Source organism: Polaribacter marinaquae (assembly GCF_038019025.1).
Classification (GTDB): Bacteria; Bacteroidota; Bacteroidia; order Flavobacteriales; family Flavobacteriaceae; genus Polaribacter; species Polaribacter marinaquae.
In genome coordinates, this window is sequence record NZ_CP150496.1 from 315,454 (window position 1) to 373,124 (window position 57,671).

Annotated in this window: 53 protein-coding genes, 1 tRNA gene and 1 other RNA gene (2 of these 55 only partly in view); 31 read left to right on the forward strand and 24 right to left on the reverse strand. The window is 27.6% G+C overall.

Annotation, left to right across the window (positions count from 1 at the left end):
* Window positions 1-139: the 3' end of a LysE family translocator gene (locus WG950_RS01480; protein WP_340933679.1), read on the forward strand. It extends 479 nt beyond the left edge of the window; 139 of the gene's 618 nt are visible here — the last part of the coding sequence; the start codon falls outside the window, past its left edge; its stop codon occupies window positions 137-139.
* Window positions 140-193: 54 nt separating this feature from the next.
* On the opposite strand, the gene WG950_RS01485 is transcribed toward WG950_RS01480, so the two are convergent.
* Complete coding sequence (locus tag WG950_RS01485) at window positions 194-2,032, reverse strand: DEAD/DEAH box helicase (RefSeq protein WP_079736691.1); 1,839 nt, start codon at window positions 2,030-2,032, stop codon at window positions 194-196.
* A 139-nt stretch (window positions 2,033-2,171) separates the two neighbouring features.
* Window positions 2,172-3,569, reverse strand: a complete 1,398-nt coding sequence (locus WG950_RS01490) for a hypothetical protein (protein ID WP_340933682.1) — start codon at window positions 3,567-3,569, stop codon at window positions 2,172-2,174.
* A gap of 186 nt (window positions 3,570-3,755) precedes the next feature.
* Here WG950_RS01490 and WG950_RS01495 point away from each other — a divergent pair, with 186 nt between their 5' ends.
* Window positions 3,756-5,375, forward strand: coding sequence for an ABC-F family ATP-binding cassette domain-containing protein (locus WG950_RS01495; RefSeq protein WP_079736689.1), 1,620 nt, complete (start codon window positions 3,756-3,758; stop codon window positions 5,373-5,375).
* A 76-nt stretch (window positions 5,376-5,451) separates the two neighbouring features.
* On the opposite strand, the gene WG950_RS01500 is transcribed toward WG950_RS01495, so the two are convergent.
* Complete coding sequence (locus tag WG950_RS01500) at window positions 5,452-6,390, reverse strand: hydrogen peroxide-inducible genes activator (protein ID WP_079736688.1); 939 nt, start codon at window positions 6,388-6,390, stop codon at window positions 5,452-5,454.
* A gap of 103 nt (window positions 6,391-6,493) precedes the next feature.
* Here WG950_RS01500 and WG950_RS01505 point away from each other — a divergent pair, with 103 nt between their 5' ends.
* A complete protein-coding gene (locus WG950_RS01505) occupies window positions 6,494-6,967 on the forward strand; it encodes a Dps family protein (RefSeq protein ID WP_340933686.1) in 474 nt (157 codons plus the stop codon).
* 47 nt (window positions 6,968-7,014) lie between these two features.
* Here WG950_RS01505 and WG950_RS01510 read toward each other — a convergent pair whose 3' ends face one another.
* From WG950_RS01510 to WG950_RS01520, 3 genes are all read right to left on the reverse strand, one after another.
* A complete protein-coding gene (locus tag WG950_RS01510; protein WP_340933687.1) occupies window positions 7,015-7,650 on the reverse strand; it encodes an acyloxyacyl hydrolase in 636 nt (211 codons plus the stop codon).
* A 9-nt stretch (window positions 7,651-7,659) separates the two neighbouring features.
* Window positions 7,660-8,547 (reverse strand): 3-hydroxybutyryl-CoA dehydrogenase, encoded by an 888-nt coding sequence (locus WG950_RS01515; protein WP_340933689.1) that lies wholly within the window; start codon window positions 8,545-8,547, stop codon window positions 7,660-7,662.
* Between the two features lie 135 nt (window positions 8,548-8,682).
* Window positions 8,683-9,642, reverse strand: a complete 960-nt coding sequence (locus WG950_RS01520; protein WP_340933691.1) for a Gfo/Idh/MocA family protein — start codon at window positions 9,640-9,642, stop codon at window positions 8,683-8,685.
* A gap of 193 nt (window positions 9,643-9,835) precedes the next feature.
* Between WG950_RS01520 and WG950_RS01525 the strand changes: the two genes are divergently transcribed.
* Window positions 9,836-10,477 (forward strand): protein-L-isoaspartate(D-aspartate) O-methyltransferase, encoded by a 642-nt coding sequence (locus tag WG950_RS01525; protein ID WP_077809418.1) that lies wholly within the window; start codon window positions 9,836-9,838, stop codon window positions 10,475-10,477.
* A gap of 44 nt (window positions 10,478-10,521) precedes the next feature.
* Here WG950_RS01525 and WG950_RS01530 read toward each other — a convergent pair whose 3' ends face one another.
* From WG950_RS01530 to WG950_RS01540, 3 genes are all read right to left on the reverse strand, one after another.
* Entirely contained in the window at window positions 10,522-10,944 is a 423-nt protein-coding gene (locus WG950_RS01530; protein WP_340933694.1) for a DUF2147 domain-containing protein, read from the reverse strand.
* Window positions 10,945-11,018: 74 nt separating this feature from the next.
* Complete coding sequence (locus tag WG950_RS01535) at window positions 11,019-11,543, reverse strand: HAD-IIIA family hydrolase (protein ID WP_340933696.1); 525 nt, start codon at window positions 11,541-11,543, stop codon at window positions 11,019-11,021.
* A gap of 23 nt (window positions 11,544-11,566) precedes the next feature.
* Window positions 11,567-12,271 carry a DUF2520 domain-containing protein gene (locus WG950_RS01540; RefSeq protein ID WP_340933698.1) on the reverse strand — a complete coding sequence of 235 codons (705 nt, stop codon included), beginning with the start codon at window positions 12,269-12,271 and terminating at the stop codon, window positions 11,567-11,569.
* A 74-nt stretch (window positions 12,272-12,345) separates the two neighbouring features.
* On the opposite strand from WG950_RS01540, the gene WG950_RS01545 reads away from it, so the two are divergent.
* The 4 genes from WG950_RS01545 to WG950_RS01560 all read left to right on the forward strand — a co-directional run bounded on the left by WG950_RS01545 (window position 12,346) and on the right by WG950_RS01560 (window position 14,825).
* Window positions 12,346-13,503 (forward strand): PLP-dependent aspartate aminotransferase family protein, encoded by a 1,158-nt coding sequence (locus WG950_RS01545; RefSeq protein WP_340933699.1) that lies wholly within the window; start codon window positions 12,346-12,348, stop codon window positions 13,501-13,503.
* A 23-nt stretch (window positions 13,504-13,526) separates the two neighbouring features.
* Window positions 13,527-14,243, forward strand: coding sequence for a bacillithiol biosynthesis deacetylase BshB1 (gene bshB1 / locus WG950_RS01550; RefSeq protein WP_340933701.1), 717 nt, complete (start codon window positions 13,527-13,529; stop codon window positions 14,241-14,243).
* 54 nt (window positions 14,244-14,297) lie between these two features.
* Window positions 14,298-14,373: transfer RNA gene (locus WG950_RS01555), tRNA-His, on the forward strand.
* A 125-nt stretch (window positions 14,374-14,498) separates the two neighbouring features.
* Window positions 14,499-14,825 carry a hypothetical protein gene (locus tag WG950_RS01560; RefSeq protein WP_340933703.1) on the forward strand — a complete coding sequence of 109 codons (327 nt, stop codon included), beginning with the start codon at window positions 14,499-14,501 and terminating at the stop codon, window positions 14,823-14,825.
* Here the strand turns inward: WG950_RS01560 and WG950_RS01565 are convergent.
* The 7 genes from WG950_RS01565 to uvrA form a co-directional block, all read right to left on the reverse strand.
* On the reverse strand, window positions 14,814-15,182 hold the full coding sequence (locus WG950_RS01565) for a hypothetical protein (protein WP_340933705.1): 369 nt from the start codon (window positions 15,180-15,182) through the stop codon (window positions 14,814-14,816). The genes WG950_RS01560 and WG950_RS01565 overlap by 12 nt on opposite strands.
* A gap of 120 nt (window positions 15,183-15,302) precedes the next feature.
* Window positions 15,303-16,058: a LytTR family DNA-binding domain-containing protein gene (locus tag WG950_RS01570; RefSeq protein WP_340933707.1), complete on the reverse strand. Its 756-nt coding sequence runs from the start codon at window positions 16,056-16,058 to the stop codon at window positions 15,303-15,305.
* 1 nt (window position 16,059) lies between these two features.
* On the reverse strand, window positions 16,060-16,902 hold the full coding sequence (locus WG950_RS01575; RefSeq protein WP_340933709.1) for a metallophosphoesterase: 843 nt from the start codon (window positions 16,900-16,902) through the stop codon (window positions 16,060-16,062).
* Window positions 16,903-16,908: 6 nt separating this feature from the next.
* Window positions 16,909-18,945, reverse strand: a complete 2,037-nt coding sequence (locus tag WG950_RS01580; RefSeq protein WP_340933710.1) for a sensor histidine kinase — start codon at window positions 18,943-18,945, stop codon at window positions 16,909-16,911.
* 87 nt (window positions 18,946-19,032) lie between these two features.
* Complete coding sequence (locus WG950_RS01585) at window positions 19,033-20,124, reverse strand: hypothetical protein (protein WP_340933711.1); 1,092 nt, start codon at window positions 20,122-20,124, stop codon at window positions 19,033-19,035.
* A gap of 132 nt (window positions 20,125-20,256) precedes the next feature.
* Window positions 20,257-21,357, reverse strand: coding sequence for a MauE/DoxX family redox-associated membrane protein (locus WG950_RS01590; RefSeq protein ID WP_340933713.1), 1,101 nt, complete (start codon window positions 21,355-21,357; stop codon window positions 20,257-20,259).
* Window positions 21,358-24,150 (reverse strand): excinuclease ABC subunit UvrA, encoded by a 2,793-nt coding sequence (uvrA, locus tag WG950_RS01595; protein WP_340933715.1) that lies wholly within the window; start codon window positions 24,148-24,150, stop codon window positions 21,358-21,360.
* Between the two features lie 212 nt (window positions 24,151-24,362).
* Between uvrA and WG950_RS01600 the strand changes: the two genes are divergently transcribed.
* Complete coding sequence (locus WG950_RS01600) at window positions 24,363-24,950, forward strand: RNA polymerase sigma factor (RefSeq protein ID WP_077809404.1); 588 nt, start codon at window positions 24,363-24,365, stop codon at window positions 24,948-24,950.
* Window positions 24,951-25,254: 304 nt separating this feature from the next.
* Entirely contained in the window at window positions 25,255-25,878 is a 624-nt protein-coding gene (locus WG950_RS01605; protein ID WP_340933718.1) for an SDR family oxidoreductase, read from the forward strand.
* Window positions 25,879-25,914: 36 nt separating this feature from the next.
* On the opposite strand, the gene WG950_RS01610 is transcribed toward WG950_RS01605, so the two are convergent.
* Complete coding sequence (locus tag WG950_RS01610; protein WP_340933719.1) at window positions 25,915-26,577, reverse strand: endonuclease III domain-containing protein; 663 nt, start codon at window positions 26,575-26,577, stop codon at window positions 25,915-25,917.
* Window positions 26,578-26,698: 121 nt separating this feature from the next.
* Between WG950_RS01610 and bcp the strand changes: the two genes are divergently transcribed.
* Window positions 26,699-27,151 (forward strand): thioredoxin-dependent thiol peroxidase, encoded by a 453-nt coding sequence (gene bcp / locus WG950_RS01615; RefSeq protein ID WP_340933721.1) that lies wholly within the window; start codon window positions 26,699-26,701, stop codon window positions 27,149-27,151.
* A gap of 11 nt (window positions 27,152-27,162) precedes the next feature.
* Here bcp and WG950_RS01620 read toward each other — a convergent pair whose 3' ends face one another.
* The gene (locus WG950_RS01620; RefSeq protein ID WP_340933723.1) at window positions 27,163-27,786 is read right to left on the reverse strand and encodes a response regulator transcription factor; all 624 of its coding nucleotides are present in this window, start codon (window positions 27,784-27,786) and stop codon (window positions 27,163-27,165) included.
* The gene (locus WG950_RS01625; RefSeq protein WP_340933725.1) at window positions 27,779-29,596 is read right to left on the reverse strand and encodes a 7TM-DISM domain-containing protein; all 1,818 of its coding nucleotides are present in this window, start codon (window positions 29,594-29,596) and stop codon (window positions 27,779-27,781) included. The genes WG950_RS01620 and WG950_RS01625 overlap by 8 nt, the downstream gene beginning before the upstream one ends.
* A 94-nt stretch (window positions 29,597-29,690) precedes the next feature.
* Here WG950_RS01625 and WG950_RS01630 point away from each other — a divergent pair, with 94 nt between their 5' ends.
* The 3 genes from WG950_RS01630 (at window position 29,691) to WG950_RS01640 (ending at window position 37,942) form a co-directional block, all read left to right on the forward strand.
* Window positions 29,691-30,092 carry a helix-turn-helix domain-containing protein gene (locus WG950_RS01630; RefSeq protein ID WP_340933727.1) on the forward strand — a complete coding sequence of 134 codons (402 nt, stop codon included), beginning with the start codon at window positions 29,691-29,693 and terminating at the stop codon, window positions 30,090-30,092.
* Between the two features lie 69 nt (window positions 30,093-30,161).
* Complete coding sequence (locus WG950_RS01635) at window positions 30,162-36,128, forward strand: T9SS type A sorting domain-containing protein (RefSeq protein ID WP_340933728.1); 5,967 nt, start codon at window positions 30,162-30,164, stop codon at window positions 36,126-36,128.
* Between the two features lie 104 nt (window positions 36,129-36,232).
* Window positions 36,233-37,942, forward strand: a complete 1,710-nt coding sequence (locus WG950_RS01640) for a hypothetical protein (protein WP_340933729.1) — start codon at window positions 36,233-36,235, stop codon at window positions 37,940-37,942.
* On the opposite strand, the gene WG950_RS01645 is transcribed toward WG950_RS01640, so the two are convergent.
* Together WG950_RS01645 and WG950_RS01650 are read right to left on the reverse strand one after the other, a co-directional pair.
* Window positions 37,939-40,392: a TonB-dependent receptor gene (locus tag WG950_RS01645; protein ID WP_340933731.1), complete on the reverse strand. Its 2,454-nt coding sequence runs from the start codon at window positions 40,390-40,392 to the stop codon at window positions 37,939-37,941. The genes WG950_RS01640 and WG950_RS01645 overlap by 4 nt on opposite strands.
* Window positions 40,393-40,399: 7 nt before the next feature.
* Window positions 40,400-42,100, reverse strand: coding sequence for a M23 family metallopeptidase (locus WG950_RS01650; protein WP_340933733.1), 1,701 nt, complete (start codon window positions 42,098-42,100; stop codon window positions 40,400-40,402).
* Between the two features lie 147 nt (window positions 42,101-42,247).
* On the opposite strand from WG950_RS01650, the gene WG950_RS01655 reads away from it, so the two are divergent.
* The 4 genes from WG950_RS01655 to rny all read left to right on the forward strand — a co-directional run bounded on the left by WG950_RS01655 (window position 42,248) and on the right by rny (window position 44,637).
* Window positions 42,248-42,538: a hypothetical protein gene (locus WG950_RS01655; protein WP_340933735.1), complete on the forward strand. Its 291-nt coding sequence runs from the start codon at window positions 42,248-42,250 to the stop codon at window positions 42,536-42,538.
* Between the two features lie 13 nt (window positions 42,539-42,551).
* A complete protein-coding gene (locus tag WG950_RS01660) occupies window positions 42,552-42,842 on the forward strand; it encodes a cell division protein ZapA (protein ID WP_340933736.1) in 291 nt (96 codons plus the stop codon).
* Between the two features lie 54 nt (window positions 42,843-42,896).
* A non-coding RNA gene (ssrS, locus tag WG950_RS01665) (6S RNA) lies at window positions 42,897-43,023 on the forward strand.
* Window positions 43,024-43,071: 48 nt separating this feature from the next.
* On the forward strand, window positions 43,072-44,637 hold the full coding sequence (rny, locus tag WG950_RS01670; protein ID WP_340933738.1) for a ribonuclease Y: 1,566 nt from the start codon (window positions 43,072-43,074) through the stop codon (window positions 44,635-44,637).
* Window positions 44,638-44,686: 49 nt separating this feature from the next.
* Here rny and xerD read toward each other — a convergent pair whose 3' ends face one another.
* Together xerD and WG950_RS01680 are read right to left on the reverse strand one after the other, a co-directional pair.
* Window positions 44,687-45,583: a site-specific tyrosine recombinase XerD gene (gene xerD, locus WG950_RS01675; RefSeq protein ID WP_340933739.1), complete on the reverse strand. Its 897-nt coding sequence runs from the start codon at window positions 45,581-45,583 to the stop codon at window positions 44,687-44,689.
* Between the two features lie 71 nt (window positions 45,584-45,654).
* Entirely contained in the window at window positions 45,655-46,026 is a 372-nt protein-coding gene (locus WG950_RS01680) for a TM2 domain-containing protein (RefSeq protein WP_340933740.1), read from the reverse strand.
* Between the two features lie 48 nt (window positions 46,027-46,074).
* Here WG950_RS01680 and WG950_RS01685 point away from each other — a divergent pair, with 48 nt between their 5' ends.
* From WG950_RS01685 to aroQ, 3 genes are all read left to right on the forward strand, one after another.
* Window positions 46,075-46,983, forward strand: a complete 909-nt coding sequence (locus WG950_RS01685) for a hypothetical protein (RefSeq protein ID WP_340933742.1) — start codon at window positions 46,075-46,077, stop codon at window positions 46,981-46,983.
* Between the two features lie 104 nt (window positions 46,984-47,087).
* Window positions 47,088-47,588 carry an outer membrane beta-barrel protein gene (locus WG950_RS01690; RefSeq protein WP_079738931.1) on the forward strand — a complete coding sequence of 167 codons (501 nt, stop codon included), beginning with the start codon at window positions 47,088-47,090 and terminating at the stop codon, window positions 47,586-47,588.
* A 79-nt stretch (window positions 47,589-47,667) separates the two neighbouring features.
* Complete coding sequence (aroQ, locus tag WG950_RS01695; RefSeq protein WP_340933746.1) at window positions 47,668-48,081, forward strand: type II 3-dehydroquinate dehydratase; 414 nt, start codon at window positions 47,668-47,670, stop codon at window positions 48,079-48,081.
* Here the strand turns inward: aroQ and WG950_RS01700 are convergent.
* Complete coding sequence (locus WG950_RS01700) at window positions 48,076-48,549, reverse strand: GNAT family N-acetyltransferase (RefSeq protein ID WP_340933747.1); 474 nt, start codon at window positions 48,547-48,549, stop codon at window positions 48,076-48,078. The genes aroQ and WG950_RS01700 overlap by 6 nt on opposite strands.
* A gap of 122 nt (window positions 48,550-48,671) precedes the next feature.
* Between WG950_RS01700 and WG950_RS01705 the strand changes: the two genes are divergently transcribed.
* The 10 genes in view from WG950_RS01705 to neuB are tightly spaced (at most 36 nt apart) and all read left to right on the forward strand, a layout consistent with a single transcriptional unit that may run on beyond the window.
* On the forward strand, window positions 48,672-49,544 hold the full coding sequence (locus WG950_RS01705) for an ABC transporter permease (RefSeq protein WP_340933749.1): 873 nt from the start codon (window positions 48,672-48,674) through the stop codon (window positions 49,542-49,544).
* Between the two features lie 2 nt (window positions 49,545-49,546).
* Window positions 49,547-50,815, forward strand: coding sequence for an ABC transporter ATP-binding protein (locus WG950_RS01710; RefSeq protein WP_340933750.1), 1,269 nt, complete (start codon window positions 49,547-49,549; stop codon window positions 50,813-50,815).
* Window positions 50,815-51,891, forward strand: coding sequence for a glycosyltransferase family 4 protein (locus WG950_RS01715; RefSeq protein ID WP_340933751.1), 1,077 nt, complete (start codon window positions 50,815-50,817; stop codon window positions 51,889-51,891). Before WG950_RS01710 ends, WG950_RS01715 begins: the two co-directional genes overlap by 1 nt.
* 36 nt (window positions 51,892-51,927) lie before the next feature.
* The gene (locus WG950_RS01720) at window positions 51,928-52,842 is read left to right on the forward strand and encodes a glycosyltransferase family 2 protein (RefSeq protein ID WP_340933753.1); all 915 of its coding nucleotides are present in this window, start codon (window positions 51,928-51,930) and stop codon (window positions 52,840-52,842) included.
* 3 nt (window positions 52,843-52,845) lie between these two features.
* A complete protein-coding gene (locus tag WG950_RS01725; protein WP_340933755.1) occupies window positions 52,846-53,709 on the forward strand; it encodes a glycosyltransferase in 864 nt (287 codons plus the stop codon).
* Window positions 53,706-54,647: an NAD-dependent epimerase/dehydratase family protein gene (locus WG950_RS01730; RefSeq protein ID WP_340933757.1), complete on the forward strand. Its 942-nt coding sequence runs from the start codon at window positions 53,706-53,708 to the stop codon at window positions 54,645-54,647. The genes WG950_RS01725 and WG950_RS01730 overlap by 4 nt, the downstream gene beginning before the upstream one ends.
* The gene (locus tag WG950_RS01735) at window positions 54,637-54,849 is read left to right on the forward strand and encodes a hypothetical protein (RefSeq protein ID WP_340933758.1); all 213 of its coding nucleotides are present in this window, start codon (window positions 54,637-54,639) and stop codon (window positions 54,847-54,849) included. The genes WG950_RS01730 and WG950_RS01735 overlap by 11 nt, the downstream gene beginning before the upstream one ends.
* 12 nt (window positions 54,850-54,861) lie before the next feature.
* Window positions 54,862-55,878, forward strand: coding sequence for a glycosyltransferase family A protein (locus tag WG950_RS01740; protein WP_340933759.1), 1,017 nt, complete (start codon window positions 54,862-54,864; stop codon window positions 55,876-55,878).
* Between the two features lie 2 nt (window positions 55,879-55,880).
* A complete protein-coding gene (locus tag WG950_RS01745; protein ID WP_340933761.1) occupies window positions 55,881-56,954 on the forward strand; it encodes a glycosyltransferase family 4 protein in 1,074 nt (357 codons plus the stop codon).
* Between the two features lie 12 nt (window positions 56,955-56,966).
* A protein-coding gene (neuB, locus tag WG950_RS01750) for an N-acetylneuraminate synthase (RefSeq protein ID WP_340933762.1) crosses the window boundary here: on the forward strand, window positions 56,967-57,671 show its 5' portion. Its footprint extends 342 nt past the window's final position; only the first 705 of its 1,047 coding nucleotides appear in the window; it begins with the start codon at window positions 56,967-56,969; its stop codon lies beyond the right edge, outside the window.

The window sequence follows — 57,671 nt, forward strand, 5'->3', positions numbered from 1 at the left end:
AGTAATCTTTTCTGGAATAGCAATTTTATCAGGAAAAATATCTGAAAAAATAAAGCTCAATAATAAAATAGGTTTCTATCTAAAATGGATGCAAGTAATTGTTTTTACACTAATCGCTTTTTTAATTTTATATAAATAAAAAACTCGTAAAAAATTAATTTTACGAGCTTTTAAGGTTTTTAAATTTTATAATCTAGCTTTCTCTACGTTTTCTTCCGAATCCGCTAGAAGCTTTTCTATCTCCTCCGCTTCTAGAACTTCTGTCTGGTCTATCAGAAGAACGTCTATCAGAACGACCTCTATTTCCAGAATCACTTCTTCTAGAAGATGATGAAGAACCTTCAGAACTTCTACGTCTACCAAAACCGCCATCTTTTTTACCAAAAGATTTTTTACGTCCGCCTCTTCTTCCGCCACCAGAGCGTTCTTTTTTAGTAACTTCTACATTTACAGATCTACCTTCAAAATCAGGTTGATTGCTAGAGAAAGTTTCTAAAGTTTTGTCTTCGAAGTTTTTATCAATTTCAAAGAAAGAGAAAGTATCTAGAATATCTATAGCGCCAATTTCAATTTTATCACCGATATTTTGCTCGTTAATTAATCCAATTAATTTACCTGGATTTAAATTGTCTTTTCTACCAATATTGATGAAAAAACGTGTCATGTTTTCATTAGTAGATCTTGCTCTAGAATTATCTCTAGAAGACAAATCGTTTAAATCTTTAGCGTTTTCGTAGTATGCCAACATTGTATTGAATTCTAACGAAACGAATTTTTTAATTAACTCTTCTCTATCTAAAGATTCTAATTTTTCGTAAATACTTGGTAAAAACTCGTTAATTTGAGTTTCATTTACTTCTATATTTTGAACTTTATCGATTAAATGCATTAATTGATTCTGACAAATTTCTTTACCAGAAGGCACTTTAGCTTCAACAAATTTCTTTTTTATTATTCTTTCTATTTGTCTTAGTTTTCCTTTTTCTTTACCATTAACTAAAACTATAGAAATACCCTTGTTACCAGCTCTACCAGTTCTACCACTTCTATGGTTGTAGTTTTCTACTTGGTCTGGTAATTTATGGTTAATAACGTGTGTTAATTCAGTAACGTCTAATCCTCTTGCTGCTACATCTGTTGCAACCAAAATTTGAATTGTTTTTTTTCTGAATTTACCCATTACAGAATCTCTTTGTCCTTGAGATAAATCTCCGTGCAAAGAATCTGCATTATAACCGTCTTTAATTAAATTATCTGCTACTTCTTGAGTTTCTCTACGAGTTCTACAAAAAATAATAGCATATATATTTGGATTTAAATCTGCGATTCTTTTTAATGCTGGATAACGAGTTCTTTCAGTTACTGCATAATACTCATGACTTACATTATCAGAACCTTGGTTCTTTTCACCAGAAGTAATTTCTACTGGCTTTGTCATGTAGTTTCTTGCAATAGCTTCTACTTCTCTAGGAAAAGTTGCAGAAAATAACAATGTTTGTTTCGTTTCTGGTGTAGCATCTAAAACGCTATCTAACTCATCTTTGAAACCCATGTTTAACATTTCGTCGGCTTCATCTAAAACTAACCACTCAACGTTTCCTAATTTTAATGCTCTTCTATTGATTAAATCTACTGTTCTACCAGGAGTACCAACAACTATCTGAGATCCTTTTTTTAAAGATCTAATTTGTTCTTCCATACTAGAACCACCGTATACTGTAGTTACTTTTACGTCTGGTAAATATTTACAAAAGTCTTTGATGTTATTACCAATTTGTACTGCAAGTTCTCTTGTTGGAGATAAAATAATTGCTTGTACATTTTTACTATTAGAATCTAAAAGTTCTAAAATTGGTAAACTAAAAGCTGCAGTTTTACCTGTACCTGTTTGTGCAAATGCTTTTAAATCGTCTGTAGAAGAAATAATTTGTGGAATTGCTTTTTCTTGAATAACAGTTGGTTTTTCGTAACCTAAATCTGTTAATGCTTTGTTTATAGGTTCTTTTAAACCTAACTCTAAAAATGTTGACATTACTGTGTTTTTGTAGATTCACAGAACGCCCACCTGCAAATCAATTTATAAATTTCGACTTGATTTTCTATGAGTTACCCTCAAAATTAAAATCGTGCAAAGGTACATCAAATTAACTTAATAGCAAGTCTTTAAGTGTTTAATTGTTTTTGCTTAGTTCTTTAAGCTGATTATTAATGTTATAAGACGATATTGCGGCATAACCATTAGTAACAATTCCGTTTTTATTTACAAGAATTGTTCTGTTCATTTTACTTGTAAGGAAATTTTCTTTTAAATCTTTAGAATTAATGTAGTATTGATTTTTAATATCAATATTTTTAATTCTATTGTTATTGTTACCATCAACCTCTATCACAGCAAAATTTAAATTTGGAAATTTTTTCTGTAAGTAAGGTATTCTAGAGCTTAAGAAAGATTTAGACATATATTCTTTGTTCCAAAATAATAGAACAGATTTTTTATTTTTTGTAAAATCTGTGATATCTATTGATTGATTGGTAAAATCAAAAATTGAAAAACCTTTAACTTTATCTCCTTTATGAATTACCTTATTATCTTCTAAAACATTTTTTACTAATCTTATATCATCTTTATTTGTAGAAAGCTTAAAAAATAATTCAAACGATTCATTATTAATATTACAACTAGATTTTCTGTAAAAATGATCTAAAACGGTTCTTTTAAGCAGAGCATTTTTAGAATCTTTTGAATTTATTTCTTTATCTATTGTATTAAGTAAATCTACTGTGAAAGCAGTTGTAAAACTATCTTGCTTTGGTTTATGACCTAAAGCATAGGTTTTATTATATAAATAATTAGTAATGTATCTTGCATAAGGCGTGTAATACATTAAATCATTGTTATTGTATTCTATATTTTTTCTGTAATTATAAAAAGAAGAGTTAATTTCTGGGAAATCCTTTTTTCTTAAACTGTAAACATGATTGGTTGGGTATCTTTCTGCTCTAGAATAAATAGTATAAGTTAATGCTGTTTTAAGTATTTTAAAATAGCTATCAGTTTCATTAGGATGTTTTTCAATGTATTCTTTATAGGTTTCTAATCTAACATCAATAATAGAATCTACTTTTTCTTGGTATTTGTTTGGTGATAACCTATTTAATTTATAGAAAAGTTTTCTTTCATTTTCGTCTTCAAGAAAAATATCAATTAAAATATTATTACGTTCTGCACCTTTACCTGCAAATACTAAAGATTCATCAAAATCCCAAGTATTTAAACGCAACATTAAACTGTCTTTTGGCTCTAAATAAATGTATTGGTTTTCGTTACCATGTTTAAAGTAATACAAACCTTCATCTAAATTATTAAATGTACCAAGAAACTTGTTTTTTTTGTCTAAAGTAAGTGTGTCTATTAATTTATCGTTTGCATATAAAACAACAAATTTAGTTTTAGGGTTTATAATTTTACCACCAAAATAAGTATTGGTGTTATTGCCACTATTTGTACAACTTTGCATTGCTACTAATAGTAATAAAAGCGGTGCAATTAATATGTAATTTTTACTCATATATATAAAACGCAAATATAGTATACAAATGTAGAAATTAGAACAATGTAAGGTTGTTAATTCACTGTTAAAATAGTTTAAAAGAATATTTAGAAATCAATTTTTTACTTAGAAAAGTATTAGCGATTATGGGTAAAAAGAAAAATGGAATTTGTACTTTTGCACAAAATTCAAAAAAGCTTATTTATGTTATCAGTATCTAATTTATCTGTTCAATTTGGAAAACGTATTTTGTTCGACGAAGTTAATACAAAATTCGTTCAAGGAAATTGTTATGGAATTATTGGAGCAAACGGAGCCGGAAAATCTACATTTTTAAAAATAATTTCTGGCGTGCAAGAACCAACTTCTGGTCAAGTGCACTTAGAAACAGGTAAACGTATGTCTGTTTTAACGCAAGATCATTATGCTTTTGATGAGTATCCGGTATTAGAAACCGTAGTAATGGGAAACAAAGATTTGTTTAAGATTAAAAAACAAATTGATGCTTTGTATGCAGATTATACTGATGAAAATGCAGAAAAAATTGGAGAACTTCAAATTGTTTTTGAAGAAATGGATGGTTGGAATGCAGATTCTAATGCTGCCGCAATGCTTTCTAACTTAGGTATAAAAGAAGATTTGCATTACACTTTAATGAAAGATTTAGATGGTAAGCAAAAAGTACGTGTGTTAATAGCACAAGCTTTATTTGGTAATCCTGATGTGTTAATAATGGATGAGCCAACCAACGATTTAGATTTCGAAACGATTGCTTGGTTAGAAAACTTCTTAGCTAATTTTGAAAATACAGTAATTGTTGTATCGCACGATAGACACTTTTTAGATGCTGTTTGTACACATATTTCTGATATAGATTTTGGAAAAATAAATCATTACTCTGGTAATTATACGTTTTGGTATGAATCTAGCCAATTAGCCGCAAAACAAAGAGCACAACAAAACAAAAAAGCTGAAGATAAGAAGAAAGAATTAGAAGAATTTATCCGTCGTTTTTCTGCAAACGTTGCAAAATCTAAACAAGCAACTTCTCGTAAAAAAATGATTGATAAATTAAATGTTGAAGATATTAAACCATCTAGTAGACGTTACCCAGCAATTATTTTTGATAGAGATAGAGAAGCTGGTGACCAAATTTTAAATGTAGAAGGTTTATCTAAAGAATTTGAAGGAGAAAAATTATTTAATGATGTTCATATCAATCTAAATAAAGGAGATAAAGTAGCTGTAATTTCTAAAAACTCTAGAGCAGTAACAGCTTTTTATCAAATTATAAATGGAAATGAAGACGCAGATGCTGGTAAATTTTCTTGGGGAGTTACAACTACGCAATCATATTTACCACTAGACAACTCTAGCTTTTTTCAAGATGGAAATTTAAATTTGGTAGATTGGTTACGACAGTATGCCCAAACAGAAGAAGAAAGAGAAGAAGTGTTTTTACGTGGTTTCTTAGGGAAAATGATATTTTCTGGTGAAGAAGCTTTAAAGAAAAGTAATGTGCTTTCTGGAGGTGAAAAAGTACGTTGTATGTTGTCTAGAATGATGATGAAAAGAGGAAACGTGTTAGTTTTAGATGAACCTACCAACCACTTAGACTTAGAATCTATTCAATCTTTAAATAACGCTTTAATTAATTTTAAAGGGACTGTTTTATTTACAACGCATGATCACGAGTTTGCACAAACAGTTGCAAATAGAATTATAGAGTTAACTCCAAAAGGTGTTATTGATAGATATACGACTTTCGAAGAATATTTATCAGATTCTAAAATTAAAGAATTAAGAGATAAGATGTATTCTTAAGAATAGCTTATTAGCAAAATAAAAAAAAGGAAACCAATTTAATTTGGTTTCCTTTTTTTTATGTGAATTTTTGAAGTTAGTTTTTTAACGGACTAATAATTTTTACATCAGAAAATGAAATTGCACCTCTAACAACACCATCAATAGTTTTCTTTAAAGCTTCTATTAATTGCATTTTTAATTGCGATTTATGATAAATTAAACTTACTTCTCTCGCTGGTGGCGGATTTGTAAATTCTCTTAAATGGCTTTTATCTGTTGCGTTTAAATCTAAAGTATGTAAATAAGGTAACAATGTCATGCCCAAACCTTCTTTAGATAGTTTAATTAATGTATCAAAACTACCGCTTTCTAATTGAAAACCTTTTTTATTATCTTGTTTATGAGTTCTACATAAATTAATAACACTGTCTTTAAAACAATGACCATCTTCTAATAACAAAATATCTTCCATTTCTAACTCATCTGCAGTAATTTGTTTAGAATCAAATAACCTGTGGTTTCTTGGCACTAAACCAACAAAAGGTTCGTAATATAAAGGTCTTTCTTTTATTGCTTCATTTTCTAAAGGCGTTGCTGCAATTGCGGCATCTATATGTCCGTCAGTTAACTTTCTAACAATATCTTCTGTTGTTAATTCTTCGATAATTAATTTTACTTTCGGATATTTGTTAGTGAAATTTTGCAAGAACATTGGTAACAACGTTGGCATAATTGTAGGTATAATTCCTATTTTAAATTCACCACCAATATATCCTTTTTGTTGATGTACAATATCTAAAATTCGGTTGCTTTCATCAACAATAACTTTAGCTTGTTCTACAATTTTTCTACCAACCTCTGTTAGTTCAATTGGTTTTTTAGATCTATTAAAAACTTTTACGCCTAATTCATCTTCTAATTTTTGTATTTGCATACTTAAAGTAGGTTGTGTAACAAAGCTATGTTCTGCTGCTACCGTAAAATTTTGGTATTCTGAAACAGATAAAACGTATTTTAATTGAGTAATAGTCATTTATATAAGAAATTTTGATAAAGATATTAAAACTATCAATAATTATTATCTAATAAGGGGTTTAATTTTGATTAAATTTGATGTACACTTAAAAGAGAATAAAATGAGCAAATCAATATTAGGATTAGATAAAAAAGACAGTGCAAATTTAGTTGATAATTTAAACGGATTATTAGCAAATTTTCAAATATATTACCAAAATTTAAGAGGTTTACATTGGAACATCAAAGGAAAAAATTTCTTTGAATTACATGTAAAGTTCGAAGAGTTTTATACAGATTCGCAAGTTAAAATAGATGACATTGCAGAAAGAATTTTAACATTACAAGGTAAACCATTACACACATTTACAGATTATTTAGAGGTTTCTTCTGTTGCTGTTGGTAAAGATATTTCTAACGATGTAGAAGCAGTAGAGCTTGTTGTAAATTCATTATCAGAATTATTAAAAATTGAAAGAGATATATTAGATTTATCAGATAAAGCAGATGATGAAGGTACAAACTCTATGATGAGTGATTTTATCGCAGAACAAGAAAAAACAATTTGGATGTTAAATTCTTGGTTAGGAAAATAATCAATAATAACATAAAATATAAAAGGGAGCAATTTGCTCCCTTTTTTTTATTTCAATAAATAAGAAAAACCAAACTCGTAACCCGCGAATGTGTAGCCGCTATTTGGTTGTTGTGTATCTAAGTTAGAAACATGACCAATATTGCCACCAAAGTATATAAACGCCTTTTTAAATGGTTTATAAGAAAGCCCCAAAGAAGCATTTTCTATAAACGTAAAACCTTTTGCCAAACGCTCTGTTCTTTTATTTATGGTAGCCAAACCTAAACCAAGAGTTACTTGGGCATTTAATTTCTCAAATATTTTTTGTTCTATAAGTAAACCAAACTCTAAACCATACAAATTTATTGACTTTAAAGCTGTAAATTCAGCTCTTTTAGCTTCATAATTATCTTCATCTGGTGTTACAAATTGTTCATTTATAAGTTGATGTTTGATCGTTTGTTTTTGCGGTTGTACAATTAAATCAAAATCTAAAGATTTCCATTTTCCTAAATCATAAAAAACCTGAAACTTATAAACATCAGCAGTATAAGTATAGTCTTTATCAGCAGATAAAAAACTATCTTCATCTACATTATTGTACAAAAAACCAATTTTTTTAAAATTTAAAATCCCTTTTTTTGTTTGTTGTGCAGTACACATCAATGTAGAAAAAATAAAGACTAAGAGTACTTTTTTCATTATGTTTTCTTAGCTAAACATTTTAGCAACTTTCTCTGCTTTTCTGTTCTCAGAATAATCATAAAAACCTTCATCAGATTTTACACCCAATTTACCAGCCATTACCATGTTTACTAAAAGTGGACAAGGAGCATATTTTGGGTTTTTAAATCCGTCGTATAGAACATTAAGAATAGACAAACAAACATCTAAACCAATAAAATCTGCCAATTGTAAAGGTCCCATTGGGTGTGCCATACCTAATTTCATTACAGTATCAATTTCTGCAACACCAGCAACACCGTTATATAGAGTTTCTATAGACTCATTAATCATTGGCATTAAAATTCTGTTTGCTACAAAACCAGGATAATCGTTAACCTCTACCGGAGTTTTCTTAATTTCTTTAGATAAATTCACAATCGTTTCCATCACAGCATCAGAAGTATTATAACCTCTAATAATTTCTACCAACTTCATAATCGGCACAGGATTCATAAAGTGCATACCAATAACCTTTTCTGGTCTATTAGTTACAGCAGCAATTTGAGTAATAGAAATAGACGATGTATTGGTAGCTAAAATTGTTTTTTCACCACAAACTTCATCTAATTGTTTAAAAATTTTAGATTTTAACGCTACATTTTCTGTAGCAGCCTCAACAACTAAATCAACATCTTTAACTCCGTTTTCAATTGAAATAAAAGGAGTTATGTTATTTAAGGTAACAGTTTTATCTGCTTCAGAAATTTTTTCTTTAGCAACCATTCTATCAAGATTTTTAGTAATAGTTGCAATACCTTTATTTAAAGCAGTTTCAGAAATATCTATTAAGTGTACATTATAGTTAAATTGCGCAAAAGTATGGGCAATTCCGTTACCCATTGTACCAGCACCAATTACAGCGATATTTTTCATCAATATTTAATTTAAAATTTATTTTTGGGCGTTTAAACAGGCTTTCGCTACTCGCTTTTTTAAAATTTATTTTAAAAAATTTTAAAAAGAGCTCAAACAAACCGCTCTATCCTTAACGCACTTGTTTGTTAAGTTTTAGAAACAATCTATAATCATTTGTGCAACTCTTAAAGCTTCTGCACCTTGTCTTAAAGAAACAACAGGTTTAGTGTTGTTATGAATAGCATCTGCAAAAGATTCTAATTCATCTAAAATAGCATTGTTATTTTCTACTTCTGGATTGTCGAAATAAATTTGCTTTTTTACACCTTCTGCATTTTGCAAAATCATTGCAAACTCATCAGGTTTGTTTGGCACGTCTTTCATTCTAACAATTTCAGATTTTTTCTCAAGAAAATCAACAGAAATGTAAGCGTCTTTCTGAAAAAATCGTGTTTTACGCATATTTTTCATTGAAATTCTACTTGCCGTTAAATTGGCAACACAGCCATTTTCAAACTCTATTCTTGCATTTGCAATATCTGGTGTTTCAGAGATTACAGAAATTCCGCTAGCGTTTACATTTTTTACTTTAGAATCTATCACAGAAAGGATTATATCGATATCATGAATCATTAAATCTAAAACAACCGGCACATCTGTACCTCTTGGGTTAAATTCTGCTAATCGATGTGCTTCGATAAACATTGGTGTATCAATTTTATCTTTTACTGCAGTAAAAGCTGGGTTAAAACGTTCTACATGCCCAACTTGGCCTTTAATATGAAACTGACTCGCTAAAGTTTTAATAGCTTCTGCTTCTACAACGGTTTTAGTAATAGGTTTTTCAATAAAAATATGTCTACCGTTTTCAATGGCAAGTTTAGCACACTCAAAATGCGATAAAGTTGGTGTAACAATATCTACAACGTCTACAGCTTTTATTAAATCTTCTATCGAATCGAATAATTTATACCCAAATTCTTTTGCAACTTTTTCTGCATTTTCTTTAAATGGGTCAAAAAAACCAACAAGTTCATATTTATCCGATTGTTGTAGTAAACGTAAATGAATTTTACCAAGATGTCCTGCACCTAAAACGCCAGCTTTTAGCATATATGTATTATTTTTTTTGAATTAATAGCTGTTGTTGTAGCATTTAAATTAAAAACAATAGTGAATAATGTTGTTTTTAAATGCTTTAAAATTTCTATTTTTTTAATAGAAAAAATCAACGAAAACAAAGATACAATTTTATAATATTGTATTTAGAATTATTACTATTTTTAGACTTTAGAAATTATTAAATTTGAAAGACACATCCAAACATCAAGGACTTAGAAATCAATTAGCTGCTGTTTTAGAAGCAAAAGGTATTACCGATAAAAATGTTTTAAATGCGGTTAGAAAAATACCAAGACATTTGTTTATAGATTCTAGTTTCGAAGCTCATGCTTACCAAGACAAAGCTTTTCCTATTGCTGCAGAACAAACAATTTCTATGCCTTATACAGTTGCTTTTCAATCTGAAACTTTAGAAATTAAACCCGGAGAAAAAGTTTTAGAAATTGGTACAGGTTCTGGTTACCAAACGGCTGTATTATTAGAATTGAAAGCAGAAGTCTATTCTATAGAAAGACAAAAAGAGTTGTTTAAAAAAACGTCTTTGTTTTTACCAAAAATAGGTTACAAACCTAAGAGATTTATTTTTGGTGATGGTTACAAAGGTTTAAAAGAAAAAGCACCTTTTGATAAAATTATAGTAACAGCAGGTGCACCTTATGTGCCAAAAGCTTTATTAGCACAAGTTAAAGTAGGAGGGAAGTTGTTGATTCCCGTAGGAGACAAAACTCAAATTATGACATTATTTATAAGAAAATCTGCAAAAGAATTTGAAAAACATGAACTTGGTGATTTTGCATTTGTACCCATGTTAGAAGAAAAAAACTAATAAAAAAGCCGATTAAAATTTAATTTTAATCGGCTTTTTTATTTCTATTTAGCTCTTTCCCAATAGGCAGTTTTACCAAAGAGTGAAACACCAATATATCCTCTAAGTTTTAGCTTATTAGCATTCACTAATTTAATATAGCATTTGTACGTTTTACCATTTCTTGGATCTATAATTTGTCCTCCAGACCATTCGTCATCATCTTTTTCTAATCCAGATAAAATATCTAAACCTAAAATGGGTTTGTCTTTATATTCACCTTCACAATCAACACAAAGCGCATTTTTTCTAGCCGGATTTAATATTTCTACAACTTTTGCATATGCTTTGCCATTTTTTTCATAAACTTCTAATACAGAATCAACTGTACCTGCTTCATTTTTAGAATTCCATTTTCCAAAAATTGTTTGCGAATTGATAGAAAGTACTAATGACAAAAATAAAAATGTAAAAAATGTTTTTTTCATGTTAAAAAAGTATTGAATTCATATTAAAATGGATTTAAAAATATAAAATATTTTAGAATATTGTTGTTAAAGTTTTATAAACTCGCATCAAAATTTTCATTCCATTTGTTTTGAACACGTAAAACTTGTTCTATTACATCTCTAACACAACCTTCACCACCTTTTTTGTAAGAAATATATTTAGCTACTTGTTGTATTTCTTGAACAGCGTCATTTGGGCATGCAGGCATACCTACCAATTCCATTACAGGAAAATCTGGTACATCATCACCCATGTATAATACGTTTTCGGCTTTCAAATCGTATTTTTTTACAAGTTCTTTATATTGTTCTATTTTGTTATGAGCACCAAGGTAAATATCTTCAATACCTAAAGCTGCTAATCTTTCTCTTACGCCTTCATTTGTTCCGCCAGAAATTATACAAACTCTATAACCTTTATTTAAAGCATTTTTCATGGCATAGCCATCTTTTACATTCATATGTCTTACCAATTCGCCATCTGGCATAATTGTTAACATTCCGTTGGTTAAAACTCCATCAACATCAAAAATAAAAGTATTAATTTTTGGTAATAATTGTTTATAACTCAATTCCATAATTATATTGTAATCTTTATTTTTTATTCAGGTTTATTCGATTTCTGAATAGATTTGGTTAGTATTTTATAAATAGTTTGCTGTTCTTTAGAAAGTAAATCTAAATGATTTTTAATAGTTTCAGTATCGTTTCTTACTGCCGGACCTGTTTGCGCACTAGCAGGTTTTAACTGTTTAATTTTAGATGCTGTTTCATCTATTAAAGGTTGTAAAATTTCAAATGGAACATTATTTGTGTCGCAAATATCTGCGCCAATTTTGTATAAATGGTTTGTAAAGTTATTTACAAAAACGGCCGCAACATGTAATGTTTTTCTTTGTTCTGTAGTAATATTATAAATTTTGTTACCAATGCTTTTTGCAAGTTTTTCTAGTAGAATGTAATCTTTTTCAGTTTCGGCTTCTAAACAAAATGGTACTTTAGAAAAGTCTATTTCTTTGTCTCTAGAAAAAGTTTGCAACATATAAAAAACGCCTTTGCGAGTTTTGTTCTGTAAATTATCCATAGAAAAACTACCAGAAGTATGCACAACAAAACTATTTTCTATTTTAGAAGAAACTTCTTCTATCGCATTATCTGAAACGGCAATAATTGTAATATCTGCTTTAGGGATGTTACTTAAATTTCTAGAATTAATTTTAATAACATCAATAGTTTTAGCTTTTAAAAAAGCTTTGTCTAAATGATGTGCTACGTTTCCGTTTCCGATAATTACTGTTGATATCATTATAGCGAAGATATTATAAATTTATATAATTTTAGAATTGCTTTTACTAAATTAGCTGATGTAAATTTATCGAAATGAAAGAAAACAATAAACCAGGAATAAATACCATTTGTGTACATACTGGAGAAGTTAAAGATGAACAATTTAAAGGTGCAGTTTCACCAATGTATATGTCTACTTCTTATGCTTTTGACGGTGTAGATGTAAAACGATATCCTAGATATTTTAATACACCTAATCAAGAAATGCTGTGTAAAAAAATTGCAGCTTTAGAAAAAACAGAAGATGGTTTAATATTTGGTTCTGGTATGGCGGCAATTTCTGCTGCTATGTTTGCTTTTCTAAAATCTGGAGATCATGTAATTATTCAGCAAGTTATTTATGGCGGAACCTATAATTTTATTGTTTCTGAATTTGATAAATACGGAATTGAATATTCTTTTACAGAATCTGATACTATAGAAGATTTTGAATCGCTAATTAAAGACAATACGAAAGTTTTATATATAGAAACACCTTCTAATCCGTTGTTAGGAATTACAGATTTAGCGGCAATTTCTAATTTAGCTAAGTCAAAAGATATTTTAACAATGATAGATAATACTTTTGCATCTCCTATCAATCAAAATCCTGCTGATTTTGGCATAGACATTATGTTACATTCTGCTACAAAATATATGGGTGGTCATTCAGATATTTCTGCAGGTGCCATTGCTGCTAGTAAAGAACATATTGCACATATCTGGAATACCGCAATCAATTTTGGTGGTAACTTAAGCGATCAAACAGTTTGGTTATTAGAAAGAAGTTTAAAAACGTTAAATCTTCGTGTAAAAGAACAAACTAAAAATGCCGAAGTAATGGCATTGTATTTAGAAGCTAATTCAGATATCGATCGTGTATACTATCCTGGTTTAAAAAGTCATCCGCAGCATGAATTAGCAAAAAAACAAATGAAAGGTTTTGGCGCTATGTTGTCTTTTGAGTTGACAAACGGAATTGATGCAATGGATTTCCAAAATAATTTAAAACTTATTAAACCTTCTATGAGTTTGGCAGGTTTAGAAAGTACAACAGTTAGTCCTGTGCAAACTACACATGCTTTATTAAGTGAAAAAGAACGTTTAGAAAGAGGTATTAAAGATGGATTAATTCGTTTTTCTGTTGGTATCGAAGAACCAAAAGATTTAATTGAAGATATTGAACAAGCAATACAAAAAGCTAAGAAATAAGAGCTTTTTATAAAATTGAAAGAATGAAATTAGACATATTAGCTTTTGGAGCACATCCAGATGATGTAGAGTTAGGTTGTGGTGCAACAATAGCAAAAGAAGTTTCGCTAGGTAAAAAAGTAGGAATTGTAGATTTAACTCAAGGTGAATTAGGCACGCGAGGTTCTGCAGCGTTAAGAATGATTGAAGCAAACAAAGCAGCAGACATAATGGGTGTTTCTGTAAGAGAAAATTTAAAATTTTCTGATGGATTTTTTATAAATGATAAAAAACATCAACTAGAAATTATAAAAATGATTCGTAAATACAAGCCAGATGTTGTTTTATGTAATGCTATTGATGATAGGCATATCGATCATGGTAAAGGAAGTAAATTAGTTTCTGATGCTTGTTTTTTAAGCGGATTAATAAAAATTGAAACTACTGTTGATGGAGAAATTCAAGAAAAATGGCGTCCAAAGCAAGTGTATCATTATATTCAATGGAAAAATATTGAACCAGATTTTGTAATTGATATTACTGGTTTTATAGAAAAGAAAACCGAAGCAGTTTTAGCTTATGGATCTCAATTCTTTGATCCGAACAGTAAAGAGCCAGAAACACCAATTACTAGTAAAAATTTTATAGATAGTATAAATTATAGAGCAAGAGATTTAGGAAGATTGATAGGAGTAGAACACGCAGAAGGTTTTACCTCAGAACGTTACGTTGCTGTTAAAAATTTAGATAAATTAATTTAGTTTTTTGTTGTTTTAAATTAAAAAATATTTTTATATTTGCACCCGCAATTATATGGTGGTTGTAGCTCAGTTGGTTAGAGTATCGGTTTGTGGTACCGAGTGTCGCGGGTTCGAGTCCCGTCTTCCACCCAAAAGTAGAAAGCTTCTTAGAAATAAGAAGCTTTTTTTGTGCTTCAAAAATTATATAAAATTTTAAAAATTAGGTTTTTACCTGTTGAATTTGTAAATTTAGTTGCCCAACCTAAAACTGAAATTATGACTTTACAACAAAAAATGGTTAAGAAAATTAATGATTTTGGAGGAATAGATCCAATTGTTAATTTTTTAGAGAAGTTTAAATTAACTGTTAAAGATGAAGATCGAATTTATTTTAACAATATTATAGATTATTTTTCTTTATTATTTGAACAAGAAGTACCAGTAGAGCAACATGCCGTAACCTACAAAGAGGCTACTTTAAAATCTATAGAAGTTTTAAGTTATTATAATGATTTAAAAAAATCTGAAACTCTATTTTTTTTAATAAAATTAATTCAATTTAAATTAGAAGCGGTATCAAATATTAAAGGATTAGCTTCCTAAGTTTTTAGTATCTTTTTTTAATTCTGATACCAATTTAGAATTGTCTTGATCAATTCTTCTCAAGATATTCTTTGCGTTAGTTTTAGAAATTAATTCTTCAATATTTGATAATCTTTGATTCATTTCACTAGTAATTTTATCAAAGCGCTCCTTTACTATGTTTGAAATATATGTATCTATGGGGGTAGATACTATATTTTGGGGGACATAGTTATTTGTATATTTTCCTTTACCTGTTAATAACCATATTGGGTCTACACTTGTAATGTTATCTATAATGGCAAAAAGGATAGTTTCGTTTGGTTTTTTATTATAATTTAATACTGCACTTACCAATTGTTGCGACACACCAATCAATTATGCAAATTTTCTTTGATTTAAACCTACATCATTGTAAATTTCTATTATTCGATCTGTCCTTTCCTTATCTTTTACCTTCATTACAAATTATTTATATGTAAATGTAGTAAAAAAATACTACAAATGAAGATTTTTAAGAATATTTATTACTTCATTTTTTTTTCTAACAGATACAGGAATATTAGAATTATCAGCTAAAATTAAATAACCACCATCAGATTTTATAAACTCTTTTATATAAAAAGTATTAATCAAATGACTTTGATGTACTCTTAAAAAACCAATATCTTTTAATAAATCTGCATAAAATTTTAAGGTTTTTGATACTAAAATTTTCTGGTTATCAATTAAATAAAACGTAGTATAATTATTGTCTGACTTACAACGAATAATATCTTTAATATTTACAACAATAATTTTTTCTGATGTATGTAAAGAAATCTGTTCTAAATTAGTATTGGGTTCTTTTATAGCTTGCTTTAATACTTGTAATTGCTCTTTTTTAGGTTGAATTTGCTGTTTAGCTTTTTTAATAGAATTAGCTAAATCTTCATTAGAATAAGGCTTAAGTATATAATCTATAGCAGCAAATTTAAAAGCTTTAATAGCGTAAGCATCACTTGCGGTTACAAATATGATTTTTGATTGTAAATCAGGAAAGATTTCTAAAATATCAAAACCTGTTCCGTCGCCCAACATAATATCTAAAAAGAGAATATCTGGTCTTGTTTTACGTAGAAGTTTTGCTGCTTGTACAACAGATTTTGCAGTACCAATAATTTCTATTTCTTTGTGATACATAGAAATATCTGATTCTAACATTTCTAAAGCTAAAGAATTATCTTCTACTAATATGGTAGTAAGTTTATTCATTTTAAGATTTCGATAACTTAAAAACTGTAATTTCTGGTCTTACATTAAATCGAACTTGATACAAATTACCTAAAGCTCTATTGATATATAATGTTCGTCCGTCGAATAAATCTATTTCACCAGCGTTGTATCTTTTATTTTCTACGGGTAAAATTGGCGGATTTAAAAAAGGAGGTTTCACTTGTCCGCCATGAGTATGACCCGAAAGAATCCAACCTTTATAATTATTCCAAACATCTAAATCACATACATCAGGATTATGACAAAGCATAACATTTGCTTTTTTTGCATCATATTTAGAAGTAATTTTTGTGGGATCAAAATTTAATCCCCAATAATCATCAATTCCCATAATATTCAATCCATCAAATTCTTTTTCATCATTGATTAAAATTGTAATTCCAGCTTCTTCTAATACATTTGTTATAGCATCAGCAACATGTTGTTCTACCCAATCGCCACCATAATCATGATTTCCTAAAACACCGGCAGTTCCTAACTTTCCTATAACTGTAGATTTCATAACAGTTTGTAATTGTTCTAATTGCTCTTCATTTTCATAAGAAACAAAATCGCCAGTGTACACTACAAAATCGGGTTCTAATAACTTTGCTTTTTCGAAAGATTCGATTACATAATTATAATTAAACCTATTACCAACATGAATATCGCTAATTTGCATTAGCGTTTTACCTTCTAAATGATCTGGTAAATTTTTTATAGGCATATTTACATGAACAAATTCTAACCAAAAAGGCTCTACTTGCCAAGTATATAAACCACCAATTAAACTAGCGCCAGCGGCACCTAAAAGTGAATTTTTTATAAATTTTCTTCTTTCCATTTTAATTTAATAATCTGTTTTTAGAGGAATTTTAAATGAAATTTTTGTTCCGATGCAATTTGATTCTTTAAAAATTTCTTTAGCAGTAAAAACATTGTATTTGGATAAATTTTCTATTCTTTCTTTTGTTACTTTAAAAGCCACAGAAGTATGTTTTTTTTCTGAATTATTAGTTGTGTCATGGTAAATACCGATACCATTATCTATTATCGAACAATGTAAAAAGGCCTGTTTTACATCAAAAGTAATAAGAATATTTCCTTTTCTGTTGATTTTGGAAATTCCGTGTTTGATTGCGTTTTCTACAAAAGGTTGCATTAACATAGGCGGAATCAAAATTTCTTCGGCATCAATTCCGTTTAAATTTTCTTCAATAAAAAAATCAAAATTCTTAGAACTCATTTGTTGTTCTAATTTTAAATAATTTTTTAAAGTTGTAATTTCTTCTTTTAAACTAATTTCTTCTAATCTAGAGTTGTTTAAAACACTTCTTAAAAGTACAGAAAAACTAGATATTGTTTCGTTTAACTCTTGTTTTTTTTCTGAATTACCTAATGCTTTAATTCCGTTTAAAACGTTAAAAATAAAGTGAGGATTCATTTGTAACTGTAAAGCTTTTTGCTCTAAAGTTTGCAAATGATTTTTTATCTCTAAGTCTTTAATTTTCTTTTGATTGCGTTTATTTACTTTTTTTAGATGCATTTCTAAAAAGAATATTGCAATTAAAAGAAAGGCAATTGCACAAATAATGTAAAACCATAATTCTTGATAAATTGGTTTTTTAATTATAAAACTAAAGCTTTTAAAACTATTATTTTTATTATTTTTAAATCTTGCTTCTGCAACAAATTGATAACTACCAGGTTTTAAATTGGCAAAATTTATTTGGTTTATTGCTTGCCAAGGAGAAAATTTATCCCCCAATTTATAGCGATATTCTATTGTTTTATCAGAAGAAAACACATTGCTATTTAAAGCTATAGAAATATTATTACTAAATGAATTTAAGTGTAATTTTTTTGTGTAATTATTTAAGTTAATGGTATCTAAACTCTTATAATTAATTAAGACTTTGTCAATATATAAATTCGGTTTTAAAAGTGATTTTTTATTTTTCTGAATGTAAAAACTATTTTCTGTAGCTAAAAATAAATTACCTTCAAAATCTTCAAAAATAGCTGTTATAACATTCGAATTGATATTACTATTGTATTTATTAATTCTTTTTTCAAAAATGAAATTTTCAGCATTCAAAACATCAATACCAGTTTGTTTAGAAAACAAATACAATTTATCAGTAACAACTTCGAAATTAAATTCTTCATCAGAAGTATACTTTTCTATTAATTGATTATTCGGTTTTAACTGAAAAATAGTTCGCTTATTTTTTAAAACAAATAATTTATTTTGATACATTTTAAAAGTACTAAAATTTCCTTTTGAAAGTAGAGTAATTGTTTTTGGATTAAATAAATCTGATAAAATCCAAAGTCCGCTATTAGAAGCAACTATAAAATTATTATCATAAAAAATGATATCGTTTATTATAGAAAAATCTAGATTATAGGTGGTTTTTAATGGTTGCAGATAATTCCTATTAAAATAAAATATACCATGGTTAGAGGCAACATAATATATGTTTTTGTGTTTGAAAATTTTGTTGACACCTTTAGCTTCAAAAGAAAAAATATTACTTTTTGTAATTAAAGAAAGGTTATTACTGTTTCCTATAAAAACTGAATCATTATTAATAAATAGGGCAGTACTTAAACTTGATTTAATTGCGCTATTTTTAAAGCGATTAGAAATAAATTTTCCGTTGTAATTTAATAAATCTTTGTTAGTTCTTAACCAAATTGTATGGTTGTTGTCTTGAGTAATTTCAAAAATTGAAGAAGTATCGAAATTCTTAAAAGCTGTAATTTCCTCGAAAACGGAGTCTTGTGAAAAAACACTAAATGGTAAACATACTATTAGAATTAATAGTACTTTTTTTAAGTATAATTTTCTAAAAATAATTAAATTAACAATGCTTTTTTTCATTAGAACAAACTTACTAATTTAAACGCCATTACACCATTTTAAATTTTGGGTAATGACGTTTATTACAACTACTTTCTCTAATTCACTTTATTTTAAAGCATACAAACGCTTGTTGCTAGTATCTGGTTTTACATGTTCTAATTCGCCATATGGTTTTACAAGTGGCTTTAAAACACACAAACCTGTTGTTCTACCTCTAATTACTAATTTACTTGCTTTTACAGACCAATTCCATCTAAATTTATCTATCGATACGTTGTGTTTTTCGATATCATACATTAAATCTTCTTGTGTTTCAATCCAATCTTTTAATTCATCTACAGACTTAAATTTAGGCATTTCATTATCTGTATTATAATAATCAAATTCCCACTTAATTGGTATAGAAAACTGTGTATTATAAGGCTCTCCAACATATCTTTCTTCTTCATTATTTAGTGCATCATACCAATCAATATCATTTTCTTCTGGATATTTTCTTGCAATTTCTTTAGAAAGATCCATTTTACCAGGTGAATATGAAGTAGGATAAAATACATAATATGGTTGTGCTAAATAATGATTGGAAAATCGACCACCAAAAATTGTGTGATAAGGTGATGCTACAACTTTTGGATTGTTTTTTGTGTAAAAAGCATCTTTTAGTGTTTTTAAAAGTTCTTTATTTTCTACCAAACCTGAAGCATGAAATATAATTTTTGAATTGGTATTTACTACATCTTCTAGTTTAGGTAAACTACCTTGCGTAATTGTTTTTCTTAAAGTTTCTGAAGTAATTTTATCACCTCTAACCACAGTTTCTAAATTCATACCTTTAAAGGGATTGCTTTTATTTACAATATGAATTTCGCTGTAAGGTTGATTGTTTCCGTTTTCGTTAAGCCACAAAATAATTTCCTCTAAAGAATATTTACCATCGATAACCTTTAAACCTTCTTCTGTGAAATATTTTCTAGCATCTTTATAAAAAGTTTCATTTCCTTTATCAAAACCAGCAATAAAAACGATCGGTTTTTTGTAAGTGATATCAGTGTTTTCTTCTGTAATTTCTTTAGATGTTTCTACAATTGCTAAATTTTCTGATGCTTTTTTTTCTGATGATGTATCGCAACTAATAAAACTGCTAGATGCTATTATTAAAGACGATACAACGAATGTTTTTCTTAAAATGTTTCTCATGATTTCTACTTTTTTTGTGTTATTACACTGTAAAAGTAGTTTAGAAGAAAGCTTAAATTTTAGCTGTTTTAGAATTCGTGAGATATCAATTAGAATTCGTAAATTAAACTGTAAATACCAATAAAAAACCTGTTAATGATTGTAGATTTCTAGTGTTGTTAAACCTTCTTGATTAGGGTTTTTAGCAAAAGATTTTAAATAAGAATTCATATAATTTATGATTCTTTCTTCTGGATAAAATAATACTTTATTATCATATTGAGCCCATTCATTCATGTTTAAATAGGCTTTACCGTTTTTGTAACGATAAAAATCTTGAATGTGTTCTGGTAAATTATCTTCTAATTCTTCACTAAGAATAATATTGTAATAATTCAAATCTGCAGTAAAAAAATGAAATGATAATAAATTATCGTAAAAACCAGTTAAATTATTTGCCAATGGTAATAACATTGTAAAAACTAAAATAACAGCTTTTTGTTTGTTATAAAATTTGATAAAGAAATCTGAAAAATTTATTGTTTTTAAAGACCAAAATATGATAAAAACTGATAACATATTTTGGATATTCCAAGGTACAACATTGTAACCGTAGCCTAAGTAAAATAACAAAAATGTTATTGTTGCATGCATTAATAAAATAAATAAAACGGCAAATTTTCTGGTTTTATTAAACAATAATAAAACACCCATAGATGCTTCTAACCAAGGTACAGCGTATGTAAAATATTCTAATAATATATGCGGTAAAAAGCTAAAATGCTTTTCTAAGGCACTTAACCATTGAATGTAGAATTCACCATTTACTTTTTGAATTCCGCTCCAGAAATAAGTTGCAAAAAAAACTAAAATAACTGCATAAAGAACTTTTTTATAGTCTGTTTTCTTTGGGAAAACTTCAATTGCTAAAATTGTTAGAAAGCTTTGATAGAAGTAGGGTTGTAGTCTATTTTGATCAACTAAAGAAAGATAAATATATAATAAAAGAATTAGAAGACCTTGCCATCTTTTATTTTGAAAAATATATACAATTTGTAAAAGAAAAAAACTTCCAGCTAAAATATAATCTAAAGGATTTGTAGGAATTTGTAACCAATCAAATAAAGGGATTACAGGAAAAACTTTTGTGGTAATCCATAATTTAGGAGCATATATCATCAATATTAAAACCCCTAATATAGCTAGGATTCTAACGTAATTTACCTTTTGTTCGTTAGTTATATTAGTTATCATTTATAAATTTAATTTTTCTGCTAAATATTTAGAAGTGTACGATTTTTTATTTTTCACCAATTCTTCTGGCGTACCTTCAAAAATAAGTTGACCACCATTTTTACCACCTTCTAAGCCTAAATCTATGATATAATCTGCACACTTTATCAATTCTATATTATGCTCAATTACAACAATAGAATGTCCGCGTTCTATTAAAGCATTAAAAGAAGCTAATAGTTTTTTAATATCATGAAAATGCAAACCAGTTGTAGGTTCATCAAAAATAAACAAGGCTTTGTCTTTTGTGTTTCCTTTAACTAAGAACGATGCTAGTTTTATTCGTTGTGCTTCTCCGCCAGAAAGGGTAGAAGAAGATTGTCCTAATTTTACATATCCCAAACCAACATCTTGTAAAGGCTTTAATTTGTTGGCTATTTTTAGTACTAAATTTTCTGTAAAAAAAGCAACAGCATCATCAATAGTTAGATTTAAAATATCATCAATAGATTTACCATCAAACTTAACTTCTAATACTTCTTTTTTAAACCTTTTACCGTTACAAGTTTCGCATTCTAAATGCACATCGGCCATAAATTGCATTTCTATTGTAACTTCACCTTCGCCTTTACAAACTTCACATCTACCACCTTCTACGTTAAAAGAAAAGTGTTTTGGTTTGTAATTTCTGATATTAGATAATTTCTGATTTGAGAATAACGCTCTAATATCATCATAGGCTTTGATATACGTAACAGGATTAGATCTAGAAGATCTACCAATAGGATTTTGATCGATAAACTCAACATGTTTTAAGGTGTCAAAATTACCAATTACATCTGTGTGTTGCCCAATTTTATCACCATAACCAACTAATTTCTTTTGCATTGTTGGATACAGAATTTTCTTAACTAAAGTACTTTTACCAGAACCAGAAACCCCTGTAATAACAGATAAACAATTTAAAGGAAATGTAACATCCACATTTTTTAAATTATTTTCTCTAGCGCCAAGAATTTGTATCTTATTGTTTGATTTTCTTCTTTTTTTAGGAACTTCGATTGTTAAATCTTCATTTAAATATTTTGCTGTTAAAGAATCAGATTTTAAAATTTCATCAAAATTACCTTCAGCAACAACATTTCCTCCGTAGGTTCCTGCTTCCGGACCAATATCAATAATATAATCTGCTTCTTTCATGATATCTTCATCATGTTCTACCACAATTACAGTGTTACCTAAATTTCTTAAATCTTTTAAAACGCCAATTAATCTTTCTGTATCTTTAGGATGTAAACCAATACTAGGTTCATCTAAAATATACATAGAACCAACCAAAGAACTTCCTAAAGATGTTGCTAAATTAATTCGCTGACTTTCTCCACCAGAAAGTGTGTTAGATGTTCTGTTAATGGTTAAATAATTTAAACCAACATTAGTTAAAAACTGCAATCTGTTGTTAATTTCTGTAAGCAGTCTTTTACCTATTTTTTCTTCATATTTATTCAGTTTAATTTCCTTGAAGAAAGAAGCCAATTCGTCTAAAGGCAAAGCAACTAAATCTGAAATGTTTTTAGAATTGATTTTAACATAATTAGTTTCTTCTCTTAAACGCTTGCCATTACAAGTTGTACATTTTGTTTTGCCACGGTAACGAGAAAGCATTACACGATTCTGAATTTTATAACTTTTTTCTTCTAAAACAGAAAAGAAATGATGGATTCCGTGAAAAGAACTATTACCATTCCAAACCAACTCTTTTTGTTTGTCTGAAAGTTCAAACCAAGGTTTATGAATTGGAATGTCAAATTTATAAGCAACTTCTATTAAATCTTCTTTATAATGAACATAAGCAGGTGTTTTAAAAGGAAAAATAGCGTCTTCAAAAATGGATAAACCTGTGTTTGGTATTACTAAATCTTCATCGATGCCAATTACATTTCCATATCCTTCGCAAGTTGGGCATGCGCCGTATGGATTGTTAAAGCTAAATAAATGTGTGTTAGGTTCTAAAAAAGTAATGCCATCTAATTCGAATTTATTACTGAATTCTGAAACATTATTATCTTCTAAATTTTCTACAAAACAAACACCTTTTCCTTCAAAAAAAGCAGTCTGTATAGCATCTGCTAATCGATTGTAGAAATCTTCATCATCTTTTTTTACAATTCTATCTACAACTAAAAGTAAAGGTTCATTTTTAAATTCTTCTTGCGGAAAACTAGTAATTTTATATACTTTATCATTCCATTTAAGTCTTGCATAACCTTGCTGCTCTAAAACTTGTAAAACGGTTTTTAAATCTCTGTTTTCATCTATAGTTACAGGTGCAAGTAAAAGTAATTTAGTGTTGTCGTTAAATTTTTTTATAAAATTTACAACATCCGAAACAGTATCTTTTTTAACTTCATTACCAGAAATAGGAGAGAAGGTTTTACCTATTCTAGCAAACAATAATTTTATATAATCGTAAATTTCTGTACTTGTACCAACAGTAGACCTTGGGTTTGTAGAGTTAACTTTTTGCTCTATTGCAATTGCGGGTGCAATACCTTTAATATACTCTACTTTAGGTTTGTGTAATTTACCTAAAAATTGTCTTGCATAGGAACTTAAACTTTCTACATAACGCCTTTGGCCCTCTGCATAAAGGGTATCAAAAGCTAAAGAAGATTTACCAGAACCAGAAAGACCTGTAATAACTACTAATTTATTTCTAGGAATTACAACATCTATATTTTTTAAATTGTGCAATTTGGCACCTTTTATAATGATGTTTTCTTTAGGATTTACGGCTGAAATATCTGTCTTCATGTATCAAAAATATAAGCTATAAAATTACCAAAAAATTACCTCATTTAGAAATTACTAAAATCTTTTTTGTAAAAAGTTTGTACTTTAAATAAAAAATATTCATATTTGTAGTATAAACCTCACAAAATTAGACGTATATAGTATAAAATTACTTTAAAAATTATTAACAAATAATAATAAGAAAAGCACTAACGGCTTTTCTACAAGTAATTATGATACGTACTAATACAATTTCAGATAGCATTTTAGTAAGCGATTATATTAAAGGTAAAGAAGCCTCTTTAGCTATTTTAATCAACAGACACCAACAACGCCTTTTTAGCTTTATTTACAGTAAAGTACAAGATAAAGATTTAACAGAAGATATTTTTCAGGATACTTTTATTAAAGTAATTAGAACTTTAAAAAAAGGAAATTATAATGAAGAAGGAAAGTTTTTACCTTGGGTTATGAGAATTGCTCATAATCTAGTAATTGATTATTTTAGAAAGAATAATAGAATGCCTTCATTTAAAAATACTGATGAGTTTGACATTTTTTCTGTTTTACATGACGGTAGCTTAAATGCAGAAAAACAAATTATACAAGAACAGATTTACGATAATGTAAGAGAGCTTGTTAATGAGTTGCCACAAGAGCAAAAAGAAGTTTTAGTTATGCGAATGTATAAAGATATGAGCTTTAAAGAAATAAGCGAAAATACAGGCGTAAGTATAAATACAGCTTTAGGTAGAATGCGTTATGCTTTAATAAATATGCGTAAGCTAATAGATAAACATAAAATTATTTTGGTGAATTAACAATAAAGTTTAAAATGCGTCGTTATTAAATTAGAAACCAATATATTAAATAATTTATATGATGCAACTTTACTCTAAAAAGTCTTCTGATTATCAGAGGCAACCAAAAAAAGAAACAGTTCAATTTTTGATTAATTTTTCCAAATCTCTACGAATTGAAAAAACAAAATCAAATAACTTCATTGAATTGAATTTGAATTAAGAGTGGAAAAAGCTTCAACTAACGTTGGGGCTTTTTTTATATGCACTATTTAAAAAATTAAATGAGTTAATACAAAATCTAATATCTAAGTAACTTGCAGCCATGGAAAACATATTAGTAGCAGGTGCAAATGGTACCACAGGAAAAAAAATAGTTAATTTATTAGAAACATCACAATATTTTAATCCAATTGCTATGGTTAGAAAAGAAGAACAAAAAAAGCAATTTGAAGATAAAAATATTAAAACCGTTTTAGCAGATTTAGAAGAAGATGTTTCTTTTACAACTAAAAATATAGACAAAGTTATTTTTGCCGCTGGTTCTGGTGGTAAAAAAGTAGTAGAAGTAGATCAAGAAGGAGCTAAAAGAATGATAGATGCAGCAATAAAAGAAAACGTATCTAAGTTTGTAATGTTAAGTTCTATGGGAGCAGACAATCCTGAGCAAGCAGATGATTTGCAAGAATATTTAAAAGCGAAACACAATGCTGATGTTTATTTAAAAGAAAGTAATCTTACATATTCTATTGTTAGACCAGGGTCTTTAACTGACAAAAAAGGAAAAGGAAAAATTGAACTAAGCGGAAAACTTAATAAATCTGGTAAAATTACAAGAGATGATGTAGCACAAACTTTAGTTAGATCTTTACATGACACAGCCGCAATTAATAAAACTTTCGAAATTATAGAAGGAGAAACATTAATTGGTCAAGCAGTTCCTCATTAAGATATTACAATATTATAAAACAAAAAAAACACCTTTTTAAGGTGTTTTTTTTGTTTTATAATACTCGTTTAAAACTGTTTTTCTACCAATTGTTTTAGTAATAATGTCGTTGTCTAAATTCCAGCCTCTAGCAGGAGAATATTCTCTTCCGTACCAAATAATTTGAAGATGTAAATCATTCCATAGTTCTCTTGGGAATAATCTTTTTGCATCTTTTTCTGTTTGTGCAACGCTTTTTCCGTTACTTAAATTCCAACGATACATCAATCTTAAAATATGCGTATCTACCGGAAAAGCGGGTACACCAAATGCTTGACTCATTACAACACTTGCAGTTTTATGACCAACAGCAGGTAATTCTTCTAAACCTTCGAAACTTTGAGGAACTTCGCCATCATATTTTTCTATTAAAATTTTAGACAAACCGTAAATTCCTTTACTTTTCATTGGAGACAAACCACATGGTCTTATGATTTCCTTAATTTCTTCAATAGACATTTTTACCATATTAAAAGGATTGTCTGCTTTGGCAAACAATAATGGTGTAATTTGATTTACTCTAACGTCTGTACATTGTGCAGACAGCAATACTGCAATTAACAATGTATACGGATCTTTATGATCTAACGGAATAGGAATTTCTGGATATTTTTCTTGAAGTGTATCAATTACAAATTGTACTTTTTCTTGCTTTGTCATAAATAATAGATAAGGTGTAAAGTTAAAAAAAGTTAAAAGTAAATTCTTTAGTATTACTTTACTTTTTTTAATAATTAAAGTAAAAAACTTTCTATTTTTATATTCTAAAATTTCAAGACAAATGACATCATTAAAAATAGGAGACAAAGCTCCGGAATTTGAAGCAAAAGACAACACAGGTAACACAATTAAATTATCAGATTACAGCGGTAAAAAATTAGTTCTATTTTTTTATCCAAAAGCAAGTACACCAGGTTGTACTAATGAAGCGTGTGATTTAAGAGATAATTATCAAACTTTTTTAAGCAAAGGCTATGATGTTTTGGGTGTAAGCGCAGATTCTGCAAAAAGACAACAAAATTTTATCAATAAAAATGAATTGCCATTTCCTCTATTAGCAGATGAAGATAAAGCAGTAATTGAGGCTTTTAATGTTTGGGGACCTAAAAAATTTATGGGAAGAGAGTATGACGGAATTCATAGAACCACTTTTGTTATAGATGAAAATGGTGTTATAGAAGATGTAATTTCAAAGGTAAAAACAAAGGCGCATGCAGCCCAAATTTTAGAATAATGAATACCTTTTTAGGTAATTATTATTCCTTTTTGAATACCGAATTTTATTAATTCTGGTGTACTTTTTGTTAACGTAATTTCAAAAAGCTCCCTTTTATGAGATTTTAAAGAACTTTCTGTAATGTTTAAGATTGCAGAGAGTTCTTTTTCTTTTTTATTCGAATAATCATATAATGCTTGTAAAATCTCTAATTTTCTTTTTGTAAACTTATAATTATCGATTTCTACTTTAAAAGAAGATTTATTCTTTTTAACGGTTTTACTCATAAAACAAGTAAGAATAACTTCTTTAAAATTTTCTAAATCTTCATCCTTTCCAACAAAAAAATCTACACCGTTACTTATTGCTTTATTTTTAATATAATTATTGTTCATGGTTGTTAAAGCAATGATTTTAAAATTGTTATTCTTTTTAATTTCATTTAAGAAATCTAAAGAACTCTTTCCATTAAAATTTACGTCTAAGATTAAAACGTCAAATTTGTTTAGTGATGTAAAAGAAATTAAATGATCAAGATTATTAAACGTTTGTATTACATTTAATTCTTCATGAAAATTTAAACTATCTTTTAATGCATCGCAAAAAAAACGATTGTCATCAGCAATTACTATATTTATTGGACTTTTAATCATTTACAAGGATTTCAATTTTAAAAGTACTTCCGGTTTTATCAGAAATAATATTTAAGGTTCCTTTTAACTGAGAAACTCTTTCTCTTATACTATTTAAACCGAAACTTGAATCGGAAATTTTATCAGTATTAAAGCCAATACCATCATCTTTTACTTCTATAAAAACAACTTTATTTTTTTGTTGATGAATATTGATATTAATTATGGTTGATTTAGAATGTTTTATTGCGTTGGTAGTTAATTCTGATATAATTCGATAGATGTGAACACATTTATCTTGTGGCAAATCTATACCGTCTAGATTAAAGTTATGTGATATTTTCTGATTTGTAAGTTTATCTAATTTTTCACAAAATTCTATCAAACTAGAAATAAAGTTTTCTGAATTGATTTTAGGAGCATATAAACTGTTTAGTAAATATCTATAGTCTTTATAAAAAGCATCTAAAATTTCTTGTACTTTTTCTGGTGTATTGTCTGCTTTTTGTAAAAGTCTCAGTTTTAAAGCTTCTAAATATCCGCCAAAGGTATCATGCACATTATTTACAAGTTTGTTGCGTTCTTGTTGCTGTACTTCTAGTGTCTTATTTTGAAAGTTATATTTAAGTTCATCACTAACTTTTTTCAACTTAAAATAACTTCTTTGAGTATCTATAACAGTACCAAAAATATAGCGCGTAAATAGCAAAATTTCTAATGATAGTGCTAAATAATAAATATTTGGTCCGCTATATTTAATTGCTAATGTATTATGTACTTCCGGGTTCATAATTTGACCATTTATAACAGCTAAAATTGGTACAATAAAAGCTATGACTAAGTATAAAGGTAATTGTTTCTTAATTGTTAAATAGATATGATTTAAAACCCAAATAAACGCGATTATCTTTAAAACTGTCCAAACATAAAGATATAAGTTTATGAATCCTCCGAAGAAAAATTTATAAACATATAATAATACAAACGGAATTGTGAAGTATGCTCCCCATTTAAAAATTCTTTTTGATATTTTTTGATTTGCATTTAATTTATAAAAATTTAAATAGAATAAACCCATACAGAGCACACCAATTGTTTGGCTAAAACTTCTAACATTATTAATTAAAAATACGCTATCAGACCAAATATATTGTACTCCTAAGCCTTTGCCTGCCAAAAATTCGAAAAATACAGTAACTATATATGCTGCATAAAATAAAACAGCATATTCTTTTTTTAATACTGCAAAAAAGACAAGTATAAGAGTCATGCTTATTAAAAAAGCTATAAAAAGTCCGAAATAAAAATATTCTGATTGTACTCGTTTCAAAAAATCATTTTCATTTTCTAAATAAAGAGCCAATCTAGTTCTACCAGTGCTATTTTTTATTCTTAAAAAAACATCAGTTTTTAAAATGCTATCGGTTTCAATTTTCCAAACTGGATTTCTGTAAAAAATGTTTTTATGCGGAAAAAGTTCGTTGTAAGAAACACTAGAAAGGGTATCAATTTTATTTCCTTTTTTCAAGTAAACTTTACCAAAATCTAAATAAGTATTGGCAATTGTAAAGTATTTTTTATCTATTTTTTTTGAAGTATTGTCTAAAGAGAAATGATACCAAAACGTTTTACCGTTTAAAATTTTGTAAATTTTTTGATTTTCTTCTTTTTGAAATTCTCCTGATTCATAATTGTGTATTATCTCTAAAATTGAAAGATTTTGCTCTTTAGTGTCAAAATATTTTAAATCATCATAAACCGATTTTTGTTTTTCTTGAGCACTAATAAAACTAAAAATATGAATAAAAAAGAGGAGAGTAATTTTTTTCAATGGGTTCTAAAGTTCTAAAAGACAATACTAAAGTATGGTTTTTTTTAAAGAACTACAATTAATTTTACAAAGCTTATAAAATGCTTAAAAAATTATGGGGGTAGTTAAACTATTTGATAAGTCAAATTTAGAATTAATTTCAAAAAAGGATAATGAATCGATAGATAGGAAATTGTCTATTAGCTTTATTAGAGACTTTCTTTTCTTTTTTAATATCAAACAAGAAGATTTGCCAAAATTAATTTCTTATTCAGAAGAATTAGAAAGAAATAGGCAGTTTGTACTAGAAAATAAAAAATATTTTGAAACATTAACTTGTAAAGAAAAAGAGGTTTTTACACTTGTAATTAAGGGAAAATCCTCTTGCGAAATTGCAAATAGTTTATTTATAGAAACATCAACAGTTTCTACTCATAGAAAGCGAATTAAGCAAAAGTTGAATTTAACCTCAATATTCGATTGGTATAATTATGCGAAAGCTTTTGACTTAGCATAATTAAAAATTTCCCCAAAATCTAGAATTACTAGATTCCTTTATCAATAGTTATTATGAAAAAACAGTAAAATGAAAACAAAATTATTTTTATTATTAGTATCTATCTTTAGTCTTAACATGTTTAGCCAAACTGTTGCAATTCCAGACACAAATTTTGAACAAGCTTTAATTGATTTAGGTTTTGATTCTAACGGATTAAATGGAAATATTTTAAGTTCGGATGCACTATTAATTGACAGTTTGAAAATTGGAAATCCGTTAGAAAACGAATTAACACCAAATGTTTTAGGAAAAATAACAGATATTTCTGGTATTGACTCAATGACAAATCTAACTTATTTAGATGTAAGAGAAAACGAAATTACTACAGTAGATTTATCTACAAATACTGCTTTAGTAGATGTTAGTATTGGCACCAATTTATTATCCACAATTGATGTTAGTAATAATATCAATTTAGTTTCATTATTTGTAAATGAAAATCAATTAACTTCTATAGATATTTCTAATAATAACAATTTAGAGCGATTAGGTATTATGAATAATCAAATATCAGCTATTAATGTATCTCATTTAGTCAATTTAAAAGAGTTTTATGCTCATGGAAATCAGTTAACAAACTTAGATGTTTCGAGTAATATAAATCTAGTTGTTTTAAGAGCTTATGATAATTTGTTATCGAGTTTAGATGTTACAAATAATACTTTATTAGAAACACTTCGCATAGAAAATAATCATCAATTAAATCCAAATAATACAATTTCTACATTAGATTTATCTAATAATATCAATTTAAAAGATTTAAGATTTTCGAACAATCCTATAAACTCTATTGATGTCAGCAATAATGTAAATTTAGAATTCATTACTTTTTACGGAGTTGGTATTTCTTCTATAGATTTATCTAAAAACGTAAATTTAAAACGTATTTATGGTGGATTTAATGGTAATATGTCTGCTATTGATATTAGTAAAAACACAGAATTAGAGTTTTTTACTTTTGTTGATAATAATTTAACGAGTTTAGATGTTTCTAATAATAATAAGTTACAAGTATTAGTTTTAGATAACAATAATGTTTCTAATTTAGATTTTACAAGCTTATCAAATTTATATTGGTTTTCTATTGAAAATAACGATTTTACTAGTGTTAATTTATCTGATTTAGATAAATTAACAAACTTGTATTTAAACGGAAACAATCTTTCGAATTTAGATATTAGTAATAACTTATTATTAATTTCAGATCCAGAAATAGTAAGCGTTACCCTACAAGAAAACGAAAATTTATCGTGTATTCAAATTGCAGAATCACAAGTTACAACTACATGGCTAAAAGATGAAAACGCAGCTTTTAATTTAGATTGTTCTGCGACAGAAGTTACTACGATTCCTGATTCTAAATTTGAACAAGCTTTAATTGATTTAGGCTTTGATTCTAACGGATTAAATGGAAATATATTAAGTTCGGATGCACTGTTAATTGATAGCTTAAAAATTGATAATAAAGAAATTTTAAGTTTATCTGGAGTTGAAAAAATGTCTAACTTAATTTATTTAAGGGCAAAAAATAATAGTTTAACTGCTATTGATGTTACAAAAAATATAAACTTAAAATATTTAAATTTAGATGGTAATAATTTGTCTGAACTAGATGTTACTAAAAATATAAACTTAGAATTAATTAGTCTATTTGGCGGAAGTAGTGGTTTAACAAGTGTAGATTTATCTATGAATACCAATTTAAAAAGTGTTTATTTAACAACACTATCAAATTTAGAAACTGTAACCTTTGGCAACTCACCAAACTTAACTTTTATACAATTAGCATATAACAAAATAACATCGCTAGATTTAACCGGTTTACCAAGTTTAGAAACTTTAAGAATACCGAATCAAGCAATGACAAGTTTAGATGTTTCTCAAAACCTAAATCTATCCATATTATGGGCTTCAAACAATGCCATTACAGGTAATTTAGATTTAACTAATAATTTGTCTTTAACACAACTTTTGGTAGACGGAAACCAAATAACTGGTTTAGATGTTTCTGAAAATAGTGCTTTAACGTTTATAAGAGCACATAATAATCATATTACAACAATAGATGTAAACGCAAATGTAAATTTAGAATACTTATGGTTGGGTGGTAATTTTGAAGACTTAGGTGGAAGTTTAGAAACGAATACAATTAGTGCTTTGGATGTATCAACAAATACAAACCTAAAAGAGTTAATACTTGCAGGATTAAATTTAAGTTCAATCGACATTTCTAATAATACAAATTTAACCTTGTTAAATGCGAATTCTAATAATTTAACAAGTTTAGATATTGCTGTAAATGATTCTTTAGAAGTTTTGGCTTTTGGAAATAATGAAATTGCAACAATAGATGTAACAGATAAACCTAGTTTAAAAGAATTATATGGCTGGAAAACAAATTTAACACAACTAAATTTAGATAATAATACAAAACTAGAAAAGCTTATAATTTTCGATACCAAGCTTAACAATATCGATCTTTCTAATAATTTACTTTTAAAAGAAATAGACATTAATCAAGTTAAAAAAACAGGAACTTTAGACTTGTCTAAGCATACAAAATTAGAGTCTTTTGTAATTGCAAATACGCTGTTAAGTGAACTAAATTTAAGAAATGGTCATAATACAAGTATAACATATGCAGAAATTACAGACAACCCTAATTTAACTTGTGTTACTGTTGATGATGTTAGTTATGCAAATTCTAACTTTACAAATATAAGCAACGGAATAGTTTTTAATACAAGCTGTGGTATTTCTGATGATCTTGTTTCTGTGCCAGATGCAAACTTTGAACAAGCTTTAATAGATCTTGGTTTTGATTCTAATGGTTTAAATGGTACAATACTAAAAACTGATGCTGTTTTAATTGATAGCTTAAAAATTGGAAATCCTTTAGAAAATGAATTTACACCTAATGTTTCAGGAAAAATAAAAGATATTTCTGGTATAGCTTCTATGACAAGTCTAACTTATTTAGATGTTCGACAAAATGAAATTTCAACTGTAGATTTATCAGATAATACTAGTTTGGTTGATGTAAGTTTGGGTGAAAATCAATTATCAACTATAGATGTTTCTGCTAATGTTAATTTAATCTCGTTATTTGTAAATGACAATCAGTTAACATCAATAGACGTTTCAAATAATTCTGCTTTAGAACGTTTAGGGATTATGAGAAATCAGTTTACATCAGTAGATGTTTCTACATTATTAAATCTAAAAGATTTATTTGTTCATGGTAATCAATTAACAAGTTTAAATACTTCAAACAACACAAAACTAACTTGGTTATATACATCAGATAATCCTTTTTCGAATGGTTTAGATCTTTCAAATAATACATTATTAGAAAGGTTATATGTCTGGAATAATCAGTTATCATCTTTAGACGTAACAAATTTGCCAAATCTAGAATTTCTTTATGCGAGTGCAAACCTTTTTACAAGCATTGATCTTAGCAATAACACAAAATTAGAAAGACTTTCTATTTTTGACGGTAAATTAACTGCATTAGACATTACTAAAAATACTGTTTTAAGTGATTTAAGAATCTATAATAATCAGATTACTAGTTTAGATTTAACAAAGAACCCTGAATTAATTATTGCGTGGATTGAGGCAAATCTATTAACAGAAATTGATTTAAGCGCAAATACCAAAATAGACAATTTAGCTATTGGTATTAATCCTATTTCTTCTCTAGATGTTTCTGCTCAAACAGAAATGAGAATTTTAACAGCAGAACAAACAAATATTGGTTCAGTTAATCTATTTAATAACCCTAATTTATTAGAAGTTTGGTTAGCAGATAATTCTAACCTTACTCAAATGGATTTTTCTGCACAAACAAAAATGTATCGATTAGGGATTTACAATACAGGTATTTCTGAATTAAAATTAGGTAAATCTCCAATAACTAGTTTATTAGCAGGGGATAATCCTAATTTGTTAAAAATAGATTTAAAAAACGGTAATAATACAAGTCTAACTGAATTTGATGTAAGCAATTCTCCAAATTTAACATGTATAAAAGTAGATGATGTAACTACTGTGTCATCAAGTTTTCCAGAAGTTAATGCATCATTATTTAATATAGATTGTGGTTTTGTTACAGAAGATATAGTTAATATCCCGGATGTAAATTTCAAATCTGCTTTAATTTCTAATACTTTAATTAATTTAAATAGCGATAATGAAATTCAGGTTTCAGAAGCTCAAGCTTTTTCTGGAGGTATTGTGGCTAATGGAAAAGGAATTGAAGATTTAACAGGAGTAGAAGCGTTTATAAATATTACTACTTTAGAAGTTAGAAATAACTTATTAACTACTATAGATATATCAAATAACACAAAGCTTAAAATTTTAAGTATCGATCAAAATCAACTTAGTTCTTTAGATATTAGCAGTTTAGTTGATTTAGAATATTGTTATGCAGGCGAGAATAAAATAACAACCATAGATCTAACAAATAATGTTGCTTTAACCAGATTATGGTTAAATATAAATGAGTTAACATCAATAGATATTTCTAAAAATACAGCTTTAGAATCATTACAATTAGATTGGAATTTCGGTTTAACAGCAGTGGATTTTTCTAATAACTTATCTTTAAATAGAATCCATTTATGGAAAACAGCAATTAGTACAATCGACGTTTCTATGCTACTAAATCTAGAAAGATTATATGTGTCTGAAACTAATATTACGTCATTAGATATTTCTAAAAACACAAAATTGTATGATTTAAGAATGGGAGATAATAATATTACTGATTTAGATTTTTCTAATAATGTAGAATTAACAAGAATTGATGTAATAAATTCTGGCTTAACATCTTTAGATATATCTAAAAATCCAAAGCTTAAAATTTTAATTGCAAGCGATAATGCTTTAACTGGCTTAGATTTAACAAACAACACGCTATTAGAAGAGTTGTATTTAGGTAATAATAACATTATAAATATTGATATTAACCAAAATACAGCATTAACTAAATTATATTTAAATGATAATGCGCTAGAAAGAGCTTATTTAAGAAACGGAAATAATCAATCTATTGTAGAATTCGATATTAAAAATAACGAAAATCTTAGTTGTATCGCTGTTGATAATGTTGTTTTTTCTGATGAAAATTGGTTAGAAAAAGATGCAACGGTAAGTTATAATATAGATTGCGCATCAGAATGGGAAGTTTATACTACAGATACAAACTTAGAAACGGCTTTGGTTACTTTTGCTGGCTTAGATGATGATGGTGACGGAGTTGTAACCTACGAAGAAGCTCAGGCTTTTACAGGTGATTTAGATTTAAGTGGAAGAAATATAACTTCGGTACAAGGTTTAGAAGCATTTACAAATGCTGCTAGTATAAATATTTCTGGAAACAGTATTACAGATATAAGTAGTTTATTAAATGCAAATGCAGTTGTTGTTTCGTCTAGAATAACAGGCGAGAGAAGAAGCCTTTCGGTTAATAATAATTTAAAAGTTTTAAATGTTGCCAACAATTTAATTGAAGCAATAAACATCTCTAAATTAACAAGTATAACAGATTTAATTGTTACCAATAACAACTTAAGTAGTTTAAATTTAAAAAATGGTGCTAATAGTACTTTAATAAATTTTGATGCTACCGGAAATCCGAATTTAACTTGTATTGAGGTTGATGATGTAGATGCTGCAATTAATAATACGAATTGGAAAAAAGACAAAGAAGCAAATTATAACCTTTCTTGTAAAGTATTGTCTGTAGATAATCAGTTTTTAAAAGATAATATTACCATTTACCCAAACCCAGCAGAAGATTACATTACAGTATCATTATCTAATGGCTTATTAGTAAAATCTATAGAAATGTATAACTTGGTAGGTAAAAAAGTTTTAAAATCTAAAGAAATAGATTTAGATATATCGCGCTTTTCAAGCGGAGTGTATTTTATTAAAGTAATTACAGATAAAGGTACATTAATGCAAAAGCTTCTTAAAAAATAGAAAAAGGAAGATAGTATATTAATTTAAAGCGAGTTGACGAAAGTCAATTCGTTTTTTATTTTTGAAAATAATAAATCCTGTTACAAATTATAACTTATTCTTTTATGCCAATATTTCACAAAAAAATAATTTACTTATTCTTTATCGTTTTAACTTTAACTACGAACTCTCAAGTTAAAAAAATAAATTACAATGACGGTAAGTTATTTGGTGAAGGTAAAATGATAGATGGTAAAAAAGAAGGTGAATGGGTTTATTATCACAAGAAAGGAGAAATTCTAGCGAAAGGTCCTTTTAAAGAAGGAAAAGAAAATGGTTATTGGGAAGGATATGTACCTAAAGGAGATATTTATTTCAAGGGAAATTATATAAACGGAAACAAAGTAGGAACCTGGTTACAAGGAAATAGTGTTTTTTTAGATTATTATATTGAAAAAAAATATGCAGACAACGGAAAAGAAATTGAACCAAATAAATTTAAAGCTGTTTACAAGTCTGGTAAAATATATGCTACATGTAATTTAGTTGATGAGGATTTTGATGGGCTGTTTAAAAGTTTTTTTGAAAATGGTGAAATAAAGGAAGAGGGAAAATATTCTAAAGGAGAAAGAGCAGGAGAGTGGAAGAGTTATTTTGATAACCATCAATTAAAAACCATAGTAACATTTGTCGATAATAATGAAGAAGGTTTATATTTTAATTATTACAGAGACGGGTCGCCAAATTTTATTATAAATTATACTAAAGGAAAGTATAATGGTGAATATCTAGAGTTTTTTGAGGACGGATCTCTTAGAGCAAAAATCAATTATATTAATGGTGATAAGGACGGAGCTGCTTTTAAATATTTAGAAAAAGATAAATTATTATTCAAGGGGATTTATAAAGGTGATGAAATAAGCGGACAGACTGTAGAGTATACATACCATAAAAATGGTAAACTAAAGTCTAAAATAGAATATAATGAGCACGGTTACAATGGAGAGTATTCTTATTATTTTGAAAATGGAAAACCTGAAGTTTTAAAAAATTATAAAAATGATGAGTTAGATGGTTTACAGAAAATATTCTTCAAAAACGGTGCATTAGAAGAAATTACTAATTACGTAAATGGTAAAAAAACAGGTTATCAAAAAGAATATCATTATAATGGTAAATTAAAGAAAAGTGTTAACTATTTAAATGGCAAAATTACTGGTTCATATAAAGAATATTATTCAGATGGATTAATTAAAGAGTCAGGTAATTATACCTCTGGTAAAGAAAATGGTACATTTAAAATATATTACAAAAGTGGTAAACTTAAAAAACAAACTAAATTTATAAATGGTTTAAGGAACGGAGAATGCAAAATATATTATGAAACATTATCAGGAAAATATTTTCTAGATGAAAAAGGAAGTTATTTTAACGATAAAAAAACAGGTACTTGGTACGATTATTTTGATAGTGGTGAAATAAAATCTAAGTTTATTTACGATAAAGGTTCTTTAACAAAAGAAATTCATGCAGTAAAACTTGTTATTCATAATAATACAAATCAAAAAATTCAATTACTTTTAAGACATAAAAATACTAAAGACCAATGGGAAACAATCGGTTGGTTTCACTATAAGCCAGGGGAAAAGAAATTGTTAAGGTATTTATTAGATCCTAAGTTTCTTTATTATGCAAGCTCTTTCAATGATAAAATGTTTTGGAGGGGAGATCAGACTAGACAATATAAAGGAAAATCTTACAAAATGAAAGTAGTCAATATAAAACCCTCTTTATTTTTAAGTAAAAAAGGTAAGTTTGAATTAACCTTAAATTAATTAATTTTAATTCTTATTTTAAAATTAAGAACTCTTCCAGTCATAAAATTAGGAATCCCAAATTGATTTTTAGAATACACATCTCTAACCCAAGTGTTGGTTATAGAATTCTGTATATCAAACATATTAAATAATTCTAAACCAGCTGTTAGTTCTTTAAAATTAGATAACCAGCCCGTTTTGTATTGTTTGTTTGCATCTGTAAAAACATAAGAAATTCCTAAATCTGCTCTTTTGTAATCACGAAGTCGTTCTTGAAATTGATATACATCAGCATAAGCCGGTGCACCACCAGGAACACCTGTGTTATAAACTAGGTTTAAATAAGCCTTTAAATTTGGCAGATTAGGCACATAGTCTTGAAATAAAACAGCAAATTTTAATCTTTGGTCTGTTGGTCTAGAAATATCACCTCTATTTTCTATGTTTTCTTCTGTTTTTAAGTAACCTAAACTAACCCAACTTTCACTTCCAGGTACAAATTCACCATTCAATCTTAAATCTATTCCGTGAGCAAAACCTGTTGTTAAATTATCTGCTCTGTAACGAATTCTAACATTATCAACAGAATAAGCATTAATATCATTTAAATTTTTGTAATATAATTCTGATGTAAGCTTAAAAGGTCTTCCCCATAAATCAAAACTATAATCCATACCTGCAACTAAATGTATAGATTTTTGAGCTTTTACATTCTCATTTATAGTACCATTAAAATCTTTTAATTCTCGATACGAAGGTGGTTGAGAATACCAACCAGCCGCAAATCTAAAAAGCATATCGTTATGCCAATTAGGTTTAATTGAAGCTTGAATTCGAGGGCTTATGGTTGTTTGACTTTTAGAAGTTTTAGAGCCAGATTTAACACTCCAATTATGTGCTCTAATTCCAATATTATACCAAAATTCACTGTCGCCCATAAATAAACGCTCATTAAACTGAACAAAACCCGAAACTCTATTTATAGATACATTATTATCTTTTCTAATATTTTGAAATGGTGTAATTGGACCTTCAAAAGATTTATAAGGTTGATTATTTGAAATATGATTTGGTGGTCTTACAGAGAACCCTAAAGAATCAATAACTTCCCATTCTCTTATTCTTTCTCTAACATCTTCATGTTGATATTTAATACCAAAATTTAATTGTTGTCGGTCTTTTTTATAAGTTCCTTTTAGTTGAACATTATTAATCAAAGCATCTAAATCGTTTCTAGCATGATTTAACTGTGATCCAATTCCTTGAGAAAAATCTACTACACCAAAATTTTCAGAGCCAATATTAGCATCAACTTCTCCTAAATTGTAAGAAGCCGCAATATCGTAATACTCTTCTTCTTGTGTGTTGTATGAAGAAATTGTACTTGAGAAAGATAAATTTTCATTTACAGAAACATCTGCAGACAAAGCATTAAAAAGCGTTAAATAGTTGTTTTCTTCTTTTCCTTCATAAAAAACAATTAATTCTAAAGGATTTGCAACAGTACCGAATCTTGTTCTTCTAGATATTGGTTGATAATTGTAATTGTTTAAAGAAAAGTTACTCAGATAGTTTATAATAACTTTGTTGTTTACTTTATACGTGATATAAGATTGTAAATCTGTAAATTTTGGTCTAAAGTTTGTTTCAATTTGTTTACTGTTTACAAACAAGCTATTATCTCTATACCTTAAACTTGTGATTAAAGTTAATTTATCTTCTAAAAACGGACTTTCGAAAGTTAAGCTACCACCTAATAAACTTGCATTTATAGTAGTTACAGTTTCCGTTGGTTTTTTGTATGTAATATCTAGAACAGAAGATAGCTTGTCACCATATTTTGCTTGAAAACCTCCTGCAGAAAAATCTATATTCTGAACCATATTAGAGTTTATAAAACTAAGCCCTTCCTGCTGACCAGATCTTACTAAAAAAGGTCTATAAACTTCAATTCCGTTTACATAAACAAGGTTTTCATCAAAATTACCACCTCTAACATTATATTGTGTACTTAACTCATTGTTATTATTTACGCCAGGTAAAGTCATTAAAATATTTTCTACACCTTCATTGGCGCCAATAATATTTTTTGCTTTGTTTACGTCAATTTTAGTGATTCCGCTAGCTGCTTTTCTATTATCTTTTACAACCACTTCTTGTAACGATTCTGTTTTAAGAATTAAAGTAGGAGAGTAGCGAATTGCATTTCTACTTTTTGCCGTAATTTTATGAAAAATAGTTTTATAACTAATATGACTAAATTTTAAAGTAATTTCTTTCTTATAAGGTATTCTAATTGAGTAATTACCATTTTTATCAGTAATGGTTCCTTTTGAGCCATATTCTACAGATACGTTTTCTATAACAGTTTTATTAGTGTTTTTTATGGTACCTTTTAATATGGTTGTTTTCTGAGAAAAAACAGAAAGCGGTAAAAATAATATGATTAATAGTAAATTTCTTTTCACGAATAAATTAATTTGTTTGTTTCTTAAAAAACGTTGCAGAACGCTCTGTAGTATTACCTACATTGTCAGACACTATAATTCTAAAATTATGCTTGCTTCCAATCAATTTATTGTCATCAAAATTATATGTTAGAATTCTTCTTTTATGATTAAATTGCATTAAAACCCATTTACCATCTATAGTTGCATGCCAGTTTTTGATACCAGAACCAACATCAGAAATTTTGACTTTTAAAGTATTGAATTTCGATATCCATTGATTATTTTTAAAATACAAAATATTAACCTTAGGTTTTTGATTGTCAGAAATTAAAGAGTATTTACCTAAAGTTTTTGTTGTTGTGTAAAAAGTACTGTCTTTTTTTCTTGTATTTGTGTACCTAGGATATTTTTGATTTTCAACATTAGCAATATATAACTTTTCTTTTTGTGCTTTTGTGTATTTAGAAACATCAAAAGTTAAGGTAAAACTTTTATCTAAAGGTACTGTTTTGTCGTGTATTTTTGCAATGTTGTTTTCCACCTTAAAATCTAAATAAATATCATCATAAAAGCTGTTTTTAGGGAAAGCAACAGTTACATTTTTGTTTGTAAATTTATGAAATTTATCTGCAGTAATTTTATAAATGGTAGTGTCTTTTTGTTTTTTGAAAATAGCATTAATTTTTTTACCAATTACCGGAATTGTAACAGCGCTTGTATTTCCTTTAAAATCTCTAGCTATTATTTTTATGGTGTAATTTAAACCATTTTCGATGTTTATTTCGCCTTTATCAACAAGATCTTGATAAATTGATAGTTTATTATTTTTTACTTTAAAGGTTTTCTGAATTCGACTTCTATACTTTTTATAATACGCATAATCTATTAATAGATTTAAATATTTGCTTTCAGAAAAAGAAAAAGTTTCTACATCGTGATAATAATGTCTTTTACCATTAACTAACATTTCTAAGCTATAAATTCCGTTTTTATTTAAAGCCTTATTTAGTCTATCAAAAACATTGATACCAAAACCAATACGCCCACTTGCAAAGATTCTATTTGCAGTATATTTACCTTTACCAATATTTTTTACAGCGATTTTAAAACTATTATTTTGCTGATTAATTCTTGACCCTTCATTTAAAGGATAAACTTGTAAAGATTGAATTGTAGGTGATTTGGTATCGTCTACTTGTAAACCAAAAAATAAAGGGTTTATAACGTTTTCTGATTTTGTATTTCTAATTTCGAAGTGTAAATGTGGGCCACCAGAACCGCCAGTATCACCAGAATAGGCAAGTAATTCGCCCTTTTTTAAGACAAATTTGTTCTTTTTAGGGAATAAATTACCAGTTTCATAATTTTCTTTCTTGTATTGTATAGATTTAACGTATGCCTCGATTTCTGGATTAAATTTACTTAAATGACCATAAACCGATGTATAACCATTTGGATGTGTAACATAAATAGCTTTACCATAACCATATTGTTGCACTTTAATTCTAGAAACGTACCCATCTGCAACGGCAACAACTTTTAAACCTTCTTTACCTTGCGTTTTAATATCTAAACCAGAATGAAAATGGTTGCTTCTTAATTCGCCAAAAGTACCAGATAAAACAATTGGTATATTTAAAGGGTTTCTAAAATAATCTTTTGGATATTTATCTTGAGCTAAACTAAAAAGCGGTAGTAATAAGAGTATAAATAATTTCTGTTTCAAAAAATGTGTTTTTTTGTGTAAAAATAGTAAAAAACATCATTTTACTAATTAGCTAGTAGCCAATAATTTATTAAAATATCAATTAAATGTTGTAATATTTAAAACAGAACGTTAACTTTGTGTGTATAGTTTTATTCTAAAAATTTTATGAGTAATACCTTAGAAGCAATTCATTTACTGGAAGATAAGTTAAAAAACTTACTTTCTAATTATGAATTTTTAAAAAAAGAAAATGAAATATTGCTTCAAAGTGCTACAAAATATCAGCAAAAAATTATAGAACAAGAGCAAATTATAAAAAATCAAAAACAAGAATTTGATTTATTAAAAATAGCAAAAACTATAGACGGCAGTAATACAAATACAAGAGATACAAAACTCAAAATAAATACATTAATTAGAGAAATCGATAAATGTATTATTCAGTTACAAGAATAAAGTTCTTTAAATTGTGGATAAATTAAAAATTAATATAGTTATAGCTGGTAGAACTTACCCTTTAAGTGTTAATAATACTAAAGAAGAAGAAGGTATGCGAAAAGCAGCTACAGCAATTAATAAGTTAATTTCTATGTACGAGCAAAATTATGCAGTAAGCGATAAACAAGATGTTTTAGCTATGTGTGCTTTACAGTTTGCTTCTAAATTAGAAATATCTACAATAGAAAAAGGTTCTGAAAATACTGAAACAATAAATAAATTAAGAGAATTAACCAATTTGGTTGATACTCATTTAAAATAAGTTCTTTAAAATACATTAACAACACACTGCCTACGTTAGTAAATTGTTTGATAAACTCAACAAGTATCTATTATAAAGGATAAGTCTCGGTTGCTAAAGCATGCCACTATTGCTATATATTTAGTATTTTATGTGGATCCTTGATCAGCTGGTTAGTCCTAAACCTGTAATAATGGAGTTTATAAAAACCAAACTAGCGTAGGCTTTTTTTATATATTAAAATTAAATTATGGATGGAATGTTACTTCCCATTATTGTGGGAATTATTGGAATTGCAGTAGGTTTTTTTATTGCAAAATCAATTGAAAAATCAAAAGGGAAAAAGCTTTTAAATTCTACAAGAAAAGAAGCTTCAGCAATTATTAAAGAAGCTAAAATTGATGCAGAATCAATTAAAAAAGATAAAATTTTACAGGCTAAAGAAAAGTTTATAGAACTTAAGTCTGAACATGAAAAAGTAATTTTAGGAAGAGAAAAGAAAATCTCTGAGGTAGAGAAAAGAATTAGAGATAGAGAATCTAAAGTAGCATCAGAAGTTGATAAAAACGTTAAGTTAAATCGTTCTTTAGAACAGAAAGAGAAAGACTTTAACCATAAATTAGATTTCTTAGAGAAAAAAGAAAATGAGTTAGAAAAGATGCACAAGCGTCACGTAGATATGTTAGAGCAAATTTCTGGTTTATCTGCAGACGAAGCTAAAAAAGAATTGGTTTCTTCTTTAAAAGATGAGGCGAAAACAGAAGCAATGGCATTTATTCAAACCTCTATAGAAGAAGCTAAATTAACAGCAGAACAAGAGGCTAGAAAAGTTGTTTTAGGAACTATACAAAGAGTAGGCGTAGAGCAAGCTGTAGAAAACTGTGTTTCTGTTTTTAACTTAGAGTCTGATGATGTAAAAGGAAGAATTATTGGTAGAGAAGGTAGAAATATTAGAGCTATTGAATCTGCCACAGGTGTAGAAATTATTGTTGATGATACGCCAGATGCAATTATTTTATCTTGTTTTGATCCTATTAGAAGAGAAATTGCTCGTTTATCTTTACATAAATTAGTTACAGACGGTAGAATTCACCCAGCTAGAATTGAAGAAGTTGTAAGTAAAACCGAAAAGCAAATTACTCAAGAAATTATAGAAGTTGGTAAAAGAACGGTTATAGATTTAGGAATTCACGGTTTACATCCAGAATTAATCAAGGCTGTTGGTAGAATGAAATATAGGTCTTCTTACGGTCAGAATTTATTACAACACTCTAGAGAAGTTGCTAATTTATGTGGAATTATGGCGGCAGAAATGGGCTTAAATCCTAAAGTTGCAAAACGTGCTGGTTTATTACACGATATTGGTAAAGTACCAGATGCAGAAAGTGAACTACCACACGCATTATTAGGTATGCAATGGGCAGAAAAATATGGTGAAAAGCCAGATGTTTGTAATGCTATTGGAGCACACCACGATGAAATTGAAATGAAAAGTTTAATTTCTCCTATCGTACAGGTTTGTGATGCTATTTCTGGTGCAAGACCAGGAGCTAGAAGACAGGTATTAGATTCTTACATTCAGAGATTGAAAGATTTAGAAGATATCGCTTTTGGTTTTACTGGTGTTCAAAAAGCATATGCAATTCAAGCAGGTAGAGAATTGCGTGTTATGGTAGAAAGTACAAAAGTTAACGATACAAAAGCCTCTGAATTGTCATTCAGTATTTCTCAAAAAATACAAAACGACATGACATATCCTGGTCAAGTTAAAGTTACTGTAATTAGAGAAACTAGAGCTGTTAACGTAGCCAAATAATTTACTCTAATTTATATTATAAATTGAATCCCGCCAAAAGCGGGATTTTTTATTTTCTAGGATGATATGTTTCTACAACTTCTTTTAAGTATGATCTGTCTAAATGAACATATATTTCTGTGGTAGTTATACTTTCATGCCCTAACATTTGTTGTATAGCTCTTAAATCTGCACCATTTTGTAATAAATGTGTTGCAAAAGAATGTCTTAAAGTGTGCGGACTAATTTTTTTATGTAAACCAATATCTGATGCTAACTTTTTTAGTATCATAAAAATCATTTGTCTAGTTAAAGCTTTTCCTCTTCGATTTAAAAATAAAGTATCCTCATATTCCTTTTGAGGTTTTATATGTACTCTAATTTGATTTATATAAATTGAAACATACTTCTGAGCTTCTTGGTGAATTGGAACAAATCTTTCTTTATTTCCTTTACCTAAAACTCTTATAAATCCTTCTTCAAAAAATAAATCTGAAATTTTTAGTGTTATCGCTTCACTTACACGTAATCCACAGCTATAAATTGTTTCTAAAATTATTCTATTTCTTTCTCCTTGCGGATGACTTAAATCGATTGCAGATATCAATAAGTCGATCTCTTCTTGCGATAAAGTATCAGGTAATTTTCTTCCTATTTTTGGTGTCTCTAATAAATCTGTCGGATTTGTTGTTCTGTAGTCTTCAAATATTAAATAATCAAAAAAACTTCTTAAACCAGAAATTATTCTAGCTTGACTTCTAGGGTTAACCTTTTTAGCAACATCATAAATAAATAATTTTATTGTCTCAGCATCAATTGTAACAGGGGTGTTCACAATATTATTCTCTGTAATAAAGGAATATAATTTTTCTAAATCTTTTGTGTAGCTTATAATTGTATTTTTAGAAAGACCTCTTTCTATTTTTAAATACATTTGATAATCTTTAATTGCGTGTTGCCAATTCATGACGTAAATTTAGTAAATAAAAAAACCATCCAAATAATGGATGGTTTTAAAAATTTATAAAAAACCTATTCTTAAATAGTTTTAGAATAACTTCCGTTTTTAGGTTGTAAATCGCCCGTAATTATTAAAATTAAATCAATAATATACCAAATTCCAAAACCTCCTAAAGTGATTAATTTTAAAACTCCCAATAAAGTGTATCCTAGATAGAATCTATCTACACCTAATCCTCCTAAGAAAAGAGATAATAATAAAGCTGTTACTTGGCTTTTACCAGAGTTAGCAGCCGCTGCATAAGTTGTTACTTCTTTCTTTTCTACTTTATTGTCTTTAATCACTTCTACAATTTCCTTAGTTTTTTTTACAGGGAAAGATGCATGTGTATTAAAAGAAAAAGCAAAGAAAGCAAATAATAATGTGTAAATAGTTAATGATTTTTTCATGAAGTTTGGTTTTTTTTAAGTTATTTGTGTCAAATATAGCAGATTTCTATGAATAAAAATATTATAGTTTTAGTTAGTTTATTAACCGTTTTTAATCTGTTTTCTCAAGATAGAAAAGAGTTTGATTATGAGTTGTTAGGCGCATTAGCGTTAGAATCTAATCAATTGATTTCTTATAAAATAGTTTTTAATGCTAGAGAAAACGGGTTTATAGAAGGATATTCTTACACAGATTTATCAGGAGAAAACGAAACTAAATCATACATAAGAGGTTATTATGATGTGAAATCTAAAAATATTCAGTTTAAAGAAAGTGATATTTTATATACAAAATCTGAGTTTTTACCAGAAGAATTTTGTTTTGTAAGCTTTAAAGGAAAATTTAAAGGAGAAACTAAAAAAAAGCTCTTAGAAGGTAATTTTACAGGTATTTATGATGATAGAGATACTTGTGCAATCGGAAAATTAAAATTAGTTAGTACTAAGTTTGTTGAGAAAAAAATAAAAAAAGTATATAAGAAAGTAAAGAAGATTAGCAAAGTTAAGAAAATTGACAGTGTAGTTATTGCCGAATTAGAGCCAGAAAATTATTTAAAAAAGTTTAGCGAAACAAAAATTAGATCAGGAGAAAAAGTATCTGTATTTGTTTATACAAGTAAACTTAAAATGGAAATTTGGGATTATGGTAAAGAAGATGGTGATGTAATCACGATACTTAAAAATAATAAACCTGTTTTAGAAAACTATGCTGTAACAAAAAAGAAGAAATCAATCACCTTAAATTTAGAAGATAACAATAACTTAATTAAAATTATTACAGTAAACTCTGGTAAATTAAAAACCAATACTACAAAGTTAATTTTATACGATTTTAGAAGAGAATATGAGGTAGTTGCTGATTTAGAGGAAGGTAAAGAAGCTTTAATTAATATTGTAAAATTGAATGTTAAAAAGTAGCTTTCAAATTAATTCATTTGAGTTAATTTAATTCCTTTTTGAGCAAATATTACGTGCAGAACCAAGATACTTTTGTAAGAGAATTTAAACTAAAATTTTTAATTATGAAGAAAGTATTATTTATTGCGTTTTTAGCAATAGCAGGTTTAGGTAAAGTAAATGCACAAGAAGGTGTTTTAAATGGAGGTTTTAATGTTGGTTTACCAACAGGAGACGTAAGTGATCTAACTAGTTTTACTTTAGGAGCAGAGTTAAATTATATGTTTCCGGTAGCTGAAGGTTTCACATTAGGACCATCTGTACAATATTCGCACTTTTTTGGAGAAGAAGTAGAAACTATTGGAGGTACATTTGATGTATCAGATTCTTCTTTCTTACCAATTTCTGGTGCAGCAAGATTTAACGTTTCAGAAAAATTTGTTTTAGGAGCTAACATTGGTTACGCTTTAGGATTAGATGAAGGAAACGATGGTGGTTTTTATTACAGACCAATTGTTGGTTACAAAATTGGAGATACGACACAATTAAATTTATCATATTCGGGTATTAGCAATGATAATCTAACATTTTCTAACGTAAGTTTAGGGGTAATGTTCGGAATCTAAGTTAGATTATTGATTATAATACACCAAAACGGAGGCAAATGCCTCCGTTTTTTTTGTAAAAAAAATGTATTTTTGAAATATGAAAATAATTATAATTAACGGACCAAATTTAAATCTCTTAGGAAAACGTGAACCAGAAATTTATGGTTCTAAATCATTTGAAGATTATTTTAGAGAATTACAATTAAAATTTGATAACATAGAATTGTTTTATTTTCAAAGTAATGTTGAAGGAGAACTTATCAATAAATTACATGAGGTGGGATTTTCTTATGATGGCATTATTTTAAACGCCGCGGCTTACACGCATACTTCTGTTGGCTTGGGTGATGCAATCAAAGGAATTGACACACCGGTAATAGAAGTTCATATCTCTAACATTCATGCAAGAGAAAAATTTAGACAGCACAGTTTTATTTCACCAAATGCTAACGGAGTTTTATTTGGTTTTGGTTTAAAAGGATACGATTTAGCAATACAGAGTTTTTTATAAATCAAGTTTCATTTTGATGTTTGCTCTTTCGTAGTGAACATCTTTTTCTAAAGGAATTTCAACAAATCCTACTTTTTTATATAGATTTATTGCTGTTTCTAGTTTTCTGTGACTGTAAAGTGTGATATTTTCCCAATTTTTCTCTTTAGCAAATAATATGCAATGATTTATCAACCTTTTACCAAACTGTAACCCTTGATATTCTTCTAAAACTGCCATTTTACTTAATTCAAAATAAGATTTTTGGTTGATAAAAGCTGCAGTACCTATAATCTTAGAATCAAATTTTAGAAAAAAAACAAATCCTCCATTATCAATAATATATTCTTTAGGATTACTTAAAATTTTTTCGTCATAAGGCTCAACATAAAAGAATTTTTCTAACCAGTTAACATTAAGATTATAAAAATCTTTAGAATACCTATCTTCAAAAGAAATAATTTCAAACGGTAAAATTTTATGAGACATAGAATTTTTATGAGTTAAGCTAAATAAGATAATTTTGAACGTAAAAATAATACCTTTCAACGAAAGACAATGATTAATCTATTTAAAAAAATTATATTTGTATTAGCCCTATAAAATAAAAAATGCAAAAAGATAAATGGCTTTTTGAAATAACGCCAAAAAACAATTTATTAGACTTAAACTTAAAGGAAGTCTGGCAGTATCGAGATTTACTTCTTTTGTTTGTAAAAAGAGATGTTGTTACGTTATATAAGCAGACAATTTTAGGTCCACTTTGGTATCTAATTCAACCATTGTTTACCTCTGTAATATTTACGTTGGTATTTAATAATATCGCAGGTATTTCAACGGGTGAAATTCCACCTTTTTTATTCAATTTAGCAGGTGTAACTACTTGGAATTATTTTAAAGAATGCTTAACAGCTACTTCTGATACTTTTAAAAAAAATGAAGCAATTTTTGGAAAAGTATACTTTCCGAGAGTTATAATGCCGATGTCAATAGTGATTTCTAATTTGTTAAAATTTGGTATTCAAATATTTATATTTGTTTGTTTCTATCTTTATTATGTTATTTCAGGATATGACATATTACCAAATATATATATATTGTTTTTTCCTTTATTGATAATTGCAATGGGGATGATTGGTTTAGGCTTAGGGATGATTATTTCATCTATGGTAACCAAATATAGAGATTTAACTTTTTTAGTATCTTTTGGTGTTCAGTTGCTGATGTATTTATCAGCAGTGATGTATCCTTTAGATTTAATGAGAGAAAAGTTAATAAATGCTGAAAAAGGAACTGATTATTCTTGGGTTGTAGATATAAATCCTATAGCACATTTAATAGAATTTGGTAGATTTATACTTTTAAGTGATGGTGATTTTTCTTCTTTCGGAATTGTCTATACATCAATATTTACAGTTATAATTTTCTTTTTAGGATTATTGATTTTTAATAAAACAGAAAAAACTTTTATAGATACTATTTAAATATGAGTAAGGAAGTTATTTTAAAAGTTGAAAATTTATCTAAACAATATCGTTTAGGAACTTTAGGTACAGGAACAATAAGCCATGACTTAAATCGTTTTCTAGCTAAAATTCGAGGAAAAGAAGACCCGTATTTAAAAATTGGTGAATCTAATGACAGAGCATCTAAAGGAGAATCAGAATATGTTTGGGCGTTAAAAGACATCAATTTTGAAGTGAAGAAAGGAGAAGTTCTAGGAATTATTGGTAAAAACGGAGCGGGAAAATCAACATTATTAAAGATACTTTCTAAAGTAACTGGTCCAACCACAGGTTCAATAAAATCAAATGGAAGAATTGCTTCTTTGTTAGAAGTTGGTACTGGTTTTCATCCAGAAATGACAGGGAAAGAAAATATCTTTTTAAATGGCGCTATTCTTGGAATGACAAAAAAAGAAATAGCATCTAAACTAGATGAAATTATAGCATTTTCTGGTTGTGAGCGTTATGTTGATACGCCTGTTAAACGTTACTCTAGCGGAATGAAAGTGCGTTTGGCATTTGCTGTGGCAGCACATTTAGAACCCGATATTTTAATTGTTGATGAAGTTTTAGCAGTTGGTGATGCCGAATTTCAAAAGAAAGCAATAGGTAAAATGCAAGATATTTCTAGAGAAGGAGGTAGAACTGTTTTGTTTGTGAGTCATAATATGGCAGCTGTTAAGAGTTTGTGTACGAGAGCTTTTGTTATACATAATGGAGCAATTGATTTTGAAGGTAAAGTAGAGGATGCTATTAATGAGTATTTAAAAGGAGGGAAAGCTAATTCTTACAAAGAAAATTATGATATTAGAAAAGGAAATGGTTTAATTAAAGTAGTAAAAACTGAAATATATGGAGAAAACCAAAACTTATCACCTCAAACTGCAAAACCTTTTCATTTAGAGTTTTATATAGAAAGCAGTAAAAATAGTATTGAAACTAAAGATCTTCGTTTAGATGTTAAAATAGATGATCAATATGGACAGAGAATAGGGTGGTTAAGTAATTGGTTATATAAAGTAGAAAATCTTGAAAAACCTAATTCAATTTTATTTAAAGTAGAAAACTTACAGTTAAATGTAGGAAGATATTATATAAGTACAGACATGTATTATAATAATACTAGAACAGATTGGTTACAAAACTATATGTATTTTGATGTTACGGAAGGTGATTACTATACTAATGGAAAAGTGATTCCTATTGAAGAAGCTAGAATTTTATTAGATTTTAATGTAAGTTTTAAGTAATGAGAATACTATTTATTTGCCCAGATATTAATAAACCTACAGGTGGTATTAAACAAATATACAGACAGGTAGATGTTTTAAATAAAAACGGTTTTAAAGCTTTTATCTTACATCAAAACCGTTCTTTTAAATGTACATGGTTTTATAATTCTACCCCTATATTATATAATTCTAAGATTTTTAAGGATATAGAGCTTCTAAGGTTTGGGAAACCAAAAGGGTTACAAAAGATAAGAAAATTTATAAAGAAAATAGTTACTTTTAAACTTGACAAAATAAATAATCAAAATATAGAAATAACTGAGTCAGATATTTTGGTTTTTCCTGAGGTTTATGGTAATAAGGTAGCTAAACTATTACCAGATATAAAAAAAGTAATTTATAATCAAGGTTGTTATCAGACTTTTTTTGGACATAATTTAGACTTAAATAATAAAGAAACACCATACTTAAGTAAAGATTTAATAGCGATAATAGTAAACTCAGAAAATGGTAAAAAATATATAAATTATTCTTTTCCCAATAAAGATTTGTATAGAGTACATTATGGTATAGATCGTAATAACTTCTATTATCAAAAAAATAAAAAGAGACAAATAGCTTACATGCCTCGTAGGTTAAGAGTTGATTTGTTACAAATAATTAATATATTAAAATTTAGAGGTGTTTTAGAAGGTTGGGAATTAGTAGAAATAGATAACATGACAGAGAATCAGGTTGCTAATGTGTTTAAAGAAAGTGCTATTTTTTTAAATTTTAGTATAAACGAAGGTTTTGGTATGCCACCTGCAGAAGCTATGGCTTGTGGTTGTTTGGTTATCGGTTATCCAGGAAAAGGAGGAGATGAATTTTTTAAAGAAGAGTTCAGTTATCCAATACCAGATAGAAATGTTTTGATGTATGCACAAAAATTAGAGCAGCTATTACTTAACTATGATAAAAATAAATTAAAGCATTTAGAACAAGGTAAAAAAGCATCTGAGTTTATTTTAAAAGAATATGCTATTGAAGTTGAGGAAAATGATATTACATCTGTTTGGACTTCAATTTTTGAAAAAAATAATTTTAATAAATAGTTTATTTATAACCATCTTATTATTTTAAAATTAAATATGCATAAGGTTTCTATTATTTTACCCAGTTATAATCATAAACAATATTTGTTAGATAGATTACATACAATCAAAAATCAAACATATAAGTATTGGGAGTTAGTTATAATAGATGATGCATCTACAGATGGTAGTATAGAAGTGCTTAAAAAGTTTAAGGAGGAAAATTCAAATAAAATATCAAATTTTATTGTTAACAAAAAAAATTCTGGTAGCGGATATAAATCTTGGCAAAAAGGAATAGAATTAGCAAAAGGAAAATATATATGGATTGCTGAAACAGATGATTATTCTGATTGTTTTTTTTTAGAAAAATTAGTTAATGCCTTAGAGAATAATTCTAAAGCAGCTTTAGCTTTCTGCAATTCTTTTTATGTTAATAAACATAGAAAAAAAATGTATACTTCTGAAAAAAGAACACATGATTTAGAGGTAAAGAAAAAAACATCAAAAGTGTTTGATAATAAGCTTTTTATGGATACTGTTCTTTTTAACCCATACATTACAAACGGAAGTGCAGTTGTGTTTAAGAACCCTTCTGATAATATCCCAAATAAATTATTTAGTTACAAACAATCATCTGATATGTTTTTATGGACTTATTTAATAAAAGATAGGAGTTTTGTATTTGTAAATGAGCATTTAAATTATTTTAGAAGACACGAAAATTCTACTACTGTAAAAAATAATATTAGTAATTTAAAAATGATTTATTCAGAAAAAATATCTTTTTTAAATTATTTTAATTTTAAAGATAAAAAAAAGGAATTTTTACAACATTACATTAAGTATTATGTATGGAACAACAAAAAACAGTGGTATAAAATAAAATTTTTATATCGGCTAAATGATAATAGGTTTTTAGCTTTTTTATATTACAAACATCTACTTAGATTTTTGATAAACAAAATTTAAAAAATGGCTAAAAATAACTTATTAGTGTCGGTAATTATACCAACATACAATAGAAAGCAATATTTAGAAAAAACAATACTAAGTGTATTAAACCAAACATACAAAAACATAGAAGTATTAGTTATAGATGATGGGTCTTCTGATAATTATGCTAAATCCGTTTGTGAAAAATTTGAAAAGTGTTTTTACTATTACAAAAATAATGGAGGAGTCTCATCTGCAAGGAATTACGGAGTAAGAAAAGCAAAAGGAAGCTTTATTGCTTTTTTAGATGATGATGATATATGGGTGAAAGAAAAATTAAAAATCCAAATAAATGCTCTAATTAATCATAATGATATTGATTGTGTACATGGTCCTGTAGAAGTGATAGATGAGTGTGATAATAGGAAAGGTATATTCTATGGAGCTTCAAAAGAAAAAACACATAAAAGATCTGGATATGTTTTTTGGAATGCACTGGGAGTGTGGCTAGTAAAAGCCTCTACACCACTTATTAGAAAAGAAGTTTTTAAAGGAAATCTTTTTTTTGATGAAGATATAGAAGTAGGAGAAGATACAGATTTTTACCAAAGAATGTTTTTTAAACACAAAGTGTTGTATATTGACAAAGTTTTAACTCAATATAGAGTATATTCGGAGAGTAAAAGTTTATCATCTCAAGTAGAAAAATATAACGGGCTTGAGAAAAAAATTTTTAATAATTTTGTTAAAATGGGAATAAAAAATCCAATTATTTTAAATAAAGTTGCTAGAAAATTATTGCTTTCAAAAATTAAGAATTTAAATAAATCTAACAATAATATAAAATTAGGCTTTTTTGAAAAGTATTTTTTACCAATTCATACCTTAAAAAATATAAAATGATGACACATATTTTGGTTACAGGAGGAGCAGGAAATGTTGGAAGTTCTCTGGTAGCAAAACTTTCAGAGAATAAGAATAACAAAATAATTGTTTTTGATAATTTGTTAACAGGTAATCTTAACAAGGTTCCAAAAAAAGAAAATGTAATATTTATTAAAGGAAATGTTAATGACTATAATGATATTTCAGGAGTTTTTTTTAGATATAATTTTAATTATGTTTTCCATTTTGCTGCAGTAGTAGGTGTACAAAGAACATTAAATAACCCTCTTTGGGTATTAGAAGATATTAAAGGATTTGACAATATTTTAAAATTATGTAAAAACACGAATGTAAATCGTGTCTACTTCTCATCTTCGTCTGAAGTTTATGGAGAACCTTTTGAAATACCTCAGAATGAAAAAACAACACCTTTAAATTCTAAATTACCTTATGCTATAGTTAAAAATTTAGGAGAATCGTATTTAAAATCTTATCATCAAGAATTTAATTTACAATATTGTATTTTTAGGTTTTTTAACACTTATGGGCCCAACCAAAGTGATGATTTTGTAGTTCCAAAGTTTATTGACTTAGCTTTAAGAAATGAAAATATAACCCTTTATGGAGACGGTTTACAGACAAGAACTTTTTGTTATATTGATGATAATATTGATACCATTATTAATATACATGAAAACTCTTTAGTAAAAAATGATGTTATTAATATTGGAAATGATATAGAATTAACTGTAAAAAAATTAGCTGAGTTAGTTGTTAAATTAACCAAATCAAAATCAAAAATAGTTCATGTACCAGCCTTAAAAGAAGGAGATATGAACAGGAGATGTCCTGATATTCAAAAGATGAAGAAAATCTTGCAAAGAGACTTAGTTTCTGTAGAAGAAGGAATTCTTAGATTAATTGATTTTAAGAAAAACAGTACAAATGTTATCTAATAAATTAAGAAAGTTTAAAAAAAACATTAAGGATAGGTTATCTAAATCTTGCTGTGTATTTTTAGACGATACAAAAAGACCATACGAAAAAGAAATTTTATTAGAATGGAATACATATTTAAAAGGTAATTTAAGATATAAGAAGGTTTATGGTACTATTACCCAGGGTAATAATTTTTCTACAAATCCATTAAGTCACTAAAAATTATTATCTATGAGGATTGGAAATAACCCTGCTAAAGAAAATAGTAATTTAAAAATAGAATCATATCATAGGGTTGTTATACCCGTATATATACCAAATTTAACAGAAGACTATTTTAAAGATGGTTTAAAAATATTAGTTTTATGTTTAGAATCTCTTTTATTAACAATACATTCTAAAACTAGAGTTACTCTCATAAATAATAATTGCTGTTCTGAAGTTGTTGATTATTTGCAAAAAATATATCAATCTAACGATTTAGTAGATCAGTTGCTACATTCTAAAATTAATTTAGGGAAAATAAATGCAATATATGCAGCAGTAAAAAGTAATTTAGAACCTTTAATATCCATTTCGGATGCAGATGTGATGTTTTTACCTAATTGGCAAAAAGAAGTAGAAAAAATAATAAATGTATTTCCAGAGGCAGGTATGGTTTCTCCTGTACCAACAAGTTTAGGCTATAGATCAAAATATATGTTTAACACTATATATTATGCCTTAACGAAAGGTAAATTGAAATTTTCTGATGTTGAAGATTCTGATGCATTGGTGAATTTTCAAAAAAGTATAGGAAGAGAAAAAATGTATAACAAACAGCATTTAAGTAAATATTTAACAATTAGTAAAGATGAGACTAATGCTGTAATAGGTTGCGGTCATTTTGTGGCTACTTTTAGAGCTGAAGTTTTTAAGAAAAGTCCTAATGAGGTTTGTAAGCTTAAAATTGTTGGAGGTAGTGAGTCTGATTATTTTGATATACCAAATGATAAAGCCAATTTGCTTAGACTAGCTACTACAAGTAATTATGCGTATCATTTAGGAAACACCATAGAGCAATGGATGATAGAGAAGTTGGACAGGATTAAAGAAAGTAATTTTACAAATAGTCCTTTAAAATCTCTGTCTGATGTAAAATATGTTAAAAAGCATGGTTATTTCATAGGTAAAATGTTACATAAAGTTTTGTTTAATAAAGCAAAAAAAGTATATTTTTCATACAAAGGAATGAAAGCAGATTATTAATTATGTTAAAAGAAACACGTATTTTAATATCTAATATAGGCTTACCATCTAAGATTATTGGTAGTTGGTCTACAAGACTAAGTAAGTTTATTACAAATAATCCAGATTTCTTTGATTATATTTTATCTCCTGAAAAAGAGGGGAAAAATAATATATTTTGTCAAAAAAAAAACTTTATTACTTGGAGTAAAAAAGTTAGAAACCTAAACCTAAAGCACTGGGTGGCTAAAGATTATTTGAATGAGATATCAAACTTATCAAAAAAAGCCAAAAAAATAACTATTGTTGTTTTAGATGATGCTCACCTCTTAGAAGCAATTGCTTTAGAAAAAAACAAATTTAAATGTGAAATAAAATTAATTTTTTCTTTTCATGGTTTTAGTTTAAATTTAAATGAACTGATTTTAAATAAAATAGATAAAGTACTTTTTTTAACAAATTTAAGTTATGAAGATGCACTTAAAAAAAATGAAACTTTTACTCCAGAAGTTGAAGTTATAGGAAATGGTGTTGATTCATCAATATTTTATCCTTTACAAAGAGTTAATAAAATTGAGCAAAAAAATAAAATGGAGTTTAATTTTAACGACCAAATAATATGTTGGATGTCTAATTCAAGAAGAAAAAAAGGTTTACATATTTTTATTAAAATAATAGACGAGATTAATAAGTTAAATGTACCTGTTAAGTTCATTATAATAGGTTCTAATATTGAAATTAACAAAAAAAATGTTTCTAATATTGGTCGAATTTCAAATCATGAAATGGCCAAATATTTACAAATATCAGATTATTATTTTTTTACTTCTCTTTGTAAAGAAGGTTTTGGATTATCTCTTCTAGAGTCTATAAAATGTGGTGTAAAAGTAATTACATCTAATAATGGAGGAATACCAGAGGTGATACAAGGGTTAGACAATATTACTGTAGTGAAAAAGCCAAACATTATCTCTGAATGGGTAGAGGCTTTTGTAAAATCTTATCATCAAAAAAGTACCATTCTATCTAAAGAAGATGCTTCTAAAATATGGAGTTATAAAGATTGGGAAGAAAAATTTAAAAAATCAATACTATAAAAGATCTTAAATTTGAATAATAAATATATAGAAATACAAAATAGAAAAATTGGTAAAGATTATCCTCCGTTTGTAATTGCAGAAATAGGAATTAATCATGAAGGTTCTTTAAAAATTGCCAAAGAAATGGTTGATGCAGCATACAGAGCAGGAGCAGAGTGTGTAAAACATCAAACTCATATTGTAGCAGATGAAATGAGTGGAGCGGCCAAAAAGGTAATTCCAGGTAATGCTGATGTTTCTATTTATGAAATAATGAAACGTTGTGCCTTAAATGAAGAAGATGAAATAGCTTTAAAAGAATATGTAGAAAGTAAGGGAATGATATTTATATCTACACCATTTTCCAGAGCTGCTTCAGAAAGGTTAGAAAAAATGAATGTTTCTGCTTATAAAATAGGTTCTGGAGAGTGTAATAATTATCCATTATTAGAACATGTAGCCTCTTTTGGTAAACCTGTAATTTTAAGCACAGGTATGAATACTATAGAAAGTGTAGCAAAGGCAGTAGAAATTTTTGAAAAAGTAAATGTTCCTTTAGGATTATTGCATACAACAAATCTCTATCCAACACCTGTTCATTTAGTACGTTTTGGAGCTATGCAACAATTAGCAGAAGCATTTCCAAATAACGTCTTTGGTTTATCAGATCATACTTTAACAAACCATGCTTGTTTTGGAGCAGTTGCTCTAGGAGCTTCCATATTAGAACGCCAC

Bases quoted from the DNA above. Each gene is read 5' to 3' on its own strand.
- WG950_RS01580 (WP_340933710.1), bottom strand. From the start codon at position 18,945: ATGAAAAAAAGCATTGTTAATTTAATTATTTTTAGAAAATTATACTTA.
- aroQ (WP_340933746.1), top strand. From the start codon at position 47,668: ATGAAAATAATTATAATTAACGGACCAAATTTAAATCTCTTAGGAAAA.
- WG950_RS01605 (WP_340933718.1), top strand. From the start codon at position 25,255: ATGGAAAACATATTAGTAGCAGGTGCAAATGGTACCACAGGAAAAAAA.
- bcp (WP_340933721.1), top strand. From the start codon at position 26,699: ATGACATCATTAAAAATAGGAGACAAAGCTCCGGAATTTGAAGCAAAA.
- WG950_RS01500 (WP_079736688.1), bottom strand. From the start codon at position 6,390: ATGACTATTACTCAATTAAAATACGTTTTATCTGTTTCAGAATACCAA.
- WG950_RS01700 (WP_340933747.1), bottom strand. From the start codon at position 48,549: ATGTCTCATAAAATTTTACCGTTTGAAATTATTTCTTTTGAAGATAGG.
- WG950_RS01575 (WP_340933709.1), bottom strand. From the start codon at position 16,902: ATGGAAAGAAGAAAATTTATAAAAAATTCACTTTTAGGTGCCGCTGGC.
- WG950_RS01720 (WP_340933753.1), top strand. From the start codon at position 51,928: ATGCATAAGGTTTCTATTATTTTACCCAGTTATAATCATAAACAATAT.
- WG950_RS01585 (WP_340933711.1), bottom strand. From the start codon at position 20,124: ATGAGAAACATTTTAAGAAAAACATTCGTTGTATCGTCTTTAATAATA.
- rny (WP_340933738.1), top strand. From the start codon at position 43,072: ATGGATGGAATGTTACTTCCCATTATTGTGGGAATTATTGGAATTGCA.
- xerD (WP_340933739.1), bottom strand. From the start codon at position 45,583: ATGAATTGGCAACACGCAATTAAAGATTATCAAATGTATTTAAAAATA.
- WG950_RS01685 (WP_340933742.1), top strand. From the start codon at position 46,075: ATGAATAAAAATATTATAGTTTTAGTTAGTTTATTAACCGTTTTTAAT.
- WG950_RS01705 (WP_340933749.1), top strand. From the start codon at position 48,672: ATGCAAAAAGATAAATGGCTTTTTGAAATAACGCCAAAAAACAATTTA.
- WG950_RS01630 (WP_340933727.1), top strand. From the start codon at position 29,691: ATGGGGGTAGTTAAACTATTTGATAAGTCAAATTTAGAATTAATTTCA.
- bshB1 (WP_340933701.1), top strand. From the start codon at position 13,527: ATGAAATTAGACATATTAGCTTTTGGAGCACATCCAGATGATGTAGAG.
- WG950_RS01505 (WP_340933686.1), top strand. From the start codon at position 6,494: ATGAGCAAATCAATATTAGGATTAGATAAAAAAGACAGTGCAAATTTA.
- WG950_RS01540 (WP_340933698.1), bottom strand. From the start codon at position 12,271: ATGATATCAACAGTAATTATCGGAAACGGAAACGTAGCACATCATTTA.
- WG950_RS01570 (WP_340933707.1), bottom strand. From the start codon at position 16,058: ATGAATAAACTTACTACCATATTAGTAGAAGATAATTCTTTAGCTTTA.
- WG950_RS01535 (WP_340933696.1), bottom strand. From the start codon at position 11,543: ATGGAATTGAGTTATAAACAATTATTACCAAAAATTAATACTTTTATT.
- uvrA (WP_340933715.1), bottom strand. From the start codon at position 24,150: ATGAAGACAGATATTTCAGCCGTAAATCCTAAAGAAAACATCATTATA.
- WG950_RS01495 (WP_079736689.1), top strand. From the start codon at position 3,756: ATGTTATCAGTATCTAATTTATCTGTTCAATTTGGAAAACGTATTTTG.
- WG950_RS01655 (WP_340933735.1), top strand. From the start codon at position 42,248: ATGAGTAATACCTTAGAAGCAATTCATTTACTGGAAGATAAGTTAAAA.
- WG950_RS01515 (WP_340933689.1), bottom strand. From the start codon at position 8,547: ATGAAAAATATCGCTGTAATTGGTGCTGGTACAATGGGTAACGGAATT.
- WG950_RS01735 (WP_340933758.1), top strand. From the start codon at position 54,637: ATGTTATCTAATAAATTAAGAAAGTTTAAAAAAAACATTAAGGATAGG.
- WG950_RS01600 (WP_077809404.1), top strand. From the start codon at position 24,363: ATGATACGTACTAATACAATTTCAGATAGCATTTTAGTAAGCGATTAT.
- WG950_RS01620 (WP_340933723.1), bottom strand. From the start codon at position 27,786: ATGATTAAAAGTCCAATAAATATAGTAATTGCTGATGACAATCGTTTT.
- WG950_RS01635 (WP_340933728.1), top strand. From the start codon at position 30,162: ATGAAAACAAAATTATTTTTATTATTAGTATCTATCTTTAGTCTTAAC.
- WG950_RS01740 (WP_340933759.1), top strand. From the start codon at position 54,862: ATGAGGATTGGAAATAACCCTGCTAAAGAAAATAGTAATTTAAAAATA.
- WG950_RS01610 (WP_340933719.1), bottom strand. From the start codon at position 26,577: ATGACAAAGCAAGAAAAAGTACAATTTGTAATTGATACACTTCAAGAA.
- WG950_RS01710 (WP_340933750.1), top strand. From the start codon at position 49,547: ATGAGTAAGGAAGTTATTTTAAAAGTTGAAAATTTATCTAAACAATAT.
- WG950_RS01730 (WP_340933757.1), top strand. From the start codon at position 53,706: ATGATGACACATATTTTGGTTACAGGAGGAGCAGGAAATGTTGGAAGT.
- WG950_RS01545 (WP_340933699.1), top strand. From the start codon at position 12,346: ATGAAAGAAAACAATAAACCAGGAATAAATACCATTTGTGTACATACT.
- WG950_RS01490 (WP_340933682.1), bottom strand. From the start codon at position 3,569: ATGAGTAAAAATTACATATTAATTGCACCGCTTTTATTACTATTAGTA.
- WG950_RS01560 (WP_340933703.1), top strand. From the start codon at position 14,499: ATGACTTTACAACAAAAAATGGTTAAGAAAATTAATGATTTTGGAGGA.
- WG950_RS01640 (WP_340933729.1), top strand. From the start codon at position 36,233: ATGCCAATATTTCACAAAAAAATAATTTACTTATTCTTTATCGTTTTA.
- WG950_RS01590 (WP_340933713.1), bottom strand. From the start codon at position 21,357: ATGATAACTAATATAACTAACGAACAAAAGGTAAATTACGTTAGAATC.
- WG950_RS01690 (WP_079738931.1), top strand. From the start codon at position 47,088: ATGAAGAAAGTATTATTTATTGCGTTTTTAGCAATAGCAGGTTTAGGT.
- WG950_RS01510 (WP_340933687.1), bottom strand. From the start codon at position 7,650: ATGAAAAAAGTACTCTTAGTCTTTATTTTTTCTACATTGATGTGTACT.
- WG950_RS01485 (WP_079736691.1), bottom strand. From the start codon at position 2,032: ATGTCAACATTTTTAGAGTTAGGTTTAAAAGAACCTATAAACAAAGCA.
- WG950_RS01715 (WP_340933751.1), top strand. From the start codon at position 50,815: ATGAGAATACTATTTATTTGCCCAGATATTAATAAACCTACAGGTGGT.
- WG950_RS01680 (WP_340933740.1), bottom strand. From the start codon at position 46,026: ATGAAAAAATCATTAACTATTTACACATTATTATTTGCTTTCTTTGCT.
- WG950_RS01725 (WP_340933755.1), top strand. From the start codon at position 52,846: ATGGCTAAAAATAACTTATTAGTGTCGGTAATTATACCAACATACAAT.
- WG950_RS01745 (WP_340933761.1), top strand. From the start codon at position 55,881: ATGTTAAAAGAAACACGTATTTTAATATCTAATATAGGCTTACCATCT.
- WG950_RS01530 (WP_340933694.1), bottom strand. From the start codon at position 10,944: ATGAAAAAAACATTTTTTACATTTTTATTTTTGTCATTAGTACTTTCT.
- WG950_RS01520 (WP_340933691.1), bottom strand. From the start codon at position 9,642: ATGCTAAAAGCTGGCGTTTTAGGTGCAGGACATCTTGGTAAAATTCAT.